Source organism: Martinezella sp. CNPSo 3957, from assembly GCF_057784395.1.
On record NZ_JBXSOU010000002.1, the window covers coordinates 56,142 to 111,792 of the forward strand.

The 55,651-nt window shown below is 58.9% G+C and carries 55 protein-coding genes (2 of these 55 only partly in view); 21 read left to right on the forward strand and 34 right to left on the reverse strand.

Going from position 1 to position 55,651, the window contains the following annotated elements:
* Positions 1 to 1,773 carry the 5' portion of an EAL domain-containing protein gene (locus tag AC13QE_RS05385; protein WP_488482915.1) on the reverse strand. The gene continues 594 nt to the left of window position 1, outside the view, so 1,773 of the gene's 2,367 nt are visible here — the first part of the coding sequence; its start codon is at positions 1,771 to 1,773; its stop codon lies beyond the left edge, outside the window.
* Positions 1,774 to 2,018: 245 nt separating this feature from the next.
* Entirely contained in the window at positions 2,019 to 2,636 is a 618-nt protein-coding gene (locus tag AC13QE_RS05390) for a 50S ribosomal protein L25/general stress protein Ctc (protein WP_015340613.1), read from the reverse strand.
* A gap of 299 nt (positions 2,637 to 2,935) precedes the next feature.
* Between AC13QE_RS05390 and AC13QE_RS05395 the strand changes: the two genes are divergently transcribed.
* The 3 genes from AC13QE_RS05395 (at position 2,936) to AC13QE_RS05405 (ending at position 7,210) form a co-directional block, all read left to right on the forward strand.
* The gene (locus tag AC13QE_RS05395) at positions 2,936 to 4,378 is read left to right on the forward strand and encodes a hypothetical protein (protein WP_488482916.1); all 1,443 of its coding nucleotides are present in this window, start codon (positions 2,936 to 2,938) and stop codon (positions 4,376 to 4,378) included.
* 110 nt (positions 4,379 to 4,488) lie between these two features.
* A complete protein-coding gene (locus AC13QE_RS05400) occupies positions 4,489 to 5,949 on the forward strand; it encodes a hypothetical protein (protein ID WP_488482917.1) in 1,461 nt (486 codons plus the stop codon).
* A 25-nt stretch (positions 5,950 to 5,974) separates the two neighbouring features.
* The gene (locus AC13QE_RS05405) at positions 5,975 to 7,210 is read left to right on the forward strand and encodes an MFS transporter (RefSeq protein WP_132717140.1); all 1,236 of its coding nucleotides are present in this window, start codon (positions 5,975 to 5,977) and stop codon (positions 7,208 to 7,210) included.
* 126 nt (positions 7,211 to 7,336) lie between these two features.
* Here the strand turns inward: AC13QE_RS05405 and AC13QE_RS05410 are convergent, their stop codons facing one another.
* From AC13QE_RS05410 to lgt, 6 genes are all read right to left on the reverse strand, one after another.
* Positions 7,337 to 8,269, reverse strand: coding sequence for a ribose-phosphate pyrophosphokinase (locus AC13QE_RS05410; RefSeq protein ID WP_015340609.1), 933 nt, complete (start codon positions 8,267 to 8,269; stop codon positions 7,337 to 7,339).
* A 104-nt stretch (positions 8,270 to 8,373) separates the two neighbouring features.
* Positions 8,374 to 9,252: a hypothetical protein gene (locus AC13QE_RS05415; RefSeq protein ID WP_488482918.1), complete on the reverse strand. Its 879-nt coding sequence runs from the start codon at positions 9,250 to 9,252 to the stop codon at positions 8,374 to 8,376.
* Between the two features lie 55 nt (positions 9,253 to 9,307).
* Complete coding sequence (locus AC13QE_RS05420) at positions 9,308 to 10,459, reverse strand: M24 family metallopeptidase (RefSeq protein ID WP_488482919.1); 1,152 nt, start codon at positions 10,457 to 10,459, stop codon at positions 9,308 to 9,310.
* Between the two features lies 1 nt (position 10,460).
* Positions 10,461 to 11,243: a peptidoglycan editing factor PgeF gene (gene pgeF, locus AC13QE_RS05425; RefSeq protein WP_488482920.1), complete on the reverse strand. Its 783-nt coding sequence runs from the start codon at positions 11,241 to 11,243 to the stop codon at positions 10,461 to 10,463.
* Positions 11,244 to 11,384: 141 nt separating this feature from the next.
* Complete coding sequence (locus AC13QE_RS05430; RefSeq protein WP_488482921.1) at positions 11,385 to 12,482, reverse strand: class I SAM-dependent methyltransferase; 1,098 nt, start codon at positions 12,480 to 12,482, stop codon at positions 11,385 to 11,387.
* Between the two features lie 76 nt (positions 12,483 to 12,558).
* The gene (lgt, locus tag AC13QE_RS05435; RefSeq protein WP_165915224.1) at positions 12,559 to 13,446 is read right to left on the reverse strand and encodes a prolipoprotein diacylglyceryl transferase; all 888 of its coding nucleotides are present in this window, start codon (positions 13,444 to 13,446) and stop codon (positions 12,559 to 12,561) included.
* A 263-nt stretch (positions 13,447 to 13,709) separates the two neighbouring features.
* Here lgt and AC13QE_RS05440 point away from each other — a divergent pair, with 263 nt between their 5' ends.
* From AC13QE_RS05440 to AC13QE_RS05455, 4 genes are all read left to right on the forward strand, one after another.
* A complete protein-coding gene (locus AC13QE_RS05440) occupies positions 13,710 to 13,970 on the forward strand; it encodes an accessory factor UbiK family protein (protein WP_015340603.1) in 261 nt (86 codons plus the stop codon).
* A 390-nt stretch (positions 13,971 to 14,360) separates the two neighbouring features.
* Positions 14,361 to 14,861: a type III secretion system chaperone family protein gene (locus AC13QE_RS05445; RefSeq protein ID WP_041677603.1), complete on the forward strand. Its 501-nt coding sequence runs from the start codon at positions 14,361 to 14,363 to the stop codon at positions 14,859 to 14,861.
* A 1-nt stretch (position 14,862) separates the two neighbouring features.
* Complete coding sequence (gene proC / locus AC13QE_RS05450; protein WP_488482922.1) at positions 14,863 to 15,702, forward strand: pyrroline-5-carboxylate reductase; 840 nt, start codon at positions 14,863 to 14,865, stop codon at positions 15,700 to 15,702.
* A 20-nt stretch (positions 15,703 to 15,722) separates the two neighbouring features.
* Positions 15,723 to 16,064 carry a tRNA-binding protein gene (locus tag AC13QE_RS05455; RefSeq protein WP_132717134.1) on the forward strand — a complete coding sequence of 114 codons (342 nt, stop codon included), beginning with the start codon at positions 15,723 to 15,725 and terminating at the stop codon, positions 16,062 to 16,064.
* Positions 16,065 to 16,097: 33 nt separating this feature from the next.
* On the opposite strand, the gene AC13QE_RS05460 is transcribed toward AC13QE_RS05455, so the two are convergent.
* The 6 genes from AC13QE_RS05460 to AC13QE_RS05485 form a co-directional block, all read right to left on the reverse strand.
* On the reverse strand, positions 16,098 to 16,679 hold the full coding sequence (locus AC13QE_RS05460; RefSeq protein WP_488482923.1) for a DUF1349 domain-containing protein: 582 nt from the start codon (positions 16,677 to 16,679) through the stop codon (positions 16,098 to 16,100).
* Between the two features lie 12 nt (positions 16,680 to 16,691).
* Positions 16,692 to 18,074 carry an ATP-binding protein gene (locus tag AC13QE_RS05465; RefSeq protein WP_488482924.1) on the reverse strand — a complete coding sequence of 461 codons (1,383 nt, stop codon included), beginning with the start codon at positions 18,072 to 18,074 and terminating at the stop codon, positions 16,692 to 16,694.
* A gap of 22 nt (positions 18,075 to 18,096) precedes the next feature.
* Positions 18,097 to 18,798, reverse strand: coding sequence for a response regulator (locus AC13QE_RS05470; protein ID WP_015340597.1), 702 nt, complete (start codon positions 18,796 to 18,798; stop codon positions 18,097 to 18,099).
* Between the two features lie 75 nt (positions 18,799 to 18,873).
* Positions 18,874 to 19,344 carry a MarR family winged helix-turn-helix transcriptional regulator gene (locus tag AC13QE_RS05475; RefSeq protein WP_181476084.1) on the reverse strand — a complete coding sequence of 157 codons (471 nt, stop codon included), beginning with the start codon at positions 19,342 to 19,344 and terminating at the stop codon, positions 18,874 to 18,876.
* 455 nt (positions 19,345 to 19,799) lie between these two features.
* Positions 19,800 to 20,063 (reverse strand): hypothetical protein, encoded by a 264-nt coding sequence (locus tag AC13QE_RS05480; protein WP_015340595.1) that lies wholly within the window; start codon positions 20,061 to 20,063, stop codon positions 19,800 to 19,802.
* Positions 20,064 to 20,309: 246 nt separating this feature from the next.
* A complete protein-coding gene (locus tag AC13QE_RS05485) occupies positions 20,310 to 20,948 on the reverse strand; it encodes a DUF1236 domain-containing protein (protein WP_488482925.1) in 639 nt (212 codons plus the stop codon).
* 248 nt (positions 20,949 to 21,196) lie between these two features.
* Between AC13QE_RS05485 and AC13QE_RS05490 the strand changes: the two genes are divergently transcribed.
* Positions 21,197 to 21,841, forward strand: coding sequence for an MBL fold metallo-hydrolase (locus AC13QE_RS05490; protein WP_015340593.1), 645 nt, complete (start codon positions 21,197 to 21,199; stop codon positions 21,839 to 21,841).
* Between the two features lie 42 nt (positions 21,842 to 21,883).
* Here AC13QE_RS05490 and AC13QE_RS05495 read toward each other — a convergent pair whose 3' ends face one another.
* From AC13QE_RS05495 to AC13QE_RS05515, 5 genes are all read right to left on the reverse strand, one after another.
* Positions 21,884 to 22,402 (reverse strand): P-loop nucleotide/nucleoside kinase family protein, encoded by a 519-nt coding sequence (locus AC13QE_RS05495; RefSeq protein WP_488482926.1) that lies wholly within the window; start codon positions 22,400 to 22,402, stop codon positions 21,884 to 21,886.
* Positions 22,403 to 22,453: 51 nt separating this feature from the next.
* Positions 22,454 to 22,891, reverse strand: a complete 438-nt coding sequence (locus AC13QE_RS05500; protein ID WP_488482927.1) for a BA14K family protein — start codon at positions 22,889 to 22,891, stop codon at positions 22,454 to 22,456.
* Positions 22,892 to 23,039: 148 nt separating this feature from the next.
* Entirely contained in the window at positions 23,040 to 23,255 is a 216-nt protein-coding gene (locus tag AC13QE_RS05505; protein WP_004116423.1) for a cold-shock protein, read from the reverse strand.
* Positions 23,256 to 23,753: 498 nt separating this feature from the next.
* Positions 23,754 to 24,644: a DMT family transporter gene (locus tag AC13QE_RS05510; RefSeq protein WP_488482928.1), complete on the reverse strand. Its 891-nt coding sequence runs from the start codon at positions 24,642 to 24,644 to the stop codon at positions 23,754 to 23,756.
* A 99-nt stretch (positions 24,645 to 24,743) separates the two neighbouring features.
* Complete coding sequence (locus tag AC13QE_RS05515; RefSeq protein ID WP_488482929.1) at positions 24,744 to 25,874, reverse strand: PQQ-dependent sugar dehydrogenase; 1,131 nt, start codon at positions 25,872 to 25,874, stop codon at positions 24,744 to 24,746.
* A 545-nt stretch (positions 25,875 to 26,419) separates the two neighbouring features.
* Between AC13QE_RS05515 and AC13QE_RS05520 the strand changes: the two genes are divergently transcribed.
* The gene (locus AC13QE_RS05520) at positions 26,420 to 27,622 is read left to right on the forward strand and encodes a pyridoxal phosphate-dependent aminotransferase (protein ID WP_488482930.1); all 1,203 of its coding nucleotides are present in this window, start codon (positions 26,420 to 26,422) and stop codon (positions 27,620 to 27,622) included.
* Between the two features lie 142 nt (positions 27,623 to 27,764).
* Here AC13QE_RS05520 and AC13QE_RS05525 read toward each other — a convergent pair whose 3' ends face one another.
* On the reverse strand, positions 27,765 to 28,826 hold the full coding sequence (locus AC13QE_RS05525; RefSeq protein ID WP_488482931.1) for a calcium:cation antiporter: 1,062 nt from the start codon (positions 28,824 to 28,826) through the stop codon (positions 27,765 to 27,767).
* Between the two features lie 269 nt (positions 28,827 to 29,095).
* On the opposite strand from AC13QE_RS05525, the gene AC13QE_RS05530 reads away from it, so the two are divergent.
* Complete coding sequence (locus AC13QE_RS05530) at positions 29,096 to 29,377, forward strand: DUF2188 domain-containing protein (RefSeq protein ID WP_015340586.1); 282 nt, start codon at positions 29,096 to 29,098, stop codon at positions 29,375 to 29,377.
* Here the strand turns inward: AC13QE_RS05530 and AC13QE_RS05535 are convergent.
* Both AC13QE_RS05535 and AC13QE_RS05540 read right to left on the reverse strand, forming a co-directional pair.
* Complete coding sequence (locus tag AC13QE_RS05535; protein WP_488482932.1) at positions 29,374 to 29,889, reverse strand: GrpB family protein; 516 nt, start codon at positions 29,887 to 29,889, stop codon at positions 29,374 to 29,376. The genes AC13QE_RS05530 and AC13QE_RS05535 overlap by 4 nt on opposite strands.
* Before the next feature lie 2 nt (positions 29,890 to 29,891).
* Complete coding sequence (locus AC13QE_RS05540; protein WP_488482933.1) at positions 29,892 to 30,806, reverse strand: LysR family transcriptional regulator; 915 nt, start codon at positions 30,804 to 30,806, stop codon at positions 29,892 to 29,894.
* 92 nt (positions 30,807 to 30,898) lie between these two features.
* On the opposite strand from AC13QE_RS05540, the gene AC13QE_RS05545 reads away from it, so the two are divergent.
* Positions 30,899 to 31,882 carry an NAD-dependent epimerase/dehydratase family protein gene (locus AC13QE_RS05545; RefSeq protein WP_488482934.1) on the forward strand — a complete coding sequence of 328 codons (984 nt, stop codon included), beginning with the start codon at positions 30,899 to 30,901 and terminating at the stop codon, positions 31,880 to 31,882.
* Positions 31,883 to 31,884: 2 nt separating this feature from the next.
* Here the strand turns inward: AC13QE_RS05545 and AC13QE_RS05550 are convergent, their stop codons facing one another.
* The 5 genes from AC13QE_RS05550 to trxB all read right to left on the reverse strand — a co-directional run bounded on the left by AC13QE_RS05550 (position 31,885) and on the right by trxB (position 36,901).
* Complete coding sequence (locus AC13QE_RS05550) at positions 31,885 to 32,688, reverse strand: aminoglycoside phosphotransferase family protein (RefSeq protein ID WP_488482935.1); 804 nt, start codon at positions 32,686 to 32,688, stop codon at positions 31,885 to 31,887.
* A gap of 198 nt (positions 32,689 to 32,886) precedes the next feature.
* Positions 32,887 to 33,999: an alkene reductase gene (locus tag AC13QE_RS05555; protein WP_488482936.1), complete on the reverse strand. Its 1,113-nt coding sequence runs from the start codon at positions 33,997 to 33,999 to the stop codon at positions 32,887 to 32,889.
* A gap of 150 nt (positions 34,000 to 34,149) precedes the next feature.
* Positions 34,150 to 34,443 (reverse strand): ArsR/SmtB family transcription factor, encoded by a 294-nt coding sequence (locus AC13QE_RS05560; RefSeq protein ID WP_132717119.1) that lies wholly within the window; start codon positions 34,441 to 34,443, stop codon positions 34,150 to 34,152.
* Between the two features lie 563 nt (positions 34,444 to 35,006).
* Complete coding sequence (locus tag AC13QE_RS05565) at positions 35,007 to 35,903, reverse strand: LysR family transcriptional regulator VtlR (protein WP_015340580.1); 897 nt, start codon at positions 35,901 to 35,903, stop codon at positions 35,007 to 35,009.
* A gap of 23 nt (positions 35,904 to 35,926) precedes the next feature.
* On the reverse strand, positions 35,927 to 36,901 hold the full coding sequence (gene trxB / locus AC13QE_RS05570) for a thioredoxin-disulfide reductase (RefSeq protein ID WP_132717118.1): 975 nt from the start codon (positions 36,899 to 36,901) through the stop codon (positions 35,927 to 35,929).
* A 236-nt stretch (positions 36,902 to 37,137) separates the two neighbouring features.
* Here trxB and AC13QE_RS05575 point away from each other — a divergent pair, with 236 nt between their 5' ends.
* The 3 genes from AC13QE_RS05575 to AC13QE_RS05585 are packed head-to-tail and all read left to right on the forward strand — an operon-like array spanning position 37,138 to position 39,488.
* Positions 37,138 to 37,605: an Lrp/AsnC family transcriptional regulator gene (locus tag AC13QE_RS05575; protein ID WP_015340578.1), complete on the forward strand. Its 468-nt coding sequence runs from the start codon at positions 37,138 to 37,140 to the stop codon at positions 37,603 to 37,605.
* A gap of 4 nt (positions 37,606 to 37,609) precedes the next feature.
* Positions 37,610 to 38,518: a glycosyl transferase gene (locus AC13QE_RS05580; RefSeq protein WP_488482937.1), complete on the forward strand. Its 909-nt coding sequence runs from the start codon at positions 37,610 to 37,612 to the stop codon at positions 38,516 to 38,518.
* 55 nt (positions 38,519 to 38,573) lie between these two features.
* Positions 38,574 to 39,488 carry a glycosyltransferase family 92 protein gene (locus AC13QE_RS05585; RefSeq protein ID WP_488483329.1) on the forward strand — a complete coding sequence of 305 codons (915 nt, stop codon included), beginning with the start codon at positions 38,574 to 38,576 and terminating at the stop codon, positions 39,486 to 39,488.
* Positions 39,489 to 39,497: 9 nt separating this feature from the next.
* On the opposite strand, the gene AC13QE_RS05590 is transcribed toward AC13QE_RS05585, so the two are convergent.
* From AC13QE_RS05590 to AC13QE_RS05605, 4 genes are all read right to left on the reverse strand, one after another.
* Entirely contained in the window at positions 39,498 to 40,577 is a 1,080-nt protein-coding gene (locus tag AC13QE_RS05590) for a glycosyltransferase family 4 protein (RefSeq protein ID WP_488482938.1), read from the reverse strand.
* Positions 40,578 to 40,583: 6 nt separating this feature from the next.
* Complete coding sequence (greA, locus tag AC13QE_RS05595; protein WP_015340574.1) at positions 40,584 to 41,060, reverse strand: transcription elongation factor GreA; 477 nt, start codon at positions 41,058 to 41,060, stop codon at positions 40,584 to 40,586.
* A gap of 253 nt (positions 41,061 to 41,313) precedes the next feature.
* Entirely contained in the window at positions 41,314 to 44,799 is a 3,486-nt protein-coding gene (gene carB / locus AC13QE_RS05600) for a carbamoyl-phosphate synthase large subunit (protein ID WP_488482939.1), read from the reverse strand.
* 171 nt (positions 44,800 to 44,970) lie between these two features.
* The gene (locus AC13QE_RS05605; RefSeq protein WP_488482940.1) at positions 44,971 to 45,795 is read right to left on the reverse strand and encodes a LytTR family DNA-binding domain-containing protein; all 825 of its coding nucleotides are present in this window, start codon (positions 45,793 to 45,795) and stop codon (positions 44,971 to 44,973) included.
* A gap of 86 nt (positions 45,796 to 45,881) precedes the next feature.
* Here AC13QE_RS05605 and AC13QE_RS05610 point away from each other — a divergent pair, with 86 nt between their 5' ends.
* Both AC13QE_RS05610 and ypfJ read left to right on the forward strand, forming a co-directional pair.
* Positions 45,882 to 46,373 carry a DUF2306 domain-containing protein gene (locus AC13QE_RS05610; RefSeq protein ID WP_488482941.1) on the forward strand — a complete coding sequence of 164 codons (492 nt, stop codon included), beginning with the start codon at positions 45,882 to 45,884 and terminating at the stop codon, positions 46,371 to 46,373.
* A 93-nt stretch (positions 46,374 to 46,466) separates the two neighbouring features.
* Positions 46,467 to 47,387, forward strand: coding sequence for a KPN_02809 family neutral zinc metallopeptidase (gene ypfJ / locus AC13QE_RS05615; RefSeq protein ID WP_132717112.1), 921 nt, complete (start codon positions 46,467 to 46,469; stop codon positions 47,385 to 47,387).
* 50 nt (positions 47,388 to 47,437) lie between these two features.
* Here ypfJ and AC13QE_RS05620 read toward each other — a convergent pair whose 3' ends face one another.
* Positions 47,438 to 48,430: an aldo/keto reductase gene (locus AC13QE_RS05620; RefSeq protein ID WP_488482942.1), complete on the reverse strand. Its 993-nt coding sequence runs from the start codon at positions 48,428 to 48,430 to the stop codon at positions 47,438 to 47,440.
* A gap of 123 nt (positions 48,431 to 48,553) precedes the next feature.
* Between AC13QE_RS05620 and AC13QE_RS05625 the strand changes: the two genes are divergently transcribed.
* The 4 genes from AC13QE_RS05625 (at position 48,554) to AC13QE_RS05640 (ending at position 53,096) form a co-directional block, all read left to right on the forward strand.
* Positions 48,554 to 49,465, forward strand: a complete 912-nt coding sequence (locus AC13QE_RS05625; RefSeq protein ID WP_488482943.1) for a LysR family transcriptional regulator — start codon at positions 48,554 to 48,556, stop codon at positions 49,463 to 49,465.
* Positions 49,466 to 49,625: 160 nt separating this feature from the next.
* Complete coding sequence (locus AC13QE_RS05630) at positions 49,626 to 50,882, forward strand: TCR/Tet family MFS transporter (RefSeq protein WP_488482944.1); 1,257 nt, start codon at positions 49,626 to 49,628, stop codon at positions 50,880 to 50,882.
* A gap of 148 nt (positions 50,883 to 51,030) precedes the next feature.
* Positions 51,031 to 52,431, forward strand: coding sequence for an MATE family efflux transporter (locus tag AC13QE_RS05635; protein ID WP_488482945.1), 1,401 nt, complete (start codon positions 51,031 to 51,033; stop codon positions 52,429 to 52,431).
* 92 nt (positions 52,432 to 52,523) lie between these two features.
* Positions 52,524 to 53,096: an EVE domain-containing protein gene (locus AC13QE_RS05640; RefSeq protein WP_488482946.1), complete on the forward strand. Its 573-nt coding sequence runs from the start codon at positions 52,524 to 52,526 to the stop codon at positions 53,094 to 53,096.
* 178 nt (positions 53,097 to 53,274) lie between these two features.
* Here AC13QE_RS05640 and carA read toward each other — a convergent pair whose 3' ends face one another.
* Positions 53,275 to 54,483: a glutamine-hydrolyzing carbamoyl-phosphate synthase small subunit gene (gene carA / locus AC13QE_RS05645; protein WP_488483330.1), complete on the reverse strand. Its 1,209-nt coding sequence runs from the start codon at positions 54,481 to 54,483 to the stop codon at positions 53,275 to 53,277.
* Between the two features lie 300 nt (positions 54,484 to 54,783).
* On the opposite strand from carA, the gene AC13QE_RS05650 reads away from it, so the two are divergent.
* Complete coding sequence (locus tag AC13QE_RS05650) at positions 54,784 to 55,236, forward strand: GatB/YqeY domain-containing protein (protein WP_488482947.1); 453 nt, start codon at positions 54,784 to 54,786, stop codon at positions 55,234 to 55,236.
* On the opposite strand, the gene AC13QE_RS05655 is transcribed toward AC13QE_RS05650, so the two are convergent.
* A protein-coding gene (locus tag AC13QE_RS05655; RefSeq protein ID WP_488482948.1) for a hypothetical protein crosses the window boundary here: on the reverse strand, positions 55,211 to 55,651 show its 3' portion. The gene runs 468 nt beyond the window's last position; 441 of the gene's 909 nt are visible here — the last part of the coding sequence; its start codon lies beyond the right edge, outside the window; its stop codon occupies positions 55,211 to 55,213. The genes AC13QE_RS05650 and AC13QE_RS05655 overlap by 26 nt on opposite strands.

A 55,651-nucleotide genomic window follows, 5' to 3' on the forward strand; every position in this document is an offset into this window, starting at 1 on the left:
CTTCTCCATGATGCGGTTGCCGATGCGAATGATCGAGCCGGTCTCTTCTGCGACCTCGATGATGCGGCCAGGGGGCAGGATGCCTTTCTGCGGGTGATGCAGACGCATCAGCGCCTCGAAGCCAGCGATGGAGCGGTCGTCTATATTGACCACGGGCTGCAGATAGGCCTCGAACCAGTCTTCGTTGAGGCCGGTTTCGATATGGCTCTCGAGTTCGGCGCGGCGGCGGGAATCGTCCAGCATGCCGTTGTCGAAAATCTGTGCGCCGTTCTTGCCATCGCGCTTCTTGGCATACATGGCGATATCGGATTTCAGCAGCAGTTCGGCCGCATTGGCGGCTTGACGCGGGTAGATCGCGATCCCGATGCTGGCGCTGAGGCGCGCATCGCCGACGAAGGGCGCCTCGAAGACCTCGGCGATGAGGGCGGTCATTTCGATTGCTCTAGCTTCGGCATTCTCTGCCAGAAGCAGCATGGCAAATTCATCGCCGCCGAGGCGGGCGGCGATATCGCCCGGCGTCAGGCATTTCTGCAGGCGCGATACCAATTCGCGCAATGCAGCGTCGCCGGCGGCGTGGCCCATATTGTCGTTGATCCATTTGAAACGGTCGAGATCGACGAAGAGGCAGGCGAGTTCGCGCTTGCGCAGGTCGGCTTCGTTGATCTTGGCATCCAGCGCGCTCTCGAAGCCCTGGCGGTTGAGAAGGCCGGTCAGATGGTCGGTAATCGCCTGCCGCAGATTACGGTCTTCGGATTGCTTGAGTTCGGTGACGTCGGTCATGACGGAGAGCGACAGGCCATCCTGGATCGCGGTCGTCTCAAGGATAAGGACATCCATGATCCTCCCGTCCCGGCAGAGGAATTTCACGGTGACGTCGATGCGGGCGGCGCTGTGGGTGTTGCCGCGTTTGCGCTCGATATATTGCGTGCGCGAATCCGGCGAGACCAGGCTCGCAAACTCGCGTCCGATCACTTCGGCACGATCATAGCCCGTGGTGGCAAGCCAATAGTCGCTGACGGCCGCGATGCAATCGTCGTTGTCGAGCGAAAAGAGCATGGCGGGCGTCAGATTATAGGTGTCGGTTGCCCGGCGGTGGGCAAGCTTAAGTTCGTTTTCCTCGCGCTGCAGCTTGCTCTGCATGTCGTTGAAGCTGCTGGCAAGCCGGCCCATTTCATCATTCGACTGCCAGTCCACATGATGACGCGAGCCGAGCCTTCGCGTAGCCTCGATGGCATGTGTCAACCGCATCAGCGGCTGGATGACGAAGATGCGATTGCCGATCAGCGCCGCGCCGAACACAGTCAGGACGGCGAAGATGAAGATGGAGATGAAGACGATCTCTTCGCTCTTCAGGCCATCGAACAGGCCGAGCTGAGGATAATAGACGGTGATGGTGCCAAGCCGCTTCGCACCGTCGACGCCGTTGTAGATGATCGGCCGGTCAATGGACTCCAGATTGCCCTTGTAGGATTTCGGAATGGTCGATTGCGTGACGTCGAGCTGGCCGGAAAGATCGCGGACATTGACACGGACGATCGCGCCTTCGGCGACGGTGGTGGCGCTGATCTGGGTGACGCTGTCTTCATCAAGGTCCCATAGCGGCTTTGCGAGGGCCTGGGCATTGGCGACGAGGAGAACGGTTATGTGATCCTTGATTTCCTTTTCCGCGCGTTCAGACGACAGAAAAAGGAATAGGACGAAGAGTGGCGCCACGAAAATCAGTAGCGCACCGCAAACGATCGCGAAAAACCTGTTTTCGACCGAATGGCTCATAGTTCCGTTAGCTCCCCGGTCATAGACCAGCGGATTTGGGAGGGCGCCGCTTTCTACAACTCTTTCGCGTAGGTTTTCATGAATCCGTTAAATGTTGCTGAAACGGTGGGGTTAATGGAAATCAACCAATAGTATAGATTCCAAGTCCTTCTTACTTTTACTTTCTCTAATATTTATTTTTAGGCATAAAAAACCCGCCGTCCCAGAGGGCGGCGGGTCTCAATGTGCGGGCTTGAAGATGCCAATCAGGCGCTGGCTTCTTCGCCGCCTTCAGCTTCGTCTTCAGCAAGGCCGGCAGCCGGGGCAACGATCGTTGCGATCGTGAAGTCGCGGTCGGTGATGACCGGAGTCACGTTCTTCGGCAGCTTGATGGCGGAGATGTGGATGCTGTCGCCGCTCTTCAGGCCCGTGAGGTCAACGGTGAAGAATTCCGGGATCGCATCGGCCGGGCAATGAACTTCGACTTCGTGGCGAACGATGTTCAGCACGCCGCCAGCCTTGAGGCCAGGCGACTTCTCGTGGTTTTCGAAGTGAACCGGGATTTCGACGGTAACCGCCGTGTTGCCGGAAACGCGCAGGAAATCGACGTGAAGCGTGAAGTCACGGACCGGATCGAGCTGGTAGTCCTTCGGCAGAACCTTGATCTTCTTGCCGTCGACGTCGATCGTGGCGATCGTCGTGAGGAAACCACCGGCGTGGATGCGCTTCGTCACCTCATTGGTGTTGAGGGCGATGGAAACGGGGGCCTGCTTGTCACCATAGATGACAGCGGGGATCAGACCATTGCGGCGAAGTTCACGGGCGGACCCCTTACCAACCCGTTCGCGCGCCTCGGCCTTGAGCTCGTAGCTTTCGTGGCTCATAGCTATTCCTTTCGAGGTTATTTGGAGAGTTCAGTCGGTCGGCCTACGCCGCATCGATTGAACTGGAGGAGGGCATGCCCTGCCTCATCCGCGTTGCCTCCAAGGGTGTCTACGCGGACGCGTGGCGTATAATACAAAGCGGCCGAAGGTGCAAGCACCCCCGGAATCGGGGCCTTGTGATGACATTGCAACTGCCGCCGACAAGCCTGCGACGGGGCCTCTATCAACGGCTTGACATATATCCTCAGCCCCATCAACAGTCGAATGCAATCGTTCCGGATCAAAAGGAGAGATCGGGCATGCGTTCCAGGGTTATCGCCGCCGCGGTTTTTTCCATGGGTCTTGCTGGTGTCTCACACGCAGCCGACGTCAACGAGCAAGGCGCCAAGGAACTCCGCAATGTTCTGACGCATTCGCTTTCGCAGGACCTTGCCCGCAGCGATTTCGTGACCGTAAAACCGGCCGGCGATCAATATGAGATCACCTATGATCTTGCGAAATTCTTCGACAAGATCAATTCGAGCGCGTTTTCGGTGACGGGTTTCAAACCGCTCTCCCTTTTCGCACAGCCTGTCGAGCAGGGAAGGTGGCATCTGACGGGCGACAACAGTCTCGATGTCGCCCTGCATTCGCCGACCTCGGACATTGCCTATTCCATCGCTTCCAGCTCTTTTGACGGTGTTTTCGATCCTGCCATCGAAATGATGCGGTCGATGGGCATCAAGAGCCGCGGCGTGAAATTTTCGAGCGCCGGTGGTGGCCGGAAAAGCGGGCGCAAGATCGATGCGACCATCGACAGCGCCTCATTCGCTCACACGGTCACCGACAGTAGCGAAGCGGGTAAGGTCGATCTACAATTGCAAGGTACGCTGCAGCGCTTGCATGAGCAGGTGACGCTGCGGCCGGATGCGGCGCCGATCACTTTCAGCGCCGACAGCGTCGATACCAACCTCACTGCCACCAGCCTGCCGGTGAAGGATCTGCGCGCACTCATCCGGTTCTTCGTTCAACACGTTAAGGCCAAGCAACTTTCGCAAAGTGGCAGCGAAAAGTTCGAGCAGCTGGTCCATCAGGCTCTGCCGGTTTTCGGTTCGCTCGGCAAGACCGTGACCGTGAACAACGCGCTGGTGGCAACGGAGAAAGGCAACGTCGGCGTCAAGCGTATCGATTACAGTTTCAAGATGGACGGCCTAACCAAAGCGTCCAATGTCAATCTGGAGCTTAGGGCCGAGCAGTTTACGCCCGATGCGGGTCTTGTGCCGGCTACTTTTATGCCCTTCCTGCCCGCGATGGTGGATGTTCAGCTCGGCGTGCCCAATATCAATTTCTCCGGCCTCATCGATGCTGGCCTCGATTCAATTGTCGCGCGGGAAACGCCGGTTTCCGGTGAGGCTCTGAAACGCACGATGTTCCCGAGCGGCTACGGAACGCTGGAGTTTCCGAAGATCAGTGCAAAATCCGATGTCTACGACGTCGAGGTTTCCGGTGAGCTGAAGGCCTCGACCAAGCCGCATTCCGGCTTTTCGCTGCAGGCGACGATCCTGGCGCGCGACTTCGACAAGACTGTCGCCGCCATGCAAGAGGCTGCCAAGACACAGCCTCGCTTGAACAGTGTTTCCTTCAGCTTGATTGCTGCAAAGGGTTTTGCCAAGACCGACCCGGACGGTCGCCTGCGCTGGGACGTCACCATGGATGAAGACCGAACGGTGACGGTCAACGGACAGGTGATGAAGAAGCCTTGAAGTTTGAGGGTAAGCCCATGTATCAGGGCGATGATAAAGTTCCATGTAAAAGGCCGGTCGGCGCCTTTCAGGTTTCCACGTTTCTTTTCCATCATATTTGGGGGTGAGTTATGCGTTTCAAAGCGGTTGCCACGGCGGCTGTTCTCGCTGTCGGCGTGGCCGGCGTTGTGCAGGCGGCTGATGTCAGCGAGCAAGGTGCTAAGGACCTTTACGGCAATCTGACCTATTTCCTGCCCGATGATATCGCCAAGAGCGGTGCGATCGCGGTCAAGCCGGTCAGCCCGCACTACGAAGTCACCTATGATTTGCAGAAGCTGCTCGATAAGTTGAATGTGAGCGGTTTCGATATCAGTGGCCTCAAGCCGCTGATGATGCTGGCAACGCCGCTTGATAGTGGCCTTTGGAACATTGAAGGCAACAACGCCTTCGATGTGACGGCCCGTTCGAAGCCTGGCAGCGGCCCCGATACCGAATTTCGCTATGCCTTGGCATCATCGACCTTTCAGGGCGTTTTCGATCCCGCACTTCATTATCTGCGTTCCATGGATATGAAGGGCAACGGGATCACCATCGCGACAAAGACCACCGACGAAGATAAAAGCGTCCAGAAGAATGACGCGACCGCCGACAGCATCACCTACACCGTGTCGTCGGCAGACAGCGGCGAGCCGGGCAGGCTCGATCTCAAGATGAACGGCAGCCTGCAATCGCTCTACGACAAGATTTCGGCCGACGATGCGACGCTCGGGGAAGTCAAGATTGCAGCGATCGATTTCAGCATGGGGGCGACGAAGCTGCCCTTGAAGGCACTGAATTCGCTGCTGCAGTTCGTCTCCGAACATAAGGATGAGAAGACGCTTTCCGATGCCGACAGCAAGGCGATCAAGGCCTTGCTGATGGATGCCATGCCGATCGTCGGTTCCTTTGACGAGTCCGTCGCCATCAAGGATATCGCGGTCACGACACCGTTCGGCAATGGCGGCCTGCAGAAGATGGGCTATTTCTTCAAGGTAGCCGGGCCAGCCAATGCCATGAATGCGGACTTCGGGCTGAATGCCGAGAAGCTTGCACTGGAAACGGGCCTGATCCCCGAAGACTATGTCGCCTTCATTCCCGATACGGCTGATATCCAGGTGCAAGTGCCGAATCTGAATTTCTCCGCTCTCGTGGATGTTTTTCAGCAGGCCGATTTGAAGAATCCTGAGAGCGACACGGCCATGGATGAGAAGCTGCAGAAGGCCATGTTCCCGGACGGGACGATGACCGTCAACTTCCCGAAGATCAGCGCCGTATCGGGCCTCTATGATGTCGAGGCATCCGGCAGCCTGCGCGGCTGGCTGAACGAGAAGGACCGTGTCGCCATGAAGATGACGGTTCTTGCTCGCGATCTCGACAAGACGATCGCCGCCATCCAGGAGGCAGCAAAAACCAAGGAGGATCTGTCTCAGCTCTCCTTCGGCCTGATGATGGCCAAGGGTTTTGCCAAGACGGATGCAGATGGGCGCTCGCGCTGGGATATCGATCTTTCAGACGATGGTCACGTGTCGGTCAACGGTCAGGTCCTGAAGTAAGACAATTTGAAATCAGAATGCGATCATGTTTGTCCTGAAGCCGCTGAGCCAGCGCTCCATCTCTCTCCTATGGGCCGGCCAGGTGCTGGCTGCTACGGGCTCCGAATTCTACATGGTCGCCGTCGTCTGGATTGCGGCTGATTTTATCGGCAACAATGCGGGATATGTTTCCGCATTGCAGTCCGGTTCGCTGCTGTTCGGCAGCCTGTTCGGCGGTATCGTCACGGATCGCTGGCGGCATAGCACGACGATGATCACGGCCGATCTGGTGCGTGCGGCTCTGTTGCTGACATTATCGCTGGCAGGAATGCTGCATCTGATGAGCCTGCCGCTGCTGGTCGTGCTTGCCGGAAGCATCGCATTGCTGACGTCGACGTTCGACCCTTCGCTACAGGCGACCCTGCCGACGATTGCGGTCGATGCCGAAGTCCGGCACGCGACCAACGGCCTGTTCGATGCAACCCGCCGCATGGCGCGCATCCTCGGCCCGAGCCTGATCGCGCTCGTGAACGGGTTCCTGCCGAAATCTCAGTTCTTCACGGTCACGGCTGCTACTTTCATATTGTCGGCGCTTGCGGTGTGGCTGGCGGTGGCGAAACTCCCGACGGCGTCGCGGCGTCGGGATTTCTCCGGGATGGCGGCTGTGGTGGACGGCGTTCTTGGTGGGTGGCGCGCGGCGCGGGGCCATGCGGCAATCCTCTATGGCCTCTTCACCAACCTGGTGGGAAACGTAGCCTGGGCGATGGGCATCCTGCTCGGAATGATCCTGCATTTGCGCGAAACCAGTGCCGACCCGCTTACCGACTACAGCCTGATGATGACGGCTTATGGCGTCGGCAACCTGACGACCAATCTGATCCTCGGCAGCGTCAAGCCGCGCCGGCCGGTGGTCTGGATCATCGTGGCGAAGCTCATTTTCGGATCTGGCGTTTTCCTGTTGCCGCTGATGCATGATCGGATCGGGCTGATGATCGTTGCCTGCTTTGCGGCGATCAACGGACCCTTCGAGAACCTTGCCATCCTGCATCTGATGCAGACGCGCAGCGAACCGCATCGCCTGGCGCAGGTCTACCGTCTATTGATGTGCGCGATCTTCACTGGCCTGTTTCTGGCCTATCTGATGTCGCCAACACTGTTTGCTTGGTTCGGTATCGGGCCTTCGATCATGGGATCGGGCGCGGCCGTCTTCATCTCGGGGCTCTTGGGCATCGGCTTGCTCGCATGGAGGCAGGCGCATCCCGCGCCTGCGAAGGCGAGTTGAGGCGGCGCTGCGTCTTACAGCGTGATGCCGAAAGTGTAAGCGGTTTTCGGACGACATCACGCTCTATTTCTTTGATTCTAGAGCGGATTCAGATTTTAGGTCGACTCGACCTAAAATCATCCGGCTCTAGTCGAAGAGGCTTGAGACCGATTCTTCCTGGCTGGTGCGGTTGATCGCTTCACCGATGAGGCCAGCCGTCGTGATGACGCGAATATTCGGAGCCGATAGCACGGCCGTCGTCGGTTGGATGGAATCGGTAATCACCAGTTCCTTCAGCTGCGAGTTTGCGACGCGGGTTACGGCGCCACCGGAGAGAACTCCGTGGGTGATATAGGCGGTGACGCTTGCCGCGCCTCGTGCGAGCAGGGCATCGGCAGCGTTGCAGAGCGTACCGCCGGAATCGACGATATCGTCGATCAGGAGGCAATCCTTGCCGGAGACGTCGCCGATGACGTTCATGACTTCGGATTCGCCGGGGCGATCACGGCGCTTGTCCACGATCGCCAGCAGACAGTCGAGGCGCTTGGCGAGCGCGCGGGCACGTACGACGCCGCCGACATCAGGAGAAACGACCATGACATTGCCGATATCGTAGTTCGCCTTGATATCGCGCGTCAGGATCGGCAGTGCGTAGAGATTGTCCGTCGGGATATCGAAGAAGCCCTGAATCTGGCCGGCGTGCAGGTCGAGCGTAAGAACGCGGTCCGCACCTGCCTCGGTGATCAGATTGGCGACGAGCTTTGCCGAGATCGGCGTGCGCCCCGAGGCGCGGCGATCTTGACGGGCATAACCGAAATAGGGGAGGACCGCCGTTATGCGCCGCGCCGACGAGCGACGCATCGCATCGATCATGATCAGCAGTTCCATAAGGTGATCGTTGGTCGGAAACGACGTCGGCTGCACGAGGAACACATCCTCGCCGCGTACATTTTCCTGGATCTCTACGAAAATCTCCTGGTCGGCGAACCGGCGGACGCTAGCTCTTCCCAAGGGAACGTTGAGATAATTGCAGATCGCTTCGGCAAGATGCCGGTTCGAATTGCCTGCGAAAACCTTCATTGTGGCCCGCCTATTACCAACCTGATAGCCGCGCTTTTAACCGCCTTGCTCTCGAATGCAAGAGGGAGAGGCCCGTTAGCTTCATATTTCTGAAAAGCTTTTAGCTATCCACCGTTGGATTCGCGCCAGGAATTGAAATCCGACATGGTTTTGGTGGCAATTTTCTGCATAACCGTTGGAGGAACGGCCGACCAAGGATCGCCACGCTTCAGAGGTGCGCTTTCCGAGCCCTGGATGCGGTGGACGCGGTTGCCATTGCTGTCAAGCACGTCCCAAACGTAGGTCACGGAAATCTGCGGGCCGTCTTCAAAGGCGGAAAGATAGCCCTTGAGGATATAGGCGGCACTGGAATCGCTTGAGCTCTTGATCGTCAGGCCGAGCGAGCGGGCGTCGGCACCAAGCTGGCGCGAGAGCGGCGTGACGGCTTCCACTGGAGCGCCGATGATCGGAAGAAAGCGGACGCTGTTGCCGCCGGCCGCGGCTGTGGGCGGCAGAGACGCCTGTTGATCCGGCTGCGGTTGATCTGGCTGCGGGGCGTCGGCAGTCTGTTGCTGCTGCTGCGGCTGTGGATCGTCCGACAGGCGCCGGTCGGCCTCGCGCTGCTCGTCGGCTTCCGAAAATTGATTGTTAGATGGAGCGATGGAGGCGGTCCGGGAACCGTCGAGCGGGCGAGACGCATAGGGATTGGTGCCGTTCGATCTCAGCGCCGAGGCCTGGTCGTCGAGCGTGCCGCTGCCGCCGTAGTTTTGCGGCTGATAGGCCTGCTGCGAGGTCTGCTGCTGATAGCCGTAGCTCTCCTGCGCGCTTTGATAGGTTTGGCGGCGCTGAGGTGTCGAGGCCATGCGCTCGACATCCCGTTGGGTGACCGGGCTGGAGCCGGCATCACCGATCGCTTCGGGCGGCGTCAGGGCGTCCGTGGTGTTGCAGGCGGAGAGCGCTAGGCAAAAGCCGGCGACAGTCAACGTTATCCTGACCACTCCCATTGACGCGATCCTTTCTCCCGACGGTCTGACCGTCCAGGATCGCTATCTTACGCCCCTAACGGTTAAGAAATTCGAGAGGGTGGCGGGAAAGGGCTTTTGGGGCTTGCGAGGTCGTCAGATAGGTCTGCCCGAGGGTCATGGCGGTGCCGCTGTCGGAATCCATGATGATCATATGCACGAAGAGCGACATGTTCTCCTGAATTTCAAGCGGATTGCCCATGTGGAACATCTCGTGCTCCATCCATGACGGCGAGAAGCGGGCGCCGAGAGAGTAGCCACAGGCGTTCAGCCGGTGGCGGGCAAGGCCGCGCTCGTCCATGATTTTCGCGTGCATATCGAAGATGTCGCCAAAGGTGTGCCCCGGCATCAGGATTGTCTCGATCGCCTGCAGGGTTTCAAGGCAGGCGCTGTAAAGCTCGCGATGGCGATGACTGGGGGTGCCGATGACGACCGTGCGCATCATGGCTGCGTGATAATGGGCATCGACACCGGCCCACTCGAGCGTCAGCTGGTCGTCCGCATCGAGCTTGCGACGGCCGGACTTGTAGCGGCAGAGCAGGGCCTCCGCGCCAGAGCCGATGATGAATGCGTTGGCCGGATAATCGCCGCCGCCGGCAAAGACGGCGCCCTGCATGGCTTCGAGAATGTCTGACTCATTCACGCCGGCTTTCACCAGGGACAACGCTGCGTCGAGGGCGTCGTCAGCCAGTGCTGCGGCGCGTTCGACATGGGCGATTTCCGCCGGGCTCTTCGTCAGCCGCAGGCGGCTGACGAGATAGGAGGCGTCGACGATCTGGCCGAAACTCGCCAATTGCTGGTCGAGTAGCCGGGCGATATGTCCGGTCATCCCATGGGTGTCATATTCGACCCCGATACGGGCACCGAGAAGATCGAGATCCGACAATAGTTCCTTGAGATCGAGTGTCGGATCGGCGTTGACGCGATCGACCCATATGCGGATGTCGGTGATGACCGAAGTCAGCTGCGCCTGGCGCAGATCGGCCGAGCGCGTCATCAGCGTCAGAGATCCATCCGCTTTGACGACCAGCGTCTGGAAAAAGCAAAAGCCGAACGTATCGTAGCCGGTGAGCCAATACATGCTCTCCTGTGCGAAGAGCAGCATGGCATCGAGTTTTTCTTCCTGCATTCTCGCCAGCAGGCGTGCCAGACGAGCATCGAATTCGCTGCGTTCGAAATGCAGGGCCATATTAATTTGCCTCCCCGATAGCGATGGCGGAAATCTGGCGTCCGTAATCCGGCTCCTTCGCATGCGTCGTGCGACGATAGGAGAAGAAGCGCTCCGCGTCCGGATAGGTGCAGAGGTTCAGGCTTTCGGCGGCGACACCGGCTTTGCGCAAGCGATCGACCGTGAGGGACGGCAGATCGAACATGGCATGGCCTTCGCGCTCAGAAGGGGCGAAATATTTGGCATAACCGGGATCGTGAGCAAGAAACCGTTCGACGAATTCGGGGCCGACCTCATAGCTCGCCTGGCTGATCGATGGGCCGAGGCCGGCAATGATGGCGTCACGCCTTGCGCCGAGCGTCACCATCGCGTCGATGGTGTTTTCAAGCACGCCGGTCAGCGCGCCCTTCCAGCCGGCGTGGGCGGCGCCGATAACCCGGTTTTCGGGATCGGCAAAAAGGATCGGGCCGCAATCGGCAGCAAGCACGCCGATGGCGATGCCCGGCGTTGCCGTCACCATCGCATCGGCCTGCGGCCGGCTGCCGTCGTAATGCGCACCGATGGTTACGACATCGGGCGAATGTATCTGATGCACGGTGGCGAGCCGCTCGACCGGCAAGCCGAACCAGCCGGCAACACGGCGCCGGTTTTCCTGCACGCGCTCGCGATCGTCATGCGAACCGAGCCCAACGTTCAGCCCGCGATAGAGGCCCTCCGACACGCCGCCGGCGCGGGTGAAATAGCCGTGGCGAATGCCCGCAGCCTCGGCGGCGCTCAGCAATGTGCTTGCAAGTGGTGTCGGCAACGAGATGTCCCTTGATATCTTGATTGACCTGTCGTGCTTGAGATCTTGAGATAACGCAGCCGCGGCGAAGCAGTTCGATCATTGGGGGATGTTGGCCCAGCCCGACGCACGCTGTCAATCCGCAGGATTGGTGGTCAGGTCTCAGCTGACGGGACGAAAGGGCAGGAGATCGATCGCAGGGCTGGAGACTGCCAGCACCTTGAAAAGCTCCCCCATCTTGCCTTCGCCGGCGCCGGCAAGCCGCTCTACCGCGACCCTGATATTCTCCTGCGTTGCTGCATCCTGGTCGCGGCCGAGGGCGGCTGCACGCTCCAGCAGACCGAGCCCGACAAGAAAATCGCCCTGATGACAGCAGCCGTTTATATGGAGGCCGGAGGCGAGCGCCGTCTGGGCCAGGTGCTGGAAGTCGACATGGCTGGTCAGGTCGGCTTCACCGGGGTGCTCCAGCGGCGAATCGTATTCGTGCATGCGGACGGCCTGCAGCGTATCGCCGAAGCTTGTCGCCATATGACCGTAGTCGATGGCAAGCGCCGTGCCGCCATGGGCGGCAAGCCTGTCGCAGATTGTCGTCATGACGGCCTGACGGGCGGGCGCAATTTCAAAGATCGTGCCGATCGGCGGCAAGCCGCCGTCGGGAAGAAGCGAGGGGTCGAGAGTCGCGACGCCTGTCGTGAAGGTCAGCTCGTCGCTGACATCGAGACCGACCATCCGCTCGCGAAAACCATTGCCGGTGCGCACGAACTGGCGGATCGGAATGGCGTCAAAAAGCTCGTTGGCGGCGAGCAAGGTGAAACCCTCAGGCACCTCGCCGAAATCCGTATGCCAGGAAATTTTGGCGCCATACGCTTCCAGGGTTTGCCGCTGGAAGCTTTGCAGGCGTTCACTGGTCTCGACGAGATGCACCGTCATGACATCGTAAAGCGGCGGCGCCAGCTTGCCGATGACGCGCAGCATGTCGGACATCATCGTGCCGCGGCCGGGGCCGATCTCGACGAGGCGCACCTCGGCCGGCGTTCCGTGCCGCTGCCAGGCATGCACCATGAAGACGCCGATCATTTCGCCGAACAGTTGGCTGATCTCGGGTGCAGTCACGAAATCGCCGGATTGGCCGAAGGGTTCACGCGTCTTGTAGTAACCATGTACGGGGTCGGCGAGACACAACGAAAAATAATCCGTAATGCTCAATGGTCCGTTGGTGCGGATGATGGCTTTGATTTTTTCCCCGAGCGCCGTCGTCATTCTTTGCTTTCGCTAGTGCGTAATCCTGAAAGGCTGGGAGCCGTTCCTGAAAGGATCGCGCGTATTGAACTCCACCTCAAGCCATCTGCCTTGCCGCCGCCAGCCGGGCGCGGATGACAGCCCATAGGCCGATGGCAACCATCGGAAGTGACAGCACCATGCCCATCGTCAGCCAGTTCGTGCCGAGCAGATAGCCGAGCTGCTCGTCAGGCTGACGGAAGAATTCGACAAAAATACGCGAGAAGGCATAGCCGATGACGAAAATACCGCTGACCGTACCCGGCTTTTTCAATGCCAGCGCCCAGCGCGTAAGCACAAAGAGAATAAGGAAGAGGATGATGCCTTCGATGCCGGCTTCATAAAGTTGGCTCGGGTGCCGCGGGTCTGGGCCTGCAGGGCACACGCCATTATGGGCGGCGATCACATGCGGGCTGCAGAAGACCATCGCCCACGGAACGTCGCTGGCCCGACCCCAAAGCTCGCCGTTGATGAAATTGGCGATGCGGCCGAAGAATAGGCCGATCGGCGCGACGGCGGCGACGATATCGAACAGGCTCCAGGTCGGGATCTGGTTGCGCCTTGCGAACAAGATCATGGCGATAGTGGTGCCTATTAATCCGCCGTGGAAGGACATGCCGCCATTCCAGACCTCGATAGCGCGGATCGGATTGGCGAGCACCGGGTCGAGATCGTAGAAAAGGATGTAGCCGATGCGCCCGCCGAGAACGATGCCGAAGGCGACCCAGAGAATGAAGTCATCCAGATGCTGGCGCGTCATCGGTGCAGTATCGTTCAGCCAGAGCTTGCCATTGTCGACCAGCCGCCTTGCATAGAACCAGCCGAGCAGGATGCCTGCGACATAGGCAAGCCCATACCAATGCACTGAGATCGGGCCGAGGGAGACGGCGATGGGGTTGATGTCCGGGAACGGCAGGATGGCGGCGAGATTGGCGGATGTCAGCAAGATCGTCAGGCCCGTTTCAGCATGTTCCCGAAAGCACCGTGCCATTCCGGAACGGGGATCATGCTATATAGCTAAATGTGCGCGGAACATGGCGTTCGCTGTCGAAACGGTCAAGTCGATTGTTGATCCGGCCGAGATGGGGCTCCGGTTGTCCAGTCCTATCTCAATTTGCTTGCATCGGCCCCTTGGAAATCCTACCTCAGCACTATCTGGCCCATATCGATGCCTGACCGTTGAGGGCCGACGGCTGCAAGGAGATTGCCATGAGCACTGGACCGAACCGAATCTTGGATGAATTCGCCAAGCTGATGACCGATGCCGCCGGTGCTGCCCAAGGCGTGCGCCGTGAAATCGAGACCGCCTTCAATGCCCATGCCGAGCGCTGGCTGAACAGCATGGATATCGTCAAGCGCGAGGAATTCGAAGCCGTCCGCGAAATGGCGATCAAGGCGCGCGACGAAAACGAGGCGCTGCTGGCGAGAATCGAAGCACTTGAAACCAAGCTTGCTTCCAAGGGCAAATAAGCCCGGTCTTACGTTTGCAGATCGGCACGGCACCCGTTTGCCGTGCCTTTTTCCTCTGAAAATTTGCGTTTGTTTTTCCACCTGTGGACATAGGCAAAAAAGCCAATCGCCAGAGTCGGTTATGACTCCCTTCTGAATAGGCGTCGGAAGAGCTTTCCACAGTGCCGTTTCCAAAATCACCGTTCAGGGGCTGGCATGCCGGGCATGCCGCTATACACTGATTTTAAATGATGATTCGAAACGGACTTGGTAAGCCCCGGGCATGGTGGAAGCGTTAGTCTGGCAGCCGTTCAACATCATCCCGAGGATGTTTCCGGAGTAAAATTGTTTGCGTTCTTTCAGTGTCGAGCCACGGGAAAACTGCAACCGATCCGGTCAAGAAGGTGCTGCATGAGCCTTATGGAAATGGAAGCCGAACGACAATCGAACCCGGTCGACATGATCGAATTCGTCGCTGCCAATAACGATTGGTCGTTCGAACGGTCCGGCGAGGACGAACTCGCCATGACCGTCGAGGGACGATGGACCGACTATCACGTCTCGTTTTCCTGGATGGAGGAGTTCGAGGCGCTGCACATAGCCTGCGCGTTCGACGTCAAGGTTCCGGATCCCCGGGTCAACGAGGTGATTAAGCTCTTGTCCTGCATCAATGGGCAGGTGCTGATGGGTCACTTCGATCTGTGGCGTCAGGAAGACATCGTTATCTTCCGCCAATCGCTTCTCTTGTCGGGTGGGGCGGAGCCCACCAACCGTCAGGTGGAAGTGCTGCTTTCTAACGCGCTTGACACCTGCGAAGCTTACTATCAGGCTTTCCAATTCGTTGTATGGTCCGGCCTTGACGCGAACCGCGCCATGGAAGCCGTACTTTTTGAAACGGTAGGCGAAGCGTGACATGACAGGCGAACAATCCGCCAATGCATTTGCAGCCTCCGGGCCGATCGTCCTGATCGGCGCCGGTAACATGGGCGGGGCATTGTTGACGGGATGGCTGAAAAACGGCGTGCCGGGATCATCCGTCATCGTTGTCGATCCAAACCCTGCCGAAGCGATGAGCAAAATGATTGCGGATGCCGGCGCAAGCCATGTCACCGAAGTTCCGAAAGGCGTGACGGCGGGGGTTCTCTTTATCGCCGTCAAGCCGCAACTGATGGACGCAGTCCTGCCGCCGTTCAAGCCGCTTGTGGGCGAGACGACGGTCGTCGTCTCCATCGCGGCCGGCAAGACGCTGTCCGCGCTTGAAACGCATCTGGGAAAAGCGGCCATGGTGCGCGCCATGCCGAACACGCCCGCCATGGTCGGGCGTGGTGTGACGGGCGCTTTTGCCAATGCACGCGTGAGCGACCGCCAGCGGCAGCTGGTTCAAAACCTGTTGAAGGTATCCGGTCCGGTCGAATGGGTGCCCGGCGAAGCCGATATCGACTCGGTAACCGCCGTTTCCGGCAGTGGTCCGGCCTATGTTTTCTATCTCGTGGAATGCATGGCGGAGGCGGGCCGAAAGCTTGGCCTGCAGGCGGACCTCGCCATGCGGCTCGCACGGGAAACCGTCGCGGGGGCTGGTGAACTGTTGCACCAGTCTCCCGACGACGCTTCGCGTCTGCGCCAGAACGTGACCTCTCCCGGCGGCACCACAGCTGCGGCGTTGGGCGTCTTGATGGCGGAGGATGGCATGCAGCCGCTGTTCGATGCGGCCCTCGAGGCGGCGCGCAAACGGGCACAGGAATTGGCCGGCTGAGTTTTCTATAAAGGCAGGACATGGCGGAAGAGATCACTTACGGCGATTTCGAGCGGGTGGACATCCGTGTCGGGACGATCATCGAGGCGGAAACTTTTCCGGAAGCGCGCAAGCCCGCTTACAAGCTCAGGATCGATTTCGGGCCGGAGATCGGAATCAAGCGTTCCTCCGCGCAGATCACCGTGCACTATACGCCGGAAACCCTTGTCGGCCGGCAGGTGCTGGCGGTCGTCAATTTTCCGCCGCGTCAGATCGGGCCGGTGCGCTCGGAAGTGCTGACCCTCGGCTTCGAAGACGAAGCCGGCGCGATCGTTCTGGCCGCGGTGACCCAGCCGGTGCCGAATGGCAAAAGGATGATGTGAGCCTTTTCCTTTCGCAATAGGAGAGGGACGGCGTCAGTGAATATCCCGTGAAACCGGGTCGGTCAGGCTGAAATCGAGGAATTCCGCTTCGAAGCCTTCGCGTTGCGGCGAGCAGAAGGCCGGGCCGACCAAGACTTCCTCGAGCATCGGATCGAACCAGGCGAGCCTTGCCATCCGCCATTCGCTCATGCGGTCGGTGCGGTACTGGATGAAGAGGGCGTCGCCGTTGCGAGTGACCCGCGCCGATATGGCATCGAACTCGTGATCGAGGCGGAAGGCGGACCAATCGGAATTGCCATTGGTGACGACGACGCTGAAATGCCTGGCGCCGTCGGTATATTCTATCCCGCATTTCATCCAGTGCCTGGCATCATGGCGGACCATCAGGCCAGCCTGATCGTAAAGCTCGCGATAATGCCCGACGAAGGTGACTTCGGCGGTAAAATCGCCCCGGCGGGACGTTCCAAGAAAATGACCGTCGTCGCGGTGGAAGCCGTAATAGGTTTCCTGCCAGAAATCGGTCTTGTTGCCGGATTGAACGAACAGGCGTCCCTGGTTCACTTCCCACATGGGCGGCGTGTTCAACCAATGCATGCCTTCGATATCGATCGGCATATGCTCTCTCCCTCAGGCAGGAATGCGGATGGTGGCGCGCAAGCCCCCGAGCGGGCTGTCGCCGAGCGTGACGTTGCCGCCATGGCTGCGGGCGATGTCGCGCGCGATGGCAAGGCCGAGACCTGTGCCCGATTTATCGAGATTGCGGGCTGAATCCAGCCGGAAGAACGGTTTGAAGACGTCGTCTCGCGCCGCGACGGGAATGCCGGGGCCGTCATCGTCAAAGATGATCGTCAGCCATTTGGCGCTGTGCCTGGCTTCGACGCGGAGGCTGTTGGCATAGCGTCGTGCATTGGTGGCGAGATTCGTCACCAGACGGTTGAATGCATTCGGCCGGACGGAGATTTCGTCATCCCCTTCAATGGAGAAGCTCATGAACTTGTCGTGCAGCGTGAAGTCCTGCCGGATCTTTTCGAGGATATCGCTGAGCTTGAATTGTCCGACATCTTCTTCCGCCTCGCCGCGCGCGAAGGCCATATAGCCCTCGAGCATGCTTTGCATGTCCTCTACGTCTTCGCTGAGGCCGACAAGATCCGGATTTTCGCCCACAAGGGCCAGCTGCAGCTTGAAGCGGGTGAGAACGGTGCGTAGGTCGTGGCTGACCCCGGAAAGCATAGCCGTGCGCTGTTCGATCTGCCGTTCGATGCGCTCGCGCATCAGGATGAAGGCAAGGCCCGCTCGGCGTATTTCGTCGGCGCCGCGGGGAGAGTAGTTTTCCAGGCGCTGGCCCTTGCCGAAGCTTTCCGCCGCCTGAGCCAGCGCCAGGATCGGGCGGATCTGGCCGCGCAGGAACAGGACGGCGATGCCGATCAGCACCAGCGAGGTGCCGACCATCCATAGAATGAAGATGTGGGTATTCGAGGCATAGGTCTGGCTGCGTTTGGCGAAGACGCGCAGCACCTTGTCCGGCAGTTTGATGCGGATTTCGACCAGACTGGAGTTGCCGACGGTATCGATCCAGAAGGGTAGATTGATCTGTTCCTTTATCTCGTCGCTCAAAATGCCATCGAGGATCGAGAAGAAGGGCTTTTCGCGCGGGGCCGGTAGTTCGCCCCCGGGTTCGATCGATATGCTTAGGTCGAGCTTTTGCCGCGCCATCTGCGTAATGGCAGAGTAGTCGGCATCCTGCGGATAGGTCTGGATAATGGTGATGATGGCGGCGATGTCGCGCGTGGTCGCCATCGACAGCCGCTGCGTCACCATCTGCCAGTGGCGCTCCATGAAGACGACGGTAACAACCGCCTGCAGAATGATCATCGGCAGGATGAAGATCAGCAATGAGCGGGCGTAGAGGCCGGTCGGCAGGATATATCGACGCATCCAGCGCGAAAGCCACCGCAATCCGTTGGACGGCGTGTGATCCTGGTCGCGTCTGATGGAATCGAATGTCACCATAATCTGGTCCCGCGGGCCGATCTCAATCTATGCTCAGGCGATAGCCGATACCACGCACCGTCTGCAGCCAGATAGGGTTGGCAGGGTCATCTTCAATCTTGCGACGCAGCCGGTTGATCTGCACGTCGATCGTCCGCTCTCCCACTTCGGCGTCGCTGCCGATGAGTTCATGTCGCGGGATCGTCTCGCCGGCGCGCTTGGCAAAGAGCAGCATGATTTCCTGCTCGCGATCGGTAAGCCGGATGAGTTCCGCGGCCTTCTTGAGCTCCTTGCGGGTGAGCGAAAAGGTGTACGGCCCGAACATGACCAGTTCGATCTTCGGGGAATCGGCGGGCGCATTGCGCCGCAGAATATTGTTGATGCGCAGCACCAGCTCACGCGGGTCGAAGGGTTTCGGCAGATAGTCATCCGCGCCGGCCTCAAGGCCCGCTATACGGGAATCGGCTTCGGCCAGCGCGGTCAGCATGATGATCGGAATGTTCTTGATGGCCCGCAGGCTCGACGTCAACGCAATGCCGGATTCGCCGGGCATCATCACATCCATGATGATGAGATCGAAATCGAGCCCTTCCAGCTTGCGGCGGGCTTCGGCGCCATCGGCGGCAGCCGTGACGCGGAAGCCTTTCTCCATAAGGTAGCGATTGAGGAGGGCGCGGATACGGGTATCGTCGTCCACTACCAGAAGATGTGCTGCGTCATCCGAAATTGCTGCTTTTGTCGTCATTCGATCAATCTCGATCCTGTCCTACCCGTCGGTTTCGTTGACGCATTCCATTCCGGCCCCGCAGACTGGATGCTGTCATTTTACGGTCTGCATTCCTCTCAGGAAACGCTTCACGCTTTCGCGCGTCGCTTCGGACGCGCCTTCGAATGCCCTTTCAATGCGGCGCGATTGGGGCTCGGCCAAAGCCAGCGCCAAGTCTCTGCCGGCTTGCGTTGGGTACAGCTTGCGCTGCCGCCGGTCCTCCGGACCTGCGACCTGGCGAATATAACCCGAATCGATCAATTGTTTGAGAACCCGCGCCAGACTCTGTTTTGTGATCTGCAATGTTTCCAGAAGGTCCGCAACCGTCATGCCGGGTTCGCGGTTAACGAAATGGACGACGCGATGATGAGCCCGGCCGAAGCCGCTCTTGAGCAGAATCTGGTCCGGATCGGAAACGAAATCGCGGTAGGCGAAGAAAAGCAGCTCGATGATCTCGAAATCGATGCTTCCCGCGTTCTGCAACGGCGTGGCCAGCAGCTCTGTCTTTGCCGCATTCTGGCTCATCTGTCGTGGCACCGTGGCATTTCCTTTCCTATTATGGAGCATTCGGGAAACTTTCGCAAAAATACGTCAGGCCTGTTGACGCATTTTTACGTTGCCGCCCGGCTTCGCACAATGCCATGTTGCTCGAATGGCGCTGCTTCATGAGGAAATTAAGCGCGGTCCCAACGAAAACTCTAACATATCCTGTATTTTCTCGCACTGCCACCGGTGTTGAGACTCAGCGATTGGCCGCATGGCGAATCGGCAGATTGTCTGGGGCAAGTGGAGACGAGAGACGGACGCCTCGGGCTGGAAAGCCGATGCCTATCCGACCGTCGAAGACGGCAAAAACCCCGGAGATGTCATATTTCTCCGCTCCGCCCGGCTACGGCTGAGGCAGCTGTGGCCAAGCAGAATTGCGCATTGATCCGCACAAGCCGGGTCATTGCCAAGCCCGGCCTGCACGATCCGATTATTTACGACTTGCGGCCGAGAACGGCACCGACGATCGCGGAGAGTACGCCGCCGGCAACCAGCGAGGATATGCCCTGCGCGATAAGGCCGGTAAGGGCCTCGCTGCCGATCAGGTTCAGGATCAGGCCGCCTCCAAGGCCGCCGACGGCCCCGGCGATCGTTCTCGCAACGAGATTGATCCCGTCCTGTTTCAAAACGGCGCTCGCGGCGTTGCCACCGATCGCACCGGCAATCAATTGCGTAATGATAGGCCCTAGACTTTCCATGACTGCCCTTCTCCCATAATTCCGGAGACGCTTCCGGATGCCTTCTCGCCGCAAACAGGTTCGATGCCAGGCAGCGGCGATAATCCCTACTGATATTAGAATTACATCATGCATGGATCGCTGGAAATAGAAGGGCAACTCAAACGGGAGAATTCCGCAATAATTTCAGGGGAAATCCGCGGTTTGGACATGCGGCTGTCGCGCCGCATGTCAACTTCGCCATTTTGTGCGGTTCTGTGAGGCGAATCAGCGGTAGACGTAGACGATCCTGCGCGTGCCGGGATCGACCAGAACCGGCTGATGGTTCACCTCGACATAGCTGTATTGATAATCCGGAATGCGGTGCACCTCCACGCTTTGCGGGACGGTGGCGCCCACGACCAGATCACCATTCAACCGAACCGTATCGACCGGGTTGTCATCAATATAGGTCCGGACTTCCTCTGGCGGGGTGACGGCGACCACATCGGTGCCATTCTCATCGACGGGACCCAGTAACTGATCGTTGGGACTTGGCTGAACGCGCTGGACGCTGCCGGTCTGGACTGGGTCTGTCAGTTCATAGGTGATGGTGGGAATGCCCAAGTCATCCCGGTGGTCCTGGACGACGACCGAGGCGCCGTTCTGTTCCACGCTTAGATATTGCGCATAGACCCAGCCCCGCATGCCGTTGACATCGACCCGGCACCAGCGGCTGCCCTCGACGCAGCCATCCAGAGTGGCCTCGGACCCTCGTGTGGCGATGCCGACTGTCGGGAATTCCGCGCCTGGACCGGAACGAACTTCGATATCGGTGGCGGTCGTTGCGGCCATCTCGGCCTGGGCGAGACCCGCACTGCCAAGAAGGACAAAGCCGGTCAGCAACAGATTTCTTTTCAAGGACATTGGTTTTCTCCTTCTGTCTTGAAAGACTTCTCTTCAACGCTTCGGATGCTTTGGTGTTCCGATTGGCTGGACGAGAGCAATCTGACGATCGATCGAAAATTAGAATAAGCATATGAAATAACGTGGCATTCCTAAATTTCACCGGGACGGTCTTCGTTGCCCGCGCCACTTTGCAGCCTACAGGGGCTGTTTTACCGGGAGTTTGCCGCTATACCGGCGACAAGACGATCAAACAGACGAGGCGCTCCATGGGCATGCTCCAGGCCGGCATCATTCCGGTGACCCCTTTCGAACAGAATTGCACCATCCTGTTCGATCCGGAGACGAAGGAGGGCGTGGTGGTCGATCCCGGCGGTGATGTCGATATCATCCTACAGACGGTGCGCGAGAACGGCATTACTCTGAAGGCCATCTGGCTGACGCACGGCCATATCGATCATGCCGGCGGTGCCGACGAGGTGCGCGAAGCGCTCGGCATCGAGGTGATCGGTCCCCATGAAGACGACCGCTTCCTGCTCGAGGATATCGAAGCCAAGGGCAAGATGTTCAACATCAGCGGCGTGCGCAACGTCACGCCGGACCGCTTTTTGAAGGAGGGGGACAAGGTCTCCTTCGGCGAGCATGAGTTCGAGGTTTTCCACTGCCCCGGCCATGCACCGGGCCACGTCATCTATGTCAACCGGAAGCAGGGTTTCGCCCATCTCGGCGACGTGCTGTTCAACGGCTCGATCGGCAGAACGGATCTGCCCGGCGGCAATCACCAGCAGCTTTTGGAATCGATCCGCGACAAGGTCTTTCCGCTGGGCGATGAGGTAGGTTTCATCTGCGGCCATGGACCTGGCAGCCGCATCGGCGACGAGCGCCGCACCAATCCCTTTCTGCGCGGATTATGAGGAAAGCTCCGCTCACTTGCTAGCGGCCATCCGGCCGCTTTGCTAACATTTCGAGAGAATATCATCGACAACGCTGGCGAGCGGCGCGGTGGCGTCAATGGTCACCGCGTTTTTCGGAACATCCTCCTGCGTCGCGTGCAACCGCATGATGACATCTCGCTCGGCAGGCCTACCGCCAAACTCATCTTCCGGCCTGCTGGCAAGGCGGTGCCTCAGCGTGTCCAGATCGACATTCAGAACGAAGATTTTATCGAACAGATCGATAAAGCGATCGAAATTTCGGGAGCCGCCGCAGAAGAAGGAGATCGGGTGGCTTCGATCGGCGGCCAGGGATTTGACCTTGCCGACATCCCAAAGGTGATGTCTGTGCTCGAAGGTCACATCCGCAATGTGCTTCTGAAGGGCATAAGCATCCAGCGGTTCACCCGTCACGGGATCGCCCTTATAGGCCAACTCCCGGTCACCATGGATCACATGATACCCGCGCCGCTGCAGTTCGGCGGCGACAGCGGTCTTGCCGGTTCCTGAAACACCTTCGATCAAATAGTTCTTGATGCCCATTTGAAAGGGGTGCCTTGGTTCCTGCATTCTCATGCGGGGGTATGGTCGAAATCAATCAGCCGCGCAGAAATGGCGCATGCCGTCATAGCCGACATAGGTGCCGGAGCGGCTGTCGAAGCTTCTATAACGGTCGTAGCAATAACGCATCCACGCCGGCGACCAGGGACGCAGGCCATATGCCGGCGGCGGCGCGTCATAACTGACGTCACGCTCGACATAAACACGGCGCGGCGGGGGACGATAATAATAGGCCGGGGAAGGCGCATCGTAGTCCGGATCGACATAGGCCGGGGCAGGCTCAACGTAGCGCGGCTGGCTAGCAATGGCGGAGCCGACGATCAAGCCGGTTGCAAGCCCCGCAGCGCCGAGCGCCCAACCATCGCGGTTGTGATGGCGCCAATATTCATCGGCGGAAGCAGCACTCATGGAAGTGACCGTCAACGCCGCGGCGACGGCAGACATGACGAGCGTTTTGCCGAGTATGGTCATTGGCCTGTCCTCTAAAGGAGGCGGGATAAAAATCAGTCCCGCTCTTTCATGGAAGGCAAATTATATGGGGCAAACTGAATACAGACTGAATGACAAAACCCGGCATTGCTGCCGGGCCTCAACTCGAATTTGATAACCGTAAGGTGTCTCAGCCAGCAATCTGCAGATTGACGGCCTTCGGTCCCTTGCCGCGGCGATCCGGTTCCGTGTCGAAGCTTACCTTCTGGTTTTCCGACAATCCTGCCAGACCAGAAGCCTGAACTGCAGAAATGTGTACAAAGATGTCTGCGCCACCCTTGTCCGGTTTGATGAAACCGAAGCCCTTATCGGTATTGAAAAACTTTACAGTGCCAGTCTCGGCCATGCCTCAGGTCCTTTTCTCTCTGCCCACCATCCACACGGGCAGCATTACTTCAGTTGCCCTTGCGGGCGCTTGCAGGCAGTTCTCGAAATTTGAAGGAAAAGGTCCCCGTAACTCGGCATGGACGCGATGCGATGTTTGCCACCCCGCTTCTCGACCAAGCTGACCGGAATATTAGCGTTTCCGGCTCGCAATTCTATTAGGACTTCCCATGCTCTAAAAATGCCCGAACAGTGTTGAGAGTGCTGTGTTTAGGGGAAATTGGCAAGCAAAAGTTTTTTAACGTGGCACAACCGGCACAATACAGTAATGCGAACATGTTAAGGCGATTCGCAAAATTTCCCACTTTAAAACAAGTTTCTAAGGGTTTTGCATCGCTCGCGATATAGTTTTGGCAAAATTTCCGCAAATCCGCTGGTCTGAACGGCTGTTTTCGCTCGTTCGAAAAATTTTGGCGAGCCATGCCGTCAAGCGACTAAAAGCGCGCATTTCCGGCGTTTTTTACGCTGTGGCGTCGCGTCGGCGAGTCAATTCCGGCACCAATTCCACGGCCAACATCGCCGTAAACATCAAGGCGCAGCCGGCATAGCCAAGCGGTCCGATGGTCTCGCCGAGCAGCAAGGCGCCGAGCGAAGCTCCGAACAGTGCTTCCGAAGACAGGAAGATCGCGGCCTGGGGTGCGGTCGTATAACGCTGGCCGATGATCTGCAGCGCAAAAGCGAGGCCAGACGAAAAGATGCCGACATACAGGATCTCGCCGAGCGCGGCGTTGATATCGGCAATGCTGATTGGTTCGATGACGACGGCAACCGCGAGAGCGAGAACGGCTGTGACGGCAAATTGCGTGGCGGAAATACCGAGCGGTCGACCGGTTTCGTTGACGGCGGAGCCGGCAAGCGTGATTTGGGCCGCCCAGAAGAGGGCGCAGATCACAGTCAGGAAATCGCCAACGGTAAGGCGCGAGAAGGAGCCGCCCGAGAGCAGGTAGATGCCGCAAAGCGCCATCAAGGCTGCAGGCCAGATGACCCAATGCGGCGAGCGGCGCAGGAAGATAACGGCGATCAGCGGCACGAAGACCACGTAGAGACCGGTTATGAAACTGGAGTTGGTGACGGTCGTCGTCAGAAGGCCGAGCTGCTGCGTTGCCGCTCCGCCGAAAAGAGCAAGGCCGATCAGCAGAAAGGAGAGCCAATTGCGAGGCGTCAGCGGCTTCGCAGCCTTCCTGTTTTCCATCCAGACGAAGGGCAGGACGACCAGCGTGGCGACGGCGAATCTGAGGCCGATGAACCAGAAGGGACCGATCGCCTTCATCGCTGTCGATTGCGCAACGAAACCGCCGCCCCAGATCGCGGCGGCAAGCAACAACAACAAATTCGCTTGTATGCGAGACATCTGCATCCTGCGGAAAGGGGAGGAAAAACGAGGCCGACCGTTAGCAGCTGCTTTTGCTTGCGGCAAGGCAGAAAGGCGCGAGAAGCGGAATGCCTCCCGCTAGCCTGCAGCCCTCGAAATTCTCAGGAGCGCGCCATCGCTTTCATCCGTCGTTATCAGCAACGCCCCATCGGGCGCGACTATTACATCGCGCATGCGGCCGAATTTTCCCTCAAACATGCGTTCCTGTTCGGTGATATTGCCTTTGCCGTCCTGGCTTAGCCGTGAGAGCAGCTCGAACTTCAGCGCCGTGACGAGAAAATCGCCGTTCCACTCGGGAAACATCTTGCCGCGATAGACGGCAATGGCGCCGGGCGCGATCGAAGGATCCCAATAGAAGCGGGGCTGCTCCATACCGGCCTTTGCCGTGCCAATGCCGATCTTCGTGCCGGAATAATTGACGCCGTAGGAGATGACTGGCCAGCCGTAATTCTTGCCGGCTTCGGGCGTGTTGATCTCATCGCCGCCCCTGGCGCCATGTTCTGCCGTATAGAGCCTGTTTGTCTGGCTGTCGAAAGTGATGCCCTGCGGATTGCGATGGCCCTTCGACCAGATTTCGGGCAGGGCACGCCTGCCGTTCTTGAAGGGATTGTCGGCGGGAATACTGCCGTCCGTGCCGATATGGATGATGGAGCCGGCGTCGTCGTGAAAGTCCTGAGCTCGGTCCTGCTGGCCTCGATCGCCGAGGCTGACGAAGAGGCTTCCGTCGCGGGCAATTGCGATGCGCGCACCATACTGGATATTGCCGCGCGACAGCTTGTTCATCAGGAAGATGCGCTTCGCATCGCTTAGCTGCTTCTCGTCCGGCGATAGTCTGGCGCGGAATACGGCCGTGCCGCTTCCGCCATCACCCGCCACGGAGGCGGTGAAATAGAGGGTGCGGTTGCTGGCGAAGTTCGGATCAAGGGCTATATCGAGGAGGCCGCCCTGGCCATGTGCGTAAACTTCGGGCACGCCTGATATAGGGCTTGAGACCTTGCCGTCGCGGATAAGGCGCATGCGGCCGGGCCGCTCGGTCACGAGGTAGGCGCCCTCCGGCAGCACTTCGACAGCCCAGGGGTGATCAAGCCCCGTCGCGACCGTTTCGACTTTGACATCAACCTTTTGCGTCTTGAAAATCTGCACCGATTCGGCAAGCACCGATGTTGCCGTGAGCAGAGCGCCGGCCATCGAGGCGATGGAGAAACCCATTCTGCCTAATCCCGTTCTGGTGCCGCGCATCTTTTCGACCTCCCCATAGGCTCGCTTTTGCAAGGTGGGACCGTTCGATTACCATTCAAGGCGGATCGCGGAACCGATAACGTCTTTGTGTTCTTGCCTTCGGCGAAAGGACGTTTTGGATCTGCCGATCTCGTCTGCAGGCGGAAGCATTTCCCGCGCAAGAGGCATCCCACTGAAGGCGCGAGAAGCCGATGTTGAAGAAGTGTCTGATCCATATAGGAAATTCCCACCGTCTTCAGAGTTTGATTCAGGTGCTTCGTGTTATGATTCAAGTTGAGAGGGGTTGGAGGTGCCGAGCTAAGGCCGATCCAACCTTGGCGAAAGGGGCGTGTGGTTTCTTGGGCAGGCTTCTAGCCGGATAAAAAAAGCTAGCGCGCACGGCGCGGAAAGCCATGAAATAAAGCCACTGTGACGCCTTTGTGCTTGAAACGTCGGTCCATATTCGACATAGAGCTTAGCGCAGAAATCTGGTCCACAGGCTTTCTGCCATTTTCAACCGAATAGGACCGATCACCATGGCCTTTCTTGCCGACGCTCTTTCCCGTGTAAAGCCTTCTGCCACCATCGCCGTTTCCCAGAAAGCGCGCGAGCTGAAAGCAAAAGGACGCGACGTGATCGGCCTCGGCGCCGGTGAGCCCGATTTCGATACGCCCGATAATATCAAGGCAGCCGCCATCGACGCGATCAATCGCGGTGAGACGAAGTACACGCCGATTTCCGGCATCCCGGAACTGCGCAAGGCGATCGCCGCCAAGTTCAAGCGCGAGAACAATCTCGATTACACCTGGGAGCAGACGATTGTCGGCACCGGCGGCAAGCAGATCCTGTTCAACGCCTTCATGGCGACGCTGAACCCGGGCGATGAAGTCATCATCCCTACCCCTTACTGGGTTTCTTACCCGGAAATGGTGGCGTTGTGCGGCGGTACGCCGGTTTTCGTCGCGACGACGCAGGCCAACAGCTTCAAGCTGCAGCCCGCGGATCTTGAAAAGGCGATCACGCCGAAGACCAAGTGGTTCATGTTCAACTCGCCGTCCAACCCGTCGGGCGCTGCCTATTCGCATGCCGAGCTGAAGGCGCTGACGGACGTGCTGGTCAAGCATCCGCATGTCTGGGTCCTGACCGACGACATGTACGAGCACCTGACCTATGGCGAGTTCAAGTTCGCCACCCCGGTCGAGGTTGAGCCGAGCCTCTATGATCGTACGCTGACGATGAACGGTGTCTCGAAGGCCTATGCCATGACCGGCTGGCGTATCGGCTATGCCGCCGGCCCGCTGCAGCTGATCAAAGCCATGGACATGATCCAGGGCCAGCAGACCTCGGGCGCAACCTCGATCGCGCAGTGGGCTGCCGTTGAAGCGCTGAACGGTCCGCAGGACTTCATTCCGCGCAACAAGAAGATCTTCGAAGGTCGCCGCGATCTCGTGGTCTCGATGCTGAACCAGGCGAAGGGCATTTCGTGCCCGGTTCCGGAAGGCGCTTTCTACGTTTATCCGTCCTGCGCCGGCCTGATCGGCAAGACGGCTCCGACCGGCAAGGTCATCGAGACGGACGAGGATTTCGTCTCCGAGCTGCTGGAATCGGAAGGTGTTGCTGTTGTCCACGGTTCGGCTTTCGGCCTCGGCCCGAACTTCCGCATCTCGTACGCGACTTCGGAAGAACTGCTCGAAGAAGCTTGCCGCCGCATCCAGCGTTTCTGCGGCGCCTGCAAATAAGCGGCTAGCGATAGCTTACATGGAAAGCCCGCCAGAGATGGCGGGCTTTTTCGTATTCAGGCCGACGGTTTCGGCTTCATCAAATGATTCAAGCGCTTTGCAATTTGAATCCGCCAATCGACGCAAGTCCTTGAAATCGGAATCAAAGACCGAGCGCCGTCAGCATGATGAAGGTGGCGAAGAGAATGAAATGGGTCATGCCTTCGATGGCGTTGGTTTCGCCGTCGTTGAGGTTGATGGCGGCGACGATGAGCGTGATCATCACCATGACCGTCTGCACCGGCGACATGGCCATGATGAAGGGCTGGCCGGTGTAAAGTGCGATCGCCTCCATGACCGGCACAGTGAGGATGACGGTCGAAAGAGACGCGCCGAGAGCGATGTTGACAGTCGCCTGCATGCGGTTTTTGAGGGCTGCGCGCAGCGCCGTCAGAATTTCGGGTGCAGCGGAGATGGCGGCGACGACGATGGCGGCGATGGCGGGCGGAGCGCCGGTGCCCTTGAGGCCGGTATCCATGAAGGCCGACATGAATTCGGCAAGCGCACCGATCAGGACGACGCCGATCAGGATCGTCACGATCGAAGTCGCTGTGGAGTCCTCTTCATGATGTTCTTCAGCCTCCGCTGTTGCGAGCTTCTTTTCCGTGCGCGGATAGCTATAGCTGAAGAAATAGCTGTGCCGGCCGACCTGCATGCGCAGGAATAGCGCGTAGAGCGCGATCATCGCGACGATGGTAAAGGCGGAATAATAGTGCCATTTCGGATCGGGAATGAACTCCGGCACGATCATCGAAATGCCCATGGCAGTCAGGATCATCACGCCATAGGTACGGCTGGAATCATCATTATAGGGCTGTTCGCCATGCTTCAGCCCGCCGAGGAGGGCAGCAAGGCCGAGGATGCCGTTGATATCGAGCATGACGGCGGCGTAGATCGTGTCGCGCACCAGCGTCGGCGAGCTCTCGCCGCTCATCATGATGGCGAGGATGATGACCTCGACGGCAACGGCGGAAAGGGTGAGGATCATCGTGCCGTAGGGGTCGCCGACCTTGACGGCGAGCGTCTCGGCATGATGGGCGACGCGCATGGAGGCCAGCACAATGGTTGCGATCAATGCCGCAGCTGCGATCATTGATGCGTTCTGGCCCATTTCCAGAATGGAATGCTCGCCGATATAGGCGCCAACGGCAACTATCAATGCCACCAGCAGGTTTCTTTCCTGCTTAAACCACTTTGCTATGAGCACTTTCCCACCTCTGCGCCGATTCACGGTTGCACTCTAAAGCAAGGAGTTCGCACATCAAGCTTGCGGGAAGAGGGCGAAATTTGCAGTTAACGCGGTTTAATGGAATACTGCGCGGATAGGTCTGCCCAACCACAACGCCGCGGCATCCTCGAATCCGTCTCAGATGCACGCGATCCTGCCGGCAACGTCCGGTTTGAAGGTCTTGGCAGATGAGAAGGAGGATCTGAATGGTCAAGGTCGTTTACGAAATCGTGCCGCATGACGGTGGGTGGGCTTATCGCTTCCGTGATGTTTATTCGGAAGCATTTCCAACACATTCCGAGGCGGTGGAGGCCGCCAGGATCGTGGCGGCGGAACAGCAAATCGGGGGAGACTCAGCCGAAATCAGCTGGCAGGACGAGAGTGGCAAGTGGCATGAGGAATATGCAGACGGTGGTGACCGACCGGAAACGGAAGTCATCGACGGCCAGGTGCATTTCCCGCCGATCGATACTGCCCCTGGCGCTTAGCCTTTCGGCTTGTCCGATGCCTTTTCTATGATTGCGTCGACGAAGTGACGCTTTTCGGCGGTGTAACGATCGCCATCATACCGATGGAGTTGGGCCAGCTCCAGTTTCAGTGCTGCATAGGCTACTGCTTCTGCCGGGTGGGTCCGAAGATAATCGCGAAAGATCAAACGTCGTTCGTGTGTTCGGTTGTCCGGTGGGCAGAGATAAATTCGTTCCGGCGCCCTGCCATCACGCCGCATGAATGCCCAAACATCATCATCATAGCGATTGCCGCGCGGCTGGTAATTCTCCACCAGAAGAATCCGGGTCGCCGCAGGGACGTCGGCTGCGCTGCGCAGAATGATGTCGATATCGATCAACGGTTTTGCTGCGATTCCGGGAATGGATGTGCTGCCGATGTGCTCGATCGCCATGACATAGGGCGCCAGCAATCGCTGAAGCTTATCACTGATGCGCTCGAAATCCTCTGGCCAGCGCGGATCGTATGGCACCAGTTCCACTGCTGTTGCCATGGTCAGGATCCATTCTCCACGCTGTTTTCCTTGATATAATCAAGCAATCCCGTCACCAGGGCATCGAATGTCACGCGGCAGCGTGGCGATGTCTTCAGGTTTTCATGCATGACGATCCAAGTGTCGATCTCGACCTTGATCTCCGGCAACAACTGCACGAGGGCTGGATCGCGGCTTGCTAGGGGAATTTGAAGGAAGCTGATGCCAATGCCGGCGCGCAGGGCGTTGTGCAGAGCGATGCTGTGATCGGAGCGAAAGCTGAAGGAAATGCCTTCGAGCATCGGATAACGCTTCGTCATCATACGGATATAGGCCGTCTGCCGATCGAAGCCGATGAGCTTGTGCCGGCCCAGTTCCCCGACGGTTTCGGGCTTGCCGTACCGCTCGATATAGCTGCGATGGGCGAAGAGGCCGAGAGAGATGATGCCGATATGCCGGGCGAGCAATGCTTCTTGCGCGGGCGCGACCATGCGCACGGCGATATCGGCCTCACGCTGCAGCAGATCCTCCACCGTATCGGAGGCTGAAAGCTCTACGATCAGATCGGGATATCCTGCCTGCAGCTTGGCAAGGATGGGCGGCAGCACTTCGACGCCGATGACTTCGCTCGCGCTGATGCGCACCGTGCCGCTGACCTTGTCCTTTGAACCGGAAGCAGCGCGCAGCAGAGCCGCGGCCGTGCTTGCCAAAGTTTCGGCATAAGGCCTCAGAGCGAGGGCGGTGTCAGTCGGCAACAGCCCCTGTTGCGAACGCGTGAACAGTTCTGCGCCGACCGATTGCTCCAATGCAAGGATATGACGGCCGACTGTCGGCTGTGTCAGGCCCAGCTCGCGGGCAGCGGCCGACAGCGAGCCGTGTTCCAGCACGGCAAGAAAGGTACGATAAAAATCCCAGCTTGGTTCAGTGAGTTTTGTCATACATTTATGTATAGCATATGCAGATTTTTCGGCAATTTCGTTTATCGCCGATACCAAGCATAGTCAGCCCATCGAAACCGATGGAGATGACAATGAGCAACCACAAGGAAAGCACGAAGACAGCCCTGGTACTCGGCGCGACTGGCGGCATGGGCGGTGCTATCGCGGAAGGGCTTGCCCTTCGCGGCTGGCGCATCCGGGCACTGAACCGCAATGCGGCCGAGGCGGCTCGCCGCCAGCCGGAATTCGACTGGTTCCAGGGCGATGCCATGCAGGCGGATGATGTTCTGAAGGCGGCGCAAGGTGCGGATGTCATCGTGCATGCAGTCAACCCGCCGGGCTATCGCAATTGGGGCAAGGTCGTCCTGCCGATGCTCGACAATACCATTGCCGCGGCCAAGGCGGTCGGTGCACGGATCGTGCTGCCAGGTACGGTCTATAATTTCGGTCCCGATGTTTTCCCGATTGTCACGGAAGACAGCGCGCAGCGGCCGAAGACCCGTAAAGGGGCCATCCGCGTGCAGATGGAGCGGCGTCTGAGGGCAGCGGCAGAGCAGGGCGATAGCCCTGTCATCATCGTTCGCGCCGGCGATTTCTTCGGGGGTGCGCGCGCCAACAGCTGGTTTTCTCAAGCCATGGTGACGCCGGGTAAGCCGATCACTTCGATGACCTATCCGGGCAAACGCGGCGTCGGCCATCAATGGGCCTATCTACCCGATGTTGCCGAAACCATGATCCGGCTGATCGAGAAAGGCGACGAGCTGCCGGCCTTCGCCGCCTATCATATGCGCGGTCATTGGGATGGAGACGGCAGACAGATGATCGAAGCCGTGCAGCGCGTCGTTGGACACAAGGTGAAGGTGAAATCGTTTCCCTGGTGGATAGTACCGCTAGCCTCTCCCTTCGTGACATTCATGCGGGAACTGCGCGAGATGAGCTATCTCTGGGATGTGCCGTTGGAGATGCGGAACGATAAGCTGGTGGCTGTTCTTGACGAGGAACCGCATACGCCGATCGATGAGGCCGTTCGCAGCAGCCTGGCGTCGATCGGTTGCCTGCCGGCGGCATCAGCCTAATGTCAGGCATTGAGTTCGGCGAAGGCAATACCGGCGACGGTGAAATCCGAATCCGCATTCCTGGTGTCGCCATCGCTCAAGAACCATGTTGCCGAAAGCCCCGCATAGGCAATGATCCATCGCAGAAGGCGTTTCGGTTCGAGGCCCGTCTCGGCACAGACGATCGGCAATTGCCGTTGCAGGCGGCTCGGCTTCGTGACGGTGGGCAGCTCGGGATTGCAGAAGATATTGGCGAAATCGAACCCGCGTTCGCCATAGACCCGCTTGGGGTCGATTGCGAGCCAGCCGCGAGGACCGAAGTCGAGAATGTTCTCGTGATGGATGTCCCCGTGCAAAATCGTCTGGTCGCGTTGATCCGCCAGAAGCCGCGCGGCCACCTCGGCACAGGCAGCGAGCATGCCGCCATGGATGCGCGCCGCCGGTTCAAGCTCCCAAAACCAGCGATCCAGCGGGACGAGATCCGACGGTAGCGGTTTGGCCTTCCGCGCATGCAGCTTCGCAGCCGTCCGACACATGATCCGGCTTGCCTCGTCATCTTCGCCCTGCATCGCCATGGTGAGCAGGGATCCTGCCCCGGTCGCCCGCTCCATAAGGGCTGCATTGTCATCATGTTCGTAGACGAAGGCTGCACCATCGCCATCCCACCAACGCAGCACGCGATTGCCGAACTTCTCGTCGACATTTTGCGCAACCTTGACCATGGCGGGCTTCTCCCGCCAGATGACCGGAAGAAGATGGCTCGAATGGGTGATGATGGGATCGCCGTCCGGCGTCAGCGACCAACGGTCTATGTAGAGATCAAACATATGTCAATTTTGCTATGTGTGGGTATCATGATTTCGCGATAGGTACGCCTGCTTAGCTCGGTTGTGTCATTCCTGTTTTCAAGCGCTGAAATAGAAAAACCCTCGCAACGGTTCGTCGCGAGGGCACTTTGTTGGCGTTGATATAGTTCTACGGGCCTGGCCACGCGGGAAGGCGCTGCCTGGGAGATGGATCGCTACTTAAGCCGCTTCGTCCAGGGCCGGATAGTCGGCGTAACCCTTGGCGCCGCCGCCATAGAGCGTTGCCTGGTCCCACGTTGCAAGCGGCGCATTTTCCTTCAGGCGACGGACAAGATCCGGATTCGAAATGAACGGCTTGCCGAAGGCAACGACATCAGCCTTGCCGCTCTCGACAGCTTCGATCGCCATTTCGCGGGTATAGGCATTGTTGAGCATCCAGCCTGCCTTACCGCCTGCTGCCTTATAGGCCGCGTGCAGCGCGTCGTAGTCGAAGGGCAGGAAGTCGCGCTTGCCGCCGGTCTGGCCTTCGACGACATGGATATAGGCAAGGCCGTATTTCGCCAGGCCTTCGACGACATGGGTGAAGAGCTGCTGGGGAGCCGGGTCGCTGGCATCGCCAGAGGGCGTGACGGGAGAAATGCGGATTGCCGTGCGGCCAGCGCCCACTTCCTTGGAGACAGCATCGACCACTTCGAACAGGAAGCGGGTACGGTTCTCGATCGAGCCCCCATACTGGTCGGTGCGATCGTTGATATCGCCGCGCAGGAACTGGTCGATCAGATAGCCGTTGGCACCATGGATCTCGACGCCGTCGAAACCGGCATCGATGGCGGCGCGGGCGGCCTTGCGGTAGTCTTCAACGATGCCCGGAATTTCCGAGGTCTCCAGGGCGCGCGGTTCGGAAACATCGGCAAAACTGCCGGTGCCGTCGCTATTGACGAGATAGGTCTTGGAATTTTCAGCGCGCCTGGAGGTCGAGGAGACCGGCTTGCCGCCGTTCGGCTGCAGGGTCGTGTGGGAGATACGACCGACATGCCACATCTGGACGACGATCTTGCCGCCATTGGCGTGCACGGCTTCCGTCACTTTCTTCCAGCCGTCCAGCGCTTCCTTGCTGTAAAGGCCGGGAACGTTGGCATAGCCCTGACCTTGATGAGTGATTGCGGTTGCCTCGGTGATGATCAGGCCCGCCGTCGCGCGCTGGGCATAATATTTGACGTTCAGATCGTTCGGCACAGCATTCGGCGAGCGATTGCGCGTCAGGGGCGCCATGACGATGCGGTTGGCGATGGAGATATCACCAAGCTTCGTGGGTTCGAACAGTTTGGTCATGGGTAGTCCTTTCTTTTGGGGGAGGGAGAAATCAGGAAGAGGCAACCGCCGGGTCCGAGGAACCTACTGTTTAAGGCAGCAGCTTCTTGGGGAAAATCGCGTCGGTTGCGAGGGACGTGAGCGTGTGTGCAGGGAGAGCAGCCGACATTTTCAGAGCTCCTTTTGCATGGCTGCAAGGAATTCTGTGATGATCTCCTCGTTGCGCTTGTAGAAAATCCACTGGCCGAGGCGCCGGGTCGTCACCAGGCCGGCACGGTGAAGCGTGCCGAGGTGGGCCGAGACGGTCGACTGCGAGAGACCGCACCGCTCAAATTGGCTGGCGCAGACACCAAGCTCCAGCGGATGTTCCTGTGTCGGAAAATGGGCTTCCGGATCTTTCAAGTGGTTGAGGATTTCGAGCCGGGCCGGATTGGCCAAGGCCTTCAATATCTCGTTCTTGTCCATGGTGTTCGCCACTCAATATCGGATAATTGCGATTTATGTATCGACGATTTTCGATATATCAAGGGCGGCGCCGAATATTATTTTCGGCAAGGCTGCCGACGTACGTGCTTAGAAATTGGGCAAAAAAAGAGGGCCACCGGTATGAACCAGGGCCCTTATAGGTGTGAAGGTCAAAACCTCCAGAGGGGAACAGCCAATGCGGTGGAACTGGGAGGAAAAGCCACCGTGTGCATCAGCTGTGTGCGTTATGATGTTAATTTGTGCAGTGCGCAATGCTTTTTTGTGCATGGCAGTTATGCGTTTGGTGTGCCTGGGACAAAAGAGCAAAAAAAAGGGCCTCCGGAATGAACCAGGGCCCTATAGGTATGAAGGTCAAAAACCTCCAGAGGGGAACAGCCAATGCGGTGGAACTGGGAGGAAAAGCCACCGTGTGCATCAGCTATGTGCGATATGGTAGTTAAATGTGCAGGCTTCAACTCTCATTTGTGCATATCAGCTATGCATCATATGCGCGGCTCGTGCGCTGGCCATAAAAAGAGTTGGTTATCAGTGACTTACCTTCGTCAGAAATTCCAGTTGCGCGCTTTCGCGACGATAAAATCACGGAAAACCTTGAGCTTGGCCGCATTCTTCATTTCGTCCGGATAGCAGAAATAGGTGTCGAAGGACGGTACGTCTGCATTGATCGCGAGTTGAATAAGGCCTGGGTCGCGGCCGACGATATAATCGGGCAGGACTGCGATGCCAATACCAAGCAGGCAGGCGCGCTTGATCGACGTCTGGCTGTTGATCTGCAGATGCGGAGCGCGCTTGTTGTCGGATGAGCGGCCGGCAATCTCGAGCCAGTTGACATCCAGCAGGTAGTTCGGTGCCGGTTCGCCAAAGCTGATAATGCGATGCTCGTCCAGATCCTCGACCGACTGCGGCTCGCCGTAGCGGTTGATATAGGAGGGGGCGGCATAGACGTGCATGTGCACGGTAAAGAGCTTACGCTGGATCAGATCCGATTGTTGTGGCTGGCGCAGACGGATGGCGCAATCGGCGTGACGCATGTTCACGTCCAGCTCCTCATTGTCGAGGATGAGCTGGATCGACATGTCAGGATAAAGCTGCAGGAATTCCTGGATCTTGTCGGTGAGCCAGCCCTGGCCGAGGCCAACGGTCGTCGTCACCCGCAGTTTGCCGCTTGGCTTGTCGGTCGTCTCGGTCAATTGCATCTTGACCGTTTCGAGCTTCAGCAAAACGTCGTGAGCGGTGCGATAAAGCAGCTCGCCCTGTTCCGTCAGGATGAGGCCGCGCGCATGGCGGTGGAAGAGTTTTATGCCGACATCCTGCTCGAGAGCGCTGACCTGGCGGCTGATGGCGGATTGGGACAAATGCAACTTGTCTGCCGCATGCGTGAACGAACCCGCTTCGGCAGCCGCGTGAAAGATACGCAGCTTGTCCCAATCCAATGGCATGCCGTTTCCCCTCATCGGCTGCATCACTCCGCAGCCACGGCGACGGGCATGTGCCCAGTCAGATAGCGTTCCGCTTCAAGTGCGGCCATGCAGCCCATTCCTGCTGCCGTGATCGCCTGCCGGAACGTATCGTCGGTCACATCACCGGCCGCATAGATGCCTTCGACGTTGGTCGCGGTCGAATCCGGTGCGGTCCAGAGATAACCATTGTCTTTGAGCTTCAATTTGCCCTTGAAGAGCTCGGTCGCCGGCGCATGGCCGATGGCAACGAAGACGCCGTCGATCGGCATCTCCGTGATGGCGCCAGTGCGCGTCTCGCGCAGGCGCGCGCCCGTGACGGATGGCGGCATCGGCGGCTTGGCCGGCGTGCCTGTGATCTCCGCGACCTCAGTGTTCCAGAGAATCCTAACGTTTTCCTTGGCGAACAGGCGCTCCTGCAGGATCTTTTCCGAGCGGAAAGTATCGCGGCGATGCACCACCGTCACCGATTTGGCGATGTTGGAGAGATAGAGTGCTTCCTCGACAGCGCTGTTGCCGCCGCCGACCACGATCACATCCTTGTTGCGATAGAAGAAGCCGTCACAGGTGGCGCAGGCGGAGACGCCGAAGCCCTGGAAATGCTGTTCGCTCTCGATACCCAGCCATTTCGCCTTGGCGCCGGTGGCGATGATGAGAGTGTCGGCGGTCCAGACCTGGCCGCTGTCGGTATGGGCAACGAAAGGACGCTTGCTGGTATCGACTTCGGTCACGAGGTCGTTGACGATCTCGGCGCCCACATGCTGGGCCTGCTGCAGCATCTGCTCCATCAGCCACGGACCTTGGATCGGATCGGCAAAGCCCGGATAATTCTCGACATCGGTCGTGATCATCAGCTGGCCGCCCTGTTCGAGACCGGCGATCAGAACGGGCTGCAGCATCGCGCGCGCGGCATAAACCGCTGCGGTGTAACCGGCTGGGCCGGAACCGATGATGAGCACCTTCGTGTGGCGGGCAGGCATAGTCAGTCCTTTCAATTCGGCGATTGCGAAACCGCGGCTTCAAGCGCGCAAAACAGGCGATTTCGCGATCCGCGCTTCATTTATGATTGCCTTATGCATTTATTCAAGGGCAGCCTTGCATTACACACAGAGCAAATCTGCTTTGTGTTAGAATCAACTACGCGGGAGAAACTTTCTTGCGTATTTTCCTGCCTTATATAGAAGCTGGCGAGGGGGAATTAAAGAAAGGCAAAAAAGTGCTTCGCGCTGAGCTCGATGCTATCGATATCAAGATTCTGCGGGAACTCCAGCGGGACGGACGCATGACCAACGTCGAGCTCGCGGACCGGGTCGGCATTTCGGCGCCGCCATGTCTGCGCCGCGTGCGCAAATTGGAAGAGGCTGGCGTCATCGAAGGCTATCACGCCATGCTGAACAGCCCGAAACTGGGCTTCGATCTCGTGGCTTTCTGCATGGTCGGCCTCAAGCATCAGTCGGAAGCGAATCTCAAGGCTTTTGCCAGCGCGACTTCCGCGTGGCCGCTTGTTCGGCAGGCATGGATGGTGTCCGGCGACAGCGATTTCCTGCTGCACTGCGTTGCGGAAAATCTTACCCGCTTCCAGGACTTCGTCATCGAAGTTCTGACGGCGAATGAGCATGTCGACACCGTGCGCACTATGCTGACTATCCGGCAAGTCAAAAAGCTCGGCCTGGTGGAGCTTTAGGCGAATGGCAGATCGCCCCTGGCATCGGTCGCTGATCAAATCCGGCGTGCGCCTTTTCCTGGGCGGCTCGCGGGCTCATGTGCAGGACTGGTTTCCGGGGCTCAGCATCGTCCGCAGCCAGAATGTCAGCGAGGTGCTTTACCGCGGCGTCAAGGTCGCGAGCCTTGCGGGCATGGACCGTCTGCGCGAACGCTGCGGCGATGCGGTCTACATCGTCGGCTCAGGCCCATCGATTCGCGATTGCGATCTGAGCGGCCTGGAATTCCGCAGTGCCATTCTTTTGAATGGTGCCATCGGCCTGTCAGGCGACACAATCTCCGAGCCTTTGGCAATTGCAGTCGAGGACGAGCGTTTTGTCTGGCGGCATCTTGATATGCTGCGCGAGAAGGTGGCTCCCGGTTCGCTTTGCCTGTTTTCCGTGGCGGTGCTGCGTGCGCTCTGCGAGATCGACAAAAGCTGGCTGGCGGACAAGACGATCATCCTGATCGACGATATCCGCAAGCCCTATGGCGCGCGCCGCCGCTCTCTCGACGATCTCAAAAAACTGCAATATGTGCGATTGGATGCTGAGGGTTCGGCAGGTTTTTCGCTTTCGCCTGATCGCGGAGTTTTTCTGGGCGGGTCCGTTGCCGTCTCGGCCCTGCAATTTGCTCTTTACTGCGCGAAGCATCAGGTCGGCTTTCTAGGGATCGATATCTCCAATGCCGGCGAGCCCCGCTTTTATGAGACCGCCGGAGATACCGCTTTTTCCGGCATCGCGCGCGCTGAAGCCCGCATAATCGAGCATCTGGTGCTGGCGCGGCAGATCGCAGCCGAGCGCGGCGTCTCTTTCGTCAACTATTCCCGCGTTTCGGCATTGCTCAAATATGATTTTGGTTACGACGACAGGTTTGCATTGAAACCGCAGGCTTGATCTTTGCCGGAACCGGCGAGCCTGCTGTGAAATTAGGGTCGATGGAATGAAGCTTATGCGCTGGCTGAAACCCAAGGCGTCCGACGCCAAGAAGCTGTCCATCGATCCGCCTGAGCCAAGGGCAGGGCGCCATGGCATCGCCATTGCCGCCTGTTTGAAGAACGAGGCTCGTTATATCGAGGAATGGGTGCGCTTCCACCAAGCGGTCGGCATTCGTCACTTCTATATCTATGATAATGGATCGACGGATGAGACCTGTTCGCTTCTTCGAAGCCTGCTCTCTGAGGATGCGTTGACGATTGTTCCCTGGGCCGGGCGCATGCGCGATGCGGCGACATCGGCGGTACTGAACGGCCAGGTCATTACCTTCGCGCATGCCATCCTGAATTTCGGCGGTGACTACCGCTGGATGGCATTTATCGATGTGGACGAATTCCTCCTGCCGAAGGAGGCAGCGACGGTCGAGCAGGCGTTGGAAGCCGTCGGCGATTTCCCGAATGTCTCGCTGCCCTGGCATATGTTTGCGACCAGCGGCCATGAGATGCCGCAGGACGGACCGTTGACGTTGAATTATACGATGCGCGGCGCGGATCCGATGACGACGAAGGAAAACGTCAGCAATTTCAAGTGTATCGTCGATCCATGTGAAGTAACCGAAGTTAGTGTGCACCAGTTCCGGACGCGGGCCTATGGCGATCTGACGGCCAATGACGCGGGCAAGCGGTTTACCCGGCGTGCGCGAAAGTCGCCCGAGTTCTATTCGAACCGTTTTCTGCAGCTGAACCACTATTATACGAAATCCCGGCAGGAGCTGATGGAGAAGCTGGCGCGGGGTTGGACCTATGACGCGAGTGCGACGAAATATCGGGACAAGGTCCTGTCCATCGTCAAAAGCATCGAGGAAGACATGGTGGAGGATCGTTCGATGATCGATTTCATCGAGCGCGAGCGGATCGATCTCGGCCGTTGATCGATCCGCTCACCTGTTGGCGACCAGCAGCCGCTTGTATACGTCGCCGATGGCGGTCGCTTCCTTTTCCAGGGCGAATTCGCTGCGCACATGGCGCACGGCATTTTCTCCCTGGCGAAGGGTTTCCTCCGGATTGGCCAGATAGAAGGCGATCGCTCTGGTGAGAGCTTCGCCATCGCCCGCCGGCACCACGGCGCCGGTTTCGCCCGGCACGATCATTTCGGCATAGGCGCCGGCATCCGAGGCGACGACGGCGGTGCGAGAGGCCATGGCTTCCAGCGGCGTCAGACCGAAACCTTCGTTGCGGGAAGGGGCGACATAGAGGGTGGCGCGGCGATACCAAGGCTTGATATCGTCGACTTCGCCCATGAAGCGGATGCGATCGGTGAGGCCTGCATCCGCCACCATCTTTTGCAACTGCTCGCCAAAGCCGCGATGTTCTGATGTCACGCGGCCGCAGACGACGGCTGTCCAGTCCAGATAGCGCGGCAACAGCTCGATCATCGCCTTGACGAAGAGATCCGTGCCCTTCTGATGGCGGACGCGGCCGAAGCAGCCGATCAGATAGGTGCCGGGCAGGCCGGTTGCGGCCATGCGGTCATCGGGCTTTTCCGGCGGATGGAAGCTGTTGAGGTCGACGCCGTGCTGGATGACGGTGTGCGGCACTTCGAGAAAGCTGCCCGAGCGGGTGCTGGTGGCGATCACGGCATCCATGCGGCGGATCAGCCAGCGCGTATAGCCGGTGTGGCGGCGCTGGGCGGCCGAGGTAAAGACGAGCTTAAGGGGCATGCGCAGAACGGAGCGCAGCAGCAAGCCCACCAGCATTTCGTTGTTGCGGCGGGCATGCCAAATGCGGACGCGATAGCGGCGCGGCTTCATCCACAGACCGGGCAGGCGTAGCCAACCGAGCCTTGGCAGGTTCTCCGGCAGGCCGGGGCCGAGTGTGGCGATATGATAGCCGAGCTCGACCTGCTTGGGGATCAGTTGCACGATCGTAGACGTAACGCCGGAAAGCCGGCGTTTGAAATTCGTTGCTATGATTTCGATCTCACGGAGATCGCTCGCATGCGCTGTCTCGCGATCGCGCACGGGCGATCAGCCCCAAGTGATGGAGAGAATTTCGTAGCCCTTGGCGCCGCCGGGTGCATTGACCTCGATGGAATCGCCGACTTCCTTGCCGATCAGGGCGCGGGCGATCGGGGAGGAGATGGAGATGCGGCCTGCCTTCACGTCGGCTTCCTGGTCGCCGACGATCTGGTAGATCTTCTCTTCTTCTGTGTCTTCGTCGACCAGCTTGACCTTTGCGCCGAACTTGATCTTCGAGCCGGACATCTTGGTGAGATCGATGACTTCGGCGCGCGCCGTCAGGTCTTCGAGTTCGCTGATGCGGCCTTCATTGTGGCTCTGGGCTTCCTTGGCTGCATGGTACTCGGCATTTTCAGAGAGATCGCCATGGGCGCGCGCTTCTGCAATTGCTTCGATGATTCGCGGGCGCTCTTCCTGCTGACGCCAGCGCAGTTCTTCCTGCAGCTTGACGAACCCGTTCTGCGTCATCGGTACCTTTTCAACCATTTTTCTTGTCCTTCACTCCCTGTGTTGCTCTGCTGCAGACACAAAAGAAAACAGGTCCCGAAGGGGTACTTCGGAACCATCCAGAGCCATTATTCTCCCACCTATAGCAGATTGCGACAGACGAAAGCCAGAAAATTCGAAGGTTTAGGGAAAGGTCCTGTTGAAGCTCCCTGACCATTCGATCGGCTGGCGGGGCCGCAACGAACGTGAGCCGGCTATCCTGCTCACGCTCCTTATTATCGAATCAGCTGCTTCAGAAATAGCTCTGCAGCGGCTGAACTTCGAGGTTTCCGGCCTTCAGTGCCTTGATCGCCATGGCGGCTGCTTCGGCACCGGCCATGGTGGTGTAATAGGGCACCTTCTGCATCAGCGTCGCGCGGCGCAGCGACTTCGAGTCCGAGATCGCCTTGTTGCTGTCGGTCGTGTTGATGACGAGCTGGACCTGACGGTTGCGGATCGCGTCCTCGATATGCGGACGTCCCTCAAGCACCTTGTTGATCTTCGTCGCTTCGATGCCGTTTTCGGCTAGGTAGCGCTGGGTTCCGCCGGTTGCCAGCACCTTGAAGCCCTGTTCGGCCAGCATGCGGATCGCCGGCAGCACGCGTGGCTTGTCGTCGTCGCGAACCGAGACGAAGACCGCCCCGTCACGCGGCAGCTCCACGCCGGCGCCGAGCTGCGACTTGGCGAAGGCCAGCGCGAAATCGGTGTCGAGGCCGATGACTTCGCCGGTCGAGCGCATTTCCGGCCCGAGCAGGGTATCGACGCCGGGGAAGCGGGCGAAGGGGAAGACTGCTTCCTTGACGGCGATATGCTTCAGCTTGCGCGGATCGGGTTTTTCGCCGTAGGCGGCAAAGGTCGCATCCAGCTTTTCGCCGGCCATGACGCGGGCAGCGATCTTGGCGATCGGCGCGCCGATGGTCTTGGCGACGAAGGGCACGGTGCGCGAGGCGCGCGGGTTGACTTCGAGCACGTAGACGGTGTCGTCCTTGATGGCGAACTGAACGTTCATCAGGCCGCCGACATTCAGAGCCTTGGCCATGGCTTTCGCCTGGCGCTCCAACTCGTCGATCATCGCAGGAGAAAGCGTGCGAGGCGGCAGCGAGCAGGCGGAGTCGCCCGAATGAATGCCGGCCTCTTCGATATGCTCCATGATGCCGGCAATGTAGACGTCGGTGCCGTCGGAGAGGCAATCGACGTCGACTTCGATGGCGTTCGTCAGATAGCTGTCGAACAGCAGCGGGTTCTTGCCGAGCAGCGTATTGATCTGGCCGGTCTTGTCGTTCGGATAACGCTGCTTGATGTCTTCCGGCACCAGTTCCGGAACCGTGTCGAGCAGGTAGCCCTGCAGCTGGCCTTCCGAATGGAGGATCTGCATGGCGCGGCCGCCAAGAACGTAGGATGGGCGTACGACCAGCGGGAAGCCGATTTCGGAGGCGACGAGGCGTGCCTGTTCGACGGAGTAGGCAATGCCGTTATTCGGCTGGTTGAGATCAAGCTTCATCAGGAGCTTCTGGAAGCGGTCACGATCTTCGGCAAGGTCGATCGCATCAGGCGCAGTGCCGAGGATCGGAATGCCGTTCTTTTCCAGCGCTTCGGCGAGCTTCAGCGGGGTTTGGCCGCCGAACTGGACGATAACGCCAACGACTTCGCCCTTTTCCTGCTCTGCACGCAAGATCTCGATGACATCTTCGGCCGTCAGCGGCTCGAAATAGAGACGATCCGACGTGTCGTAGTCGGTCGAAACCGTTTCCGGGTTGCAGTTGATCATGATGGCTTCATAACCGGCATCCTTCAGCGCGAAGGCGGCATGGCAGCAGCAATAATCGAATTCGATGCCCTGGCCGATACGGTTCGGGCCACCGCCGAGGATGACGACCTTCTTGCGGTCGGAAACCTGGGCCTCGGAGCGGGCAGCGCCGACGAAGGGCGTTTCATAGGTCGAGTACATGTAGGCCGTCGGCGAGGCGAATTCGGCGGCACAGGTATCGATGCGCTTGAAGACCGGGCGCACGTTCAGCGAATTGCGGAATTCCGCCACTTCCTTCGGGCGCTTGCCGGTCAAGGTCGCGAGACGCGCGTCGGAGAAGCCCATGGCCTTCAGCATGCGCAGATTGGCGGCATCCTGCGGCAGGCCGTGCTCACGAATGCGGCTTTCCATGTCGACGATGTTCTTCAGCTGCTCAAGGAACCAGGGGTCGATCTTGCAGCCTTCATGCACTTCTTCGACGCTGAGCCCCAAGCGCAGCGCCTGGGCGACCATGCGCAGGCGATCGGGCGTCGGCGTGCCGATGGCGGCGCGGATGGCGTTGCGGCTGCCTTCGCCTTCCTCCGTGCCGGGGATTTCGATCTCGTCCAGACCTGTGAGGCCAGTTTCGAGGCCGCGCAACGCCTTCTGCAGCGATTCCGCGAAGGTACGGCCAATCGCCATGACTTCGCCGACCGACTTCATCGCGGTCGTCAGAACCGGGGATGCGCCGGGGAATTTTTCAAAGGCGAAGCGCGGGATCTTGGTGACGACGTAGTCGATCGACGGTTCGAAGGAGGCGGGCGTCGCGCCGCCGGTGATGTCGTTTTCGAGTTCGTCCAGGGTGTAGCCAACGGCGAGCTTGGCTGCGATCTTGGCGATCGGGAAGCCGGTTGCCTTCGAGGCCAGCGCGGAGGAGCGCGACACACGCGGGTTCATCTCGATGACGACCAGGCGGCCGTCCTTCGGATTGACGGCAAACTGTACGTTCGAGCCGCCGGTTTCGACGCCGATCTCGCGCAGGACCGCGATCGAGGCGTTACGCATGATCTGGTATTCTTTGTCCGTCAGCGTCAGAGCTGGGGCGACGGTGATCGAGTCGCCGGTATGAACGCCCATCGGGTCGATGTTTTCGATCGAGCAGATGATGATGCAGTTGTCCGCCGTGTCGCGGACCACTTCCATCTCGAATTCCTTCCAGCCGAGCACCGATTCTTCGATCAGCACTTCCGTGGTCGGCGAGGCATCGAGGCCGCCGCCGACGATTTCGAAGAATTCCGAACGGTTGTAGGCGATGCCGCCGCCGGTGCCGCCAAGCGTGAAGGACGGGCGGATGATGGCGGGCAGGCCGACATGGTCGAGCGCCTGGGCGGCAATCGCCATGGCGTGGCTCATATAGCGCTGCTTGCGGTCGCTCTCGCCGAGGTTCCACTGGTTTTCCAGTTCGTCGAGTGCCTTGTCGAGTTCGGAGCCAGACAGCGATGCCTTCAGCTTGCTGCGCTCGGCTTCGTGGGTCTTGCGGTCAGCATCCTTGATGTCTGTGGCGTTTGCCAGCATCGAGCGTGGGGTTTCGAGGCCGATGCGGGCCATGGCTTCGCGGAAGAGGGCACGGTCTTCGGCCATGTCGATGGCGGCGGGCTTCGCGCCGATCATCTCGACATTGTAGCGGTCAAGCACGCCCATGCGCTTCAGCGACAGCGCGGTATTGAGTGCGGTCTGGCCGCCCATGGTCGGCAGCAGCGCGTCCGGACGCTCCTTGGCGATGATCTTGGCGACAACTTCAGGCGTGATCGGTTCGACATAGGTCGCATCCGCCAGGCCCGGATCGGTCATGATCGTTGCCGGATTGGAGTTGACGAGGATGACGCGGTAGCCTTCCTCTCTGAGTGCTTTACAGGCCTGCGTGCCCGAATAGTCGAATTCGCAAGCCTGTCCGATAACAATCGGTCCTGCGCCGATAATGAGGATCGATTTGATATCTTGGCGCTTCGGCATGGGCTCTCATCCGTTTTTTCGTTGCGCCAAAAGCCGGCCAGGGTGGGAGATCACCGGCCGGGGGCGCATGGGCAATATTTTCAGGCTAGAAGCGGCTTATAGGCAAATGTATTTGCAAACGGAACCCCATAAATGGCGGAATCGACATGAATTCTGCAGACTTTGCAGCCATCAGCCGAAACGACGCCGAACGGCTTCCGCGTAAGAGCGGCTGACGGGCATCTCCATTCCGTCGCGTGCGAGGACGAAAAGCTTGCCGTTGTCGCGTTTGAGGCCGGCAACATGATCCGCGGCGACCCAGTGCGATCGGTGCAGGCGGATACCCTCGGTATTGCCGATTTCCAACAGGGCATCGCTGAAGCGCAGCAGGATGAGTTCGCGGCCACGTGTCGTCACGACCTCCGTGTAGTGGTCGCGAACGGTGAGCCTTATCAGCGCTCCACGGTTTTCCGGTTTCAGGCGCGAGAGAATTGGCGGCTGCGGTATTCCCGGTCGAATCTCAGGTGCGGAGGCGGATATCGTCTTCGCGTCCGCGAGATCTGTTCCTGCGGCTGCGATCGCTATCTGCCGATGCATGGTCATATAGGAGAGAATGCAGAAGAGGGCGCAGAGGGGTATGGATCCGATGGACTGATGCAGGCTGCCGGCTACCGTGGGCATTGCGCCGAAGAATGCAAAGTCGATGAGCGCGATGCCGAAGCCGATCGGCAATGCGGCGGCGACGGAGCCGATCATCATTCTTGCGAACATGCTTGCTATTTGCCCGCGCAGCAAGATTTCGGCGATGATGGAGAAAACGATCGCGATCGACCACGCCATGGCATGCAGCGCAAGCCAGTAGCCCAGTCTTGCTCCCGGCATCAGCCGGTCAAGAGTGCCGTACGGTCCGGTCAGGGCAAAGATCAGGACGATCGTGACGAAGGTCGCCCAGAAGCGCGGTGAACGCTGGATGACCTGCAATTCACGAAGCGTGGACTGCAGAAAGGTGTGATCCACGAAGATGTCTCGTTCTTTCGCGCAATTTCGGTTGAGAGAACGACACTATCACGGAAAGGCTCGATAAACTCAACCGGATAGAAATCATGACGTTCGAGCCGCTTCTTGATGCACCAATCGCGATTCAGATCCACGTCGCGGCGGTCGTCCCGGCCGCTTTGCTGGGGGCCTATCTTCTCGCAAGGCCGAAGGGGACGCCGATACACCGGGTGCTCGGCAAGATATGGCTGACTCTGATGGCCGTCACAGCGCTCTCGAGCTTCTTCATTCATCAGATCAACATGTTTTACGGCTTCAGCCCGATCCATCTGCTCTCCCTTTTCGTTCTCTTCGGTTGCTGGGGAGCGATCGCCAATGCCCGCAAACATGATATCGACGCGCATAAGCGCATCGTCAGAGGCCTTTACTTCGGTGGCATCGTGGGTGCCGGAGCTTTTACCTTTTTTCCGGGGCGGATCATGAGCAAGGTGGCCTTCGATGGCGATGAAATAGCGCCGTTTCTGGTCGCAGCAGGTATAGCGATCGCGCTTTTATGGCCCATGTCCAAAGAAATATGGCGGCGGCGGCGTTTAAGCTAATGTTCTGTCGATAGCCAACTGGCTTTGTTACACTTCCTGGATATATAAATACCTCAAGGGACTTTGATTTTAGGCATCGCCAGGAGGTGCACTATGGATTGGAAGGGGCGTCGGCAATCCGACAATATTGAGGACGAACGCGGCTCATCGCCCATGAGCGGCGGCGGTGGCGGCGGCTTTCGATTTCCGGGCGGAGGGATTGGCGGCGGCGGTTTGAGCTTCCGCACCATTATCGTCCTTATCGTGATCTTCCTGATCCTGAGGGCCATGGGCGTCGATGTCATCGGTCTGCTGCAGCAAAGCGGCATGCTGGAGGGCGGCGGCTCCGGATATCAGCAGAGCACTTCCAACAGTAGTAGCGGCGGGCAGCCGGCCAATGACGAGATGAAGCAGTTCGTTGCGACCGTGCTTGCCGATACGGAAGACACTTGGACCGGCATCTTCAAATCGATGGGCCAGACCTATACGGATCCGAAGCTCGTGCTGTTTTCCGGCAGCTTCCCTTCGGCTTGCGGTCAGGCTTCGGCGGCGACCGGCCCCTTCTATTGCCCGAGTGATCAGAAGGTCTATCTCGACATGGCCTTCTTCCAGCAGATGAAGGATCAGTTCGGCGCATCCGGCGATTTCGCGCAGGCCTATGTGATCGCGCATGAAGTCGGCCACCATGTGCAGGACCTGCTCGGAATTCTGCCGAAATTCAATCAGGCACGCCGTAACATGAGCGAAGTGGACGCCAACAAGATGTCGGTGCGCATCGAACTGCAGGCGGATTGCTTTGCCGGTATCTGGGGCAAGTTCACCCAGCAGAAGGGCATCCTGCAGGCCGGTGATCTCGAAGAGGCGCTGAACGCGGCGCAGCAGATCGGCGATGACACGCTGCAGAAGCGCACGCAAGGTTACATTGTTCCCGATAGCTTTAACCACGGCACGTCGGCGCAACGCGTGAAGTGGTTTAAGCAGGGTTTCGATTCCGGCAAGCTCTCGGATTGCGATACGCTGAACAATCCGGTCTGATCCTGCTTGCCCGCCCCCCGGGATACCGGCGAGCGGGCAAGCCTTTCGAGTTATTTCTCGCTGTCGAGATGCGTCAGCTGCGCTTCGGGGTAGCGGCCACCGGCAGCGGCATCTTTCGGGATCGCGCGTTCGATCACGGCCATATCGGCTTGCGACAATTCAACCGTGAGCGCTCCCAGGGCTTCCGTCAAGCGGTCGCGGCGACGGGCGCCGATGACCGGGACGATGTCCTTGCCCTTGGCTGCGACCCAGGCAATCGCGATCTGGGCGACGGTCGCGCCCTTCGTCTCGGCGATCTCCCGTAAAGCTTCCACGAGCTCAAGATTCTTTTCGACGTTTCCAGCCTGAAAGCGCGGGCTTATCGTGCGGAAGTCGCCCTTTTTGGCATTATCCTTCTGCCAGTGGCCGCTGATGAGGCCGCGCGAAAGTACGCCGTAGGCAGTAACGCCGATGCCGAGTTCACGGCAGGTCGGCAGGATCTTGTCCTCGATGCCGCGCGAGATCAACGAATATTCGATCTGCAGGTCGACGATCGGATGGACGGCGGCGGCGCGGCGGATGGTGTCGGCGCCGACTTCCGACAGGCCGATATGCCTGATGTAGCCTGCCTTGATGAGATCCGATATCGCGCCGATCTGATCTTCAATCGGCACGTTCGGGTCGAGGCGGGCAGGGCGGTAGATATCGATGTGATCGACGCCGAGCCGCTGCAGCGAATAGGCGACGAAATTCCGGATCGCCGCCGGCCGGGCATCGTAGCCGAGCCATGCTCCGGCGGGATCGCGCAGCGCGCCGAACTTGACGCTCAGCAGGAAATCGTCCCGCTTCAACCCCTTGATGGCTTCGCCGATCAACATCTCATTGTGGCCCATGCCGTAGAAATCACCGGTATCGAGCAGGTTGATCCCGGCATCGAGCGCGGCATGTATGGTAGCGATGCTTTCAGCGCGATCGGACGGCCCATACATGCCAGACATGCCCATGCAGCCGAGGCCAAGCGTGGATACCTGCGGTCCGGTTCTTCCCAGTTGATGTTTTTCCATCGTTACTCTCCTTGGTCGAAGGTGCACCCTCTTTTCCAGAGGTCTCTGTGATGATGTTTTACTCCGCTGCTCTCTGTGCGATAATCCCGGTAAATCGAAACAGGTCGTTTGGAATTTCGCACAATGGATGACTTGCCACTGGCAGACCTGGTTGCCTTTACTGCGGTTGCCCGCGAGCGCAGCTTTCGTGAAGCGGCACGCAAGCGCGGCGTTTCCGCCTCGTCATTAAGCGAAGCGGTCCGGCGGCTGGAGGAACGGCTAACGGTCCGTCTGCTCAATCGCACGACCCGAAGCGTAACGCCGACGGAGGCGGGAGAGCGGCTGATGGAGCGGCTGACGCCCGCCATGAGCGAGATCTCTGCGGCGCTCGACGATATCAACAGCTTTCGCGACAGCATCGGCGGGACTTTGCGGCTGAATGTGCCGACCGTTGCTGCCATCGTGGTCATGCCCGACATCATCAGCCGCTTTCTGAAGGAATATCCCGCGATCTCGGTCGAAATCGTCGCTGAAGACAGTTTCATCGATGTTGTGGCGGCCGGTTACGATGCCGGGATTCGCTATGACGAGCGGCTGGAAAAGGATATGATCGCCGTACCGATCGGGCCTCGGCAACAGCATTATATCACAGCCGCGGCGCCGGCCTATCTGGCTGCAAACAGCACGCCGCAACATCCGCGCGATATACTCGAGCATCGCTGTATTCGTCATCGCTTCCTGAGCGGATCTGCTTTGCCATGGGAGTTCGAAAGGAAGGGCGAGACGATCTTCATTACGCCACCAATGGTCGTTGCGACGAATTCGATCGACATAGAGCGCAGCGCGGCGGTGGCTGGATTGGGCATTATCAGAACATTCAAAGAATTCCTCGCGCCGCAGATTGCCAGCGGAGAATTGATGCCGATTTTGGAAGAATGGGACACGGTTTTTTCCGGCCCGTTTCTCTATTATGCCAGCAGACGCCATATGCCGACACCACTCAGAGCCTTCATCGACTTTCTCAATCGAGAACAGCGGCGCGGTCGCGACAGATAGTCGCTTTTGTGCCAAGGATCAAAAAAAGCGTTCGATAAATCAATAGGATTGAAGCGTTCACGTATTGTTTCCGCCAAAATCTTTATGTATGGGGAACGCACCGGTTTTTCGTTCACGTTCTGTCTCTTTCATCGAGGCGGAGCCGCCAGAAGGCATCTCCATGATCGATCAGAAATTCGCCCGTCGAGGCCTGTTCCTCGTCTTCCTTATCCTCTTCCTCGACGTCATCGGTATCGCGATCATCATGCCGGTGATGCCGAAATATCTTGAGGAGTTGACGGGTGCCTCGGTCAGCACGGCGGCGACCGAGGGCGGCTGGCTGTTGCTGGCCTATGCCGGCATGCAGTTTCTGTTTTCACCCCTGATCGGCAATCTGAGCGATCGCTATGGCCGTCGGCCGCTGCTATTAGCCTCGGTGCTGACCTTCGCGATCGACAATTTCATCTGTGCGATTGCCGGCTCATACTGGATGCTGTTTGTCGGCCGCATCCTCGCCGGCATCAGCGGCGCAAGTTTCTCGACCTGCTCCGCCTATATCGCCGATATCAGCAATGACGAGAACCGCGCGAAGAATTTCGGCCTGATCGGCATGGCTTTCGGTGTCGGCTTTGTGCTTGGCCCCGTCATCGGGGGCTTTCTGGGCGAGTTCGGTCCCCGCGTGCCCTTCTATGGCGCGGCGGCTCTCGCGTTCCTGAATTTCGTCGGCGCCTATTTCCTGCTGCCGGAAACGCTCGACGCGAAACACCGCCGGCCCTTCGAGATCACGCGCGCCAATCCGTTCGGCGCGCTGAAGCACATGCGCCGCTACCAAGGTATCGGCTGGGTCTGTGTCGTGATGTTCCTGAACTGGCTGGCGCATGGCGTTTACCCGGCGGTCTGGGCTTTCGTCACCTCCTATCGCTATGACTGGAGCGAGGGGCAGATCGGCTTCTCGCTCGCTGTCTATGGGATAGGTGCCGCCATCGCCATGGGTCTCGTATTGCCACGGCTGGTGCCTGTGCTCGGCGAGTGGAAGACCGCAGTGCTCGGAATGGTGTTTTCCGGTCTCGGCCTGATCGGCTACGCCTTTTCATGGCAAGGTTGGATGGTTTACGCAGTTATCGTCCTGACTGTCATTGAAAATGTCGCGGATGCGCCGCTTCGTTCCATTGCAGCCAGCAAGGTTCCGCCTTCCGCACAAGGCGAATTGCAGGGAGTGCTCGGCAGCCTGACGAGTATAACCGCCATCATTGGGCCGGTGCTGTTTCCGTATCTTTTCGAGTATTATACCGCGCCAACCGCACCCGTCGTTTTTGCGGGTGCGCCCTTCATCATGAGCGCAATCCTGGTGGTTGCCGGCCTTGTCGTGCTCGTGGCGAAAGTCCGCAAGACCGAGCCGAAAGCGGTATCCCAGTCGCAGGCGGGCGAAGCGGCCTAAAATATCATCAGATATTTTGATGTTCTGATGAATTCTTTAGCATTATCGACTTGTCTGCTGGCTTTTTAACCTAGGTTGCGTTAATGCGGCAGGCTCGCGCACCCTTGGGTAGGACGGTTTGCGCGACTCTAAAGATCGAGTCTTCGCTATGGATATGCCGGCACCTGCGCGCCCTTACGCGCATGACAATGATAATTCGTGGTCAGCACATGTGCGCGCAACGCTTGCGCTGGGCATTCCGCTGATCGGTGCGCAATTGGCGCAGCTCGGGATCAACACCACTGATGTCATGATCGTCGGCCGGCTCGGTGCCGAGCAGCTGGCTGCAATGGTGCTTTCCGCGCAGTTTCTGTTCACGATCCTAGTTTTCGGTTCGGGTTTTTCCATCGCGGTCATGCCGCTGGTGGCGCAAGCCTATGGCAGAGGCGACGTTACCTCGGTGCGCCGTGCGCTTCGTATGGGCCTATGGGTCGTAACGGCTTATTGGCTGCTGGCGCAGCCGGCTTTCTTCTATTCCGAGGAGATTTTGCTCGCTGCGGGGCAGAAGCCCGATGTCGCGAAATTGGCGAGCGGCTATATCGACATCGGCCACTTCGCCGTGTTGCCGGGGCTGCTCTACAATGTCATCCGAGCGTTGGTGAGCGCTATCGGCCGTGCCGGCATCATCCTCAAGGTGACTATCGCCATGTTGGTGATGAATGCCGTGCTGGCCTATATTCTGGTGCTCGGTCATTTCGGCCTGCCGGCTATGGGTCTGCATGGTGCGGCCATTGTTTCTGTCGCCGTGCAGACCGCCGGTTTGCTCTTCATCGTTGGTTACGTGCAAGCCCACCAGGAAACACGGCGCTACGAGATCTTTGTGCGATTCTGGCGGCCCGACTGGCATGCTTTATGGGATGTCATCCGGCTTGGTTTCCCAATCGGCGTAACGGTTCTGGCTGAGGTCAGCCTATTCACGGCAGCATCGCTGCTGATGGGCCAGATCGGCACCATCGAGCTTGCTGCGCACGGCATCGCTTTGCAGTGGGCGTCCATCGCCTTCATGATCCCGCTGGGCCTCAGCCAGGCAGCGACGGTGCGCGTCGGTGTCGCCCACGGTCAGGGCGATCATCTCGGTCTCAAGCGTGCGGCCATCGTCGTGCTCGTCGTTTCGTGCTGTATCGCGCTTTGCGGCAGCATCCTGTTTGCAACCGTGCCATCCTGGCTGGCAAGCTGGTTCCTTGACGTCCATTCGGCCGAGGCGCCGCAGGTGCTTGCCTTCGCCGCACCGCTGATTGTCGTCGCCGGCCTATTCCAGCTCGTCGATGGGCTGCAGGCGATTGCGAGCGGCTTGCTGCGCGGGCTGAAGGACGCGCGCGTGCCGATGATCATGGCGCTGATCGCCTATTGGCCGATCGGCTTCTTTCTTGCCTGGTTGCTGGCGTTTCCGCTCAGCTTCGGCGGCATCGGTATCTGGTTCGGCTTCCTGCTCGGCCTTGCTTCAGCAGCGGCGATGCTTTGCGCCCGGTTCTACCTTCTTGTGCGGACGCAAAAGGCTGCCGCCGCTTGATAGCGGCAGCCATCTTCGCACCGCGAGACTACTGACAAAAATTGACAGCATGATCGTCTATAACTGTTTCATACCAGAGACGGGAGACGACCATGATGTTCAAGGCAAGCAATCATAGTGATGCAGCGCTTTTCCCGCGGGAAGGCCAGATCAATCAGGGGGCGGCTGTACGCCTTCTGCCCCACGCCAACACCTCATCCCGGCGGCAGGAGCCGGAGCAGAAATCCTATTGGTTGGCAGTAGCGAGTGCCGAGCATGTGCGTATCGGGCGCCGGCATGGTTTCATGCAGGTAAATCATGGCAAGCGAGCCCCTTTAATGCGGATCAAGCCGGGCGATGGCATCATCTACTATTCGCCCTCCGTCAAAATGGGCGAGAGGGACGGCTTTCAGAGCTTCACCGCCATCGGCTTTGTCCGTGAAGGCGAGCCCTATCTTGGCGAGATGGGCCGCGGAAAAGCCTATCGCAGGGATGTGGACTGGCTGGACGCGCCTGAACAGCCGCTCCGTCCTCTCCTGGGCTGGCTTGATTTCACCCAGGACAAGAATTGGGGTTACAAGCTGAGATTCGGCCTCGTTGAATTTGGGCAATCAGACTTCGAGTTCCTCGAGGAAATCTTGATGAGCGAGCTTGAGGTGGTGAAGCAGCGCCGCATGCAGGCGTAGAGCATTTCCGCTTTTCTTCGAATCGCGAAAACGCTTCGCACTTTTGCTGGAACTGCTCTAGGCCTGCAATAAAGCAATACTGATGTGACGAAAGCCCTCCCAAGTTGACGCACAAAGAGAAAGCCCCGGATTGATCTCAATCCGGGGCTTTTCTCATGCGATTGGGTGGTCGGTTCTATCAGGCGCGTTCGGCGAGGGCCGTTTCGCCCTTCTTCTCGCGCACCAGGTTGATAAAGCGGCGGAAAAGATAGTGGCTGTCCTGTGGGCCGGGCGATGCTTCCGGGTGATGCTGCACGGAGAAGACCGGCTTGCCGGAAACGCGAAGACCGCAATTGCTGCCATCGAAGAGCGAAATATGAGTCTCCTCAACGCCTTCGGGCAGCGACTTCGAGTCGACTGCGAAGCCGTGGTTCATCGAGACGATCTCGACCTTGCCGGTCGTATGGTCCTTGACCGGATGGTTGGCACCGTGATGGCCCTGATGCATCTTCGCGGTCTTGGCGCCGAGGGCGAGGCCAAGCATCTGATGGCCGAGGCAGATACCGAAGAGCGGGATTTCGGTCTTCAGTAGATCCTTGATGACGGGCACGGCATATTCGCCGGTCGCTGCCGGGTCACCGGGGCCGTTCGAGAGAAAGATGCCATCCGGCTTGAGACCGAGCACGTCATTCGTGGAAGCCGTCGCCGGCAGGACCGTGACCTTGCAATCGAGGCCGGCGAAAAGGCGCAGGATGTTGCGCTTGACGCCGTAATCGAGGCAGACGACATGGTACTTGGCGTCATCGGCGCCGAGTTCGCCATAGCCTTCGTTCCAGACCCAGGGTGTCTGCGACCATTGCGAGGACTGGCCGGAAGAGGCGACCTTGGCGAGATCAAGACCTTCAAGTCCGCTCCAGGCCTTGGCGTCCGCCTTCAGCTGCTCGATATCGAAGACGCCGTTCGGATTGTGAGCGATCACGCCGTTCGGCATGCCGTTCTCGCGGATCCAGGCGGTCAGCGCACGCGTGTCGATGCCGCAGAGCCCGATGATGCCGCGCGCCTTCAGCCATTGGTCGAGGTGTTTGGCGGCGCGGTAGTTCGAGGGGTCGGTGATATCGGCCTTGAAGATGACGCCGACAGCGCCGTGACGGGCGGCTGGCGTCAGGTCTTCAATGTCTTCATCGTTGGTGCCGACATTGCCGATATGGGGGAAGGTGAAGGTGACGATCTGGCCAAGATAGGAGGGGTCGGTCAGGATCTCCTCGTAACCCGTGAGCGCCGTGTTGAAGCAGACTTCGGCTTGGACCTTGCCGGTCGCGCCGATACCCTTGCCTTCGATCACAGTACCATCCGCGAGAACGAGGAGGGCAGTCGGCTTTTCAGTGGTCCATGGGGCTGTGGCGGTCATAGTCGTCATCCCGTTTCCGGCGTCGGGCGCGGCCTTGAAGAGACCGGCGGTTCCGCCATGTTTGTAGCAAGGTGCAGCCGTCGACCGAGGTCGCGGCTTGAGATCTTCCTATCGATCTTATGTGCAGGTGATGGACATAGCTAAACAAGGCGAGCCGGTCAATGCGCGGTTTGCTTTCCCGTCAAGGAATTCGGGCTCTCGGGCGCAATTGCGTTGATCGACACTGTTGGTTTAAGAGACAGCAACATGACATAAGTGGCCGGGGCGATCGTCGCCGGCCTGCTTCAAGGAGTTAAAGACATGATCCGCGAAACCCTTTCCAACGCCCAGAAGGATGCCATGAAGGCCAAGGACACGGCGAGGCTTTCGACCGTCCGTCTCATCCTTGCAGCCATCAAGGACAAGGACATCGCCAATCGCGGTCTCGCCAAGGAACAGGCGAGCGACGACGAGATTCTGCAGCTGCTCGCCAAGATGATCAAGCAGCGCGAGGAATCGGTGAAGATCTACATCGAGGGCGGGCGTCCGGAGTTGGCTGACAAGGAGCGCGGGGAAATCGCAGTCATCCAGGGTTTCATGCCGGAGCAGCTTTCCGAAGAGAAGGTCCGCGAGATCTGCGTTGCGGTTGTCGCGGAACTTGGCGCGCAGGGCTTGAAGGATATGGGCAAGTGCGTGGCCGCCCTGCGCGAGCGCTATGCCGGTCAGATGGATTTTGCCAAGGCCTCGTCTATCTTGAAGGAGCTGCTGAAGTAAAATTCTGTTTCGCGCTCGGCATGCGGAGCGGCCGCGTGCCGAGGGTGCTTTGCCAGGCGGCATCTATCATGGCGAGTTTCCCCGCCTGATAGTTGCAATACTCCTCGATGAAGGCGCTCGAGAGCCAAAGCTGGCTCCGCCCCGGCGATCCTGTCCACCCAACGCTTTGCATCTTTATGGCTTTGTTCATAAGTCGCTTTGCGTTTGTTCTGGAGATCAGAAATCGGTTGCAGATATCGGTAAAGGCCACCGGCCCAATAATCGCTTTTTTAGTCGCGGTGTTGATCGTCCCGATGCGGGAGATCAGATAATCCATGATGATGCCGCCCGAGTTTGCCCAGGTAAACAGGTCGAAGGTTTCTCCCGGATTGCGCAGCTCGTCGCTTTCGATGATGCCAACCGAGATCGTGGGCTG

What these genes read in the sequence shown, in the direction of transcription:
- AC13QE_RS05465 (WP_488482924.1), bottom strand. Translation starts at nt 18,074, where the DNA reads ATGGTGACATTCGATTCCATCAGACGCGACCAGGATCACACGCCGTCC.
- AC13QE_RS05390 (WP_015340613.1), bottom strand. Translation starts at nt 2,636, where the DNA reads ATGAGCCACGAAAGCTACGAGCTCAAGGCCGAGGCGCGCGAACGGGTT.
- AC13QE_RS05585 (WP_488483329.1), top strand. Translation starts at nt 38,574, where the DNA reads ATGCGCTGGCTGAAACCCAAGGCGTCCGACGCCAAGAAGCTGTCCATC.
- AC13QE_RS05520 (WP_488482930.1), top strand. Translation starts at nt 26,420, where the DNA reads ATGGCCTTTCTTGCCGACGCTCTTTCCCGTGTAAAGCCTTCTGCCACC.
- AC13QE_RS05510 (WP_488482928.1), bottom strand. Translation starts at nt 24,644, where the DNA reads ATGTCTCGCATACAAGCGAATTTGTTGTTGTTGCTTGCCGCCGCGATC.
- AC13QE_RS05540 (WP_488482933.1), bottom strand. Translation starts at nt 30,806, where the DNA reads ATGACAAAACTCACTGAACCAAGCTGGGATTTTTATCGTACCTTTCTT.
- AC13QE_RS05620 (WP_488482942.1), bottom strand. Translation starts at nt 48,430, where the DNA reads ATGGAAAAACATCAACTGGGAAGAACCGGACCGCAGGTATCCACGCTT.
- carA (WP_488483330.1), bottom strand. Translation starts at nt 54,483, where the DNA reads ATGACCGCCACAGCCCCATGGACCACTGAAAAGCCGACTGCCCTCCTC.
- AC13QE_RS05625 (WP_488482943.1), top strand. Translation starts at nt 48,554, where the DNA reads ATGGATGACTTGCCACTGGCAGACCTGGTTGCCTTTACTGCGGTTGCC.
- proC (WP_488482922.1), top strand. Translation starts at nt 14,863, where the DNA reads ATGACAGGCGAACAATCCGCCAATGCATTTGCAGCCTCCGGGCCGATC.
- AC13QE_RS05560 (WP_132717119.1), bottom strand. Translation starts at nt 34,443, where the DNA reads ATGGACAAGAACGAGATATTGAAGGCCTTGGCCAATCCGGCCCGGCTC.
- AC13QE_RS05635 (WP_488482945.1), top strand. Translation starts at nt 51,031, where the DNA reads ATGGATATGCCGGCACCTGCGCGCCCTTACGCGCATGACAATGATAAT.
- trxB (WP_132717118.1), bottom strand. Translation starts at nt 36,901, where the DNA reads ATGCCTGCCCGCCACACGAAGGTGCTCATCATCGGTTCCGGCCCAGCC.
- AC13QE_RS05405 (WP_132717140.1), top strand. Translation starts at nt 5,975, where the DNA reads ATGTTTGTCCTGAAGCCGCTGAGCCAGCGCTCCATCTCTCTCCTATGG.
- AC13QE_RS05430 (WP_488482921.1), bottom strand. Translation starts at nt 12,482, where the DNA reads ATGACGACGGCGCTCGGGGAAAAAATCAAAGCCATCATCCGCACCAAC.
- AC13QE_RS05470 (WP_015340597.1), bottom strand. Translation starts at nt 18,798, where the DNA reads ATGACGACAAAAGCAGCAATTTCGGATGACGCAGCACATCTTCTGGTA.
- AC13QE_RS05580 (WP_488482937.1), top strand. Translation starts at nt 37,610, where the DNA reads ATGGCAGATCGCCCCTGGCATCGGTCGCTGATCAAATCCGGCGTGCGC.
- AC13QE_RS05565 (WP_015340580.1), bottom strand. Translation starts at nt 35,903, where the DNA reads ATGCCATTGGATTGGGACAAGCTGCGTATCTTTCACGCGGCTGCCGAA.
- AC13QE_RS05460 (WP_488482923.1), bottom strand. Translation starts at nt 16,679, where the DNA reads ATGCCGATCGATATCGAAGGCATGCATTGGTTGAACACGCCGCCCATG.
- AC13QE_RS05480 (WP_015340595.1), bottom strand. Translation starts at nt 20,063, where the DNA reads ATGGAAAGTCTAGGGCCTATCATTACGCAATTGATTGCCGGTGCGATC.
- AC13QE_RS05455 (WP_132717134.1), top strand. Translation starts at nt 15,723, where the DNA reads ATGGCGGAAGAGATCACTTACGGCGATTTCGAGCGGGTGGACATCCGT.
- AC13QE_RS05400 (WP_488482917.1), top strand. Translation starts at nt 4,489, where the DNA reads ATGCGTTTCAAAGCGGTTGCCACGGCGGCTGTTCTCGCTGTCGGCGTG.
- AC13QE_RS05505 (WP_004116423.1), bottom strand. Translation starts at nt 23,255, where the DNA reads ATGGCCGAGACTGGCACTGTAAAGTTTTTCAATACCGATAAGGGCTTC.
- AC13QE_RS05545 (WP_488482934.1), top strand. Translation starts at nt 30,899, where the DNA reads ATGAGCAACCACAAGGAAAGCACGAAGACAGCCCTGGTACTCGGCGCG.
- carB (WP_488482939.1), bottom strand. Translation starts at nt 44,799, where the DNA reads ATGCCGAAGCGCCAAGATATCAAATCGATCCTCATTATCGGCGCAGGA.
- ypfJ (WP_132717112.1), top strand. Translation starts at nt 46,467, where the DNA reads ATGGATTGGAAGGGGCGTCGGCAATCCGACAATATTGAGGACGAACGC.
- AC13QE_RS05475 (WP_181476084.1), bottom strand. Translation starts at nt 19,344, where the DNA reads ATGAGCCAGAATGCGGCAAAGACAGAGCTGCTGGCCACGCCGTTGCAG.
- AC13QE_RS05630 (WP_488482944.1), top strand. Translation starts at nt 49,626, where the DNA reads ATGATCGATCAGAAATTCGCCCGTCGAGGCCTGTTCCTCGTCTTCCTT.
- AC13QE_RS05535 (WP_488482932.1), bottom strand. Translation starts at nt 29,889, where the DNA reads ATGGCAACAGCAGTGGAACTGGTGCCATACGATCCGCGCTGGCCAGAG.
- AC13QE_RS05555 (WP_488482936.1), bottom strand. Translation starts at nt 33,999, where the DNA reads ATGACCAAACTGTTCGAACCCACGAAGCTTGGTGATATCTCCATCGCC.
- AC13QE_RS05420 (WP_488482919.1), bottom strand. Translation starts at nt 10,459, where the DNA reads ATGGCCCTGCATTTCGAACGCAGCGAATTCGATGCTCGTCTGGCACGC.
- AC13QE_RS05530 (WP_015340586.1), top strand. Translation starts at nt 29,096, where the DNA reads ATGGTCAAGGTCGTTTACGAAATCGTGCCGCATGACGGTGGGTGGGCT.
- AC13QE_RS05490 (WP_015340593.1), top strand. Translation starts at nt 21,197, where the DNA reads ATGGGCATGCTCCAGGCCGGCATCATTCCGGTGACCCCTTTCGAACAG.
- AC13QE_RS05485 (WP_488482925.1), bottom strand. Translation starts at nt 20,948, where the DNA reads ATGTCCTTGAAAAGAAATCTGTTGCTGACCGGCTTTGTCCTTCTTGGC.
- AC13QE_RS05410 (WP_015340609.1), bottom strand. Translation starts at nt 8,269, where the DNA reads ATGAAGGTTTTCGCAGGCAATTCGAACCGGCATCTTGCCGAAGCGATC.
- AC13QE_RS05415 (WP_488482918.1), bottom strand. Translation starts at nt 9,252, where the DNA reads ATGGGAGTGGTCAGGATAACGTTGACTGTCGCCGGCTTTTGCCTAGCG.
- AC13QE_RS05495 (WP_488482926.1), bottom strand. Translation starts at nt 22,402, where the DNA reads ATGGGCATCAAGAACTATTTGATCGAAGGTGTTTCAGGAACCGGCAAG.
- AC13QE_RS05610 (WP_488482941.1), top strand. Translation starts at nt 45,882, where the DNA reads ATGACGTTCGAGCCGCTTCTTGATGCACCAATCGCGATTCAGATCCAC.
- AC13QE_RS05440 (WP_015340603.1), top strand. Translation starts at nt 13,710, where the DNA reads ATGAGCACTGGACCGAACCGAATCTTGGATGAATTCGCCAAGCTGATG.
- greA (WP_015340574.1), bottom strand. Translation starts at nt 41,060, where the DNA reads ATGGTTGAAAAGGTACCGATGACGCAGAACGGGTTCGTCAAGCTGCAG.
- AC13QE_RS05445 (WP_041677603.1), top strand. Translation starts at nt 14,361, where the DNA reads ATGAGCCTTATGGAAATGGAAGCCGAACGACAATCGAACCCGGTCGAC.
- AC13QE_RS05650 (WP_488482947.1), top strand. Translation starts at nt 54,784, where the DNA reads ATGATCCGCGAAACCCTTTCCAACGCCCAGAAGGATGCCATGAAGGCC.
- AC13QE_RS05395 (WP_488482916.1), top strand. Translation starts at nt 2,936, where the DNA reads ATGCGTTCCAGGGTTATCGCCGCCGCGGTTTTTTCCATGGGTCTTGCT.
- AC13QE_RS05515 (WP_488482929.1), bottom strand. Translation starts at nt 25,874, where the DNA reads ATGGGTTTCTCCATCGCCTCGATGGCCGGCGCTCTGCTCACGGCAACA.
- AC13QE_RS05550 (WP_488482935.1), bottom strand. Translation starts at nt 32,688, where the DNA reads ATGTTTGATCTCTACATAGACCGTTGGTCGCTGACGCCGGACGGCGAT.
- AC13QE_RS05640 (WP_488482946.1), top strand. Translation starts at nt 52,524, where the DNA reads ATGATGTTCAAGGCAAGCAATCATAGTGATGCAGCGCTTTTCCCGCGG.
- AC13QE_RS05500 (WP_488482927.1), bottom strand. Translation starts at nt 22,891, where the DNA reads ATGACCATACTCGGCAAAACGCTCGTCATGTCTGCCGTCGCCGCGGCG.